At 74.0% G+C, this 47,097-nt stretch carries 46 protein-coding genes and 1 pseudogene (1 of these 47 running past the window's edge); 29 read left to right on the top strand and 18 right to left on the bottom strand.

The annotated features are described in order from the left end of the window. The 3 genes from ACWCOM_RS04100 to ACWCOM_RS04110 all read right to left on the bottom strand — a co-directional run. Positions 1-947, bottom strand: the 5' portion of a protein-coding gene (locus ACWCOM_RS04100) for an acetyl-CoA carboxylase biotin carboxylase subunit (protein ID WP_454547465.1). 442 nt of this gene lie to the left of the window's left edge; the window shows 947 of its 1,389 coding nt (coding positions 1-947); it begins with the start codon at positions 945-947; its stop codon lies off the left edge, out of view. 3 nt (positions 948-950) lie between these two features. Next, on the bottom strand, positions 951-1,190 hold the full coding sequence (locus ACWCOM_RS04105; protein ID WP_454547466.1) for an acetyl-CoA carboxylase: 240 nt from the start codon (positions 1,188-1,190) through the stop codon (positions 951-953). A 64-nt stretch (positions 1,191-1,254) separates the two neighbouring features. Beyond that, positions 1,255-2,007, bottom strand: coding sequence for a 5-oxoprolinase subunit PxpA (locus tag ACWCOM_RS04110; RefSeq protein WP_454547467.1), 753 nt, complete (start codon positions 2,005-2,007; stop codon positions 1,255-1,257). A gap of 182 nt (positions 2,008-2,189) precedes the next feature. Between ACWCOM_RS04110 and ACWCOM_RS04115 the strand changes: the two genes are divergently transcribed. The 3 genes from ACWCOM_RS04115 (at position 2,190) to ACWCOM_RS04125 (ending at position 5,927) form a co-directional block, all read left to right on the top strand. Next, positions 2,190-3,905, top strand: a complete 1,716-nt coding sequence (locus ACWCOM_RS04115; protein ID WP_454547468.1) for a purine-cytosine permease family protein — start codon at positions 2,190-2,192, stop codon at positions 3,903-3,905. Positions 3,906-3,973: 68 nt separating this feature from the next. Next, positions 3,974-4,903: an aminoglycoside phosphotransferase family protein gene (locus tag ACWCOM_RS04120; RefSeq protein WP_454547469.1), complete on the top strand. Its 930-nt coding sequence runs from the start codon at positions 3,974-3,976 to the stop codon at positions 4,901-4,903. Between the two features lie 79 nt (positions 4,904-4,982). Next, positions 4,983-5,927, top strand: coding sequence for a helix-turn-helix domain-containing protein (locus tag ACWCOM_RS04125; protein ID WP_454547470.1), 945 nt, complete (start codon positions 4,983-4,985; stop codon positions 5,925-5,927). 68 nt (positions 5,928-5,995) lie between these two features. Here the strand turns inward: ACWCOM_RS04125 and ACWCOM_RS04130 are convergent, their stop codons facing one another. The 3 genes from ACWCOM_RS04130 to ACWCOM_RS04140 are packed head-to-tail and all read right to left on the bottom strand — an operon-like array spanning position 5,996 to position 7,558. Beyond that, positions 5,996-6,364 (bottom strand): hypothetical protein, encoded by a 369-nt coding sequence (locus tag ACWCOM_RS04130; protein WP_454547471.1) that lies wholly within the window; start codon positions 6,362-6,364, stop codon positions 5,996-5,998. Next, on the bottom strand, positions 6,357-6,959 hold the full coding sequence (locus tag ACWCOM_RS04135) for a hypothetical protein (protein ID WP_454547472.1): 603 nt from the start codon (positions 6,957-6,959) through the stop codon (positions 6,357-6,359). Before ACWCOM_RS04135 ends, ACWCOM_RS04130 begins: the two co-directional genes overlap by 8 nt. Then, a complete protein-coding gene (locus ACWCOM_RS04140; RefSeq protein WP_454547473.1) occupies positions 6,950-7,558 on the bottom strand; it encodes an RNA polymerase sigma factor in 609 nt (202 codons plus the stop codon). Before ACWCOM_RS04140 ends, ACWCOM_RS04135 begins: the two co-directional genes overlap by 10 nt. A gap of 320 nt (positions 7,559-7,878) precedes the next feature. Between ACWCOM_RS04140 and ACWCOM_RS04145 the strand changes: the two genes are divergently transcribed. From ACWCOM_RS04145 to ACWCOM_RS04180, 8 genes are all read left to right on the top strand, one after another. Continuing rightward, positions 7,879-8,427 carry an Asp23/Gls24 family envelope stress response protein gene (locus ACWCOM_RS04145; protein ID WP_454547474.1) on the top strand — a complete coding sequence of 183 codons (549 nt, stop codon included), beginning with the start codon at positions 7,879-7,881 and terminating at the stop codon, positions 8,425-8,427. A 156-nt stretch (positions 8,428-8,583) separates the two neighbouring features. Beyond that, positions 8,584-8,760: a hypothetical protein gene (locus ACWCOM_RS04150; protein ID WP_454547475.1), complete on the top strand. Its 177-nt coding sequence runs from the start codon at positions 8,584-8,586 to the stop codon at positions 8,758-8,760. Next, positions 8,757-9,209 carry an Asp23/Gls24 family envelope stress response protein gene (locus ACWCOM_RS04155; protein ID WP_454547476.1) on the top strand — a complete coding sequence of 151 codons (453 nt, stop codon included), beginning with the start codon at positions 8,757-8,759 and terminating at the stop codon, positions 9,207-9,209. The genes ACWCOM_RS04150 and ACWCOM_RS04155 overlap by 4 nt, the downstream gene beginning before the upstream one ends. Then, complete coding sequence (locus ACWCOM_RS04160; protein ID WP_454547477.1) at positions 9,206-9,772, top strand: DUF6286 domain-containing protein; 567 nt, start codon at positions 9,206-9,208, stop codon at positions 9,770-9,772. The genes ACWCOM_RS04155 and ACWCOM_RS04160 overlap by 4 nt, the downstream gene beginning before the upstream one ends. 3 nt (positions 9,773-9,775) lie before the next feature. After that, entirely contained in the window at positions 9,776-10,426 is a 651-nt protein-coding gene (locus tag ACWCOM_RS04165) for a hypothetical protein (protein ID WP_454547478.1), read from the top strand. 335 nt (positions 10,427-10,761) lie between these two features. After that, positions 10,762-11,268, top strand: coding sequence for a hypothetical protein (locus ACWCOM_RS04170; protein ID WP_454547479.1), 507 nt, complete (start codon positions 10,762-10,764; stop codon positions 11,266-11,268). 290 nt (positions 11,269-11,558) lie between these two features. Continuing rightward, complete coding sequence (locus tag ACWCOM_RS04175) at positions 11,559-12,020, top strand: class F sortase (protein ID WP_454547480.1); 462 nt, start codon at positions 11,559-11,561, stop codon at positions 12,018-12,020. Between the two features lie 134 nt (positions 12,021-12,154). Beyond that, positions 12,155-12,709, top strand: coding sequence for a hypothetical protein (locus tag ACWCOM_RS04180; protein WP_454547481.1), 555 nt, complete (start codon positions 12,155-12,157; stop codon positions 12,707-12,709). Between the two features lie 74 nt (positions 12,710-12,783). Here ACWCOM_RS04180 and ACWCOM_RS04185 read toward each other — a convergent pair whose 3' ends face one another. Beyond that, entirely contained in the window at positions 12,784-13,989 is a 1,206-nt protein-coding gene (locus ACWCOM_RS04185; protein ID WP_454547482.1) for an MFS transporter, read from the bottom strand. A 285-nt stretch (positions 13,990-14,274) separates the two neighbouring features. On the opposite strand from ACWCOM_RS04185, the pseudogene ACWCOM_RS04190 reads away from it, so the two are divergent. Together ACWCOM_RS04190 and ACWCOM_RS04195 are read left to right on the top strand one after the other, a co-directional pair. Next, positions 14,275-14,933: pseudogene (locus tag ACWCOM_RS04190) on the top strand (FadR/GntR family transcriptional regulator). 1 nt (position 14,934) lies between these two features. Further along, entirely contained in the window at positions 14,935-15,711 is a 777-nt protein-coding gene (locus ACWCOM_RS04195; protein ID WP_454547483.1) for an SDR family NAD(P)-dependent oxidoreductase, read from the top strand. A 40-nt stretch (positions 15,712-15,751) separates the two neighbouring features. Here ACWCOM_RS04195 and ACWCOM_RS04200 read toward each other — a convergent pair whose 3' ends face one another. Then, positions 15,752-16,207 (bottom strand): Lrp/AsnC family transcriptional regulator, encoded by a 456-nt coding sequence (locus tag ACWCOM_RS04200; RefSeq protein ID WP_454547484.1) that lies wholly within the window; start codon positions 16,205-16,207, stop codon positions 15,752-15,754. A 125-nt stretch (positions 16,208-16,332) separates the two neighbouring features. On the opposite strand from ACWCOM_RS04200, the gene ACWCOM_RS04205 reads away from it, so the two are divergent. The 3 genes from ACWCOM_RS04205 to ACWCOM_RS04215 are packed head-to-tail and all read left to right on the top strand — an operon-like array spanning position 16,333 to position 19,531. Beyond that, positions 16,333-17,763 carry a DUF6421 family protein gene (locus tag ACWCOM_RS04205; RefSeq protein WP_454547485.1) on the top strand — a complete coding sequence of 477 codons (1,431 nt, stop codon included), beginning with the start codon at positions 16,333-16,335 and terminating at the stop codon, positions 17,761-17,763. 3 nt (positions 17,764-17,766) lie between these two features. After that, complete coding sequence (locus ACWCOM_RS04210; protein ID WP_454547486.1) at positions 17,767-18,444, top strand: SDR family NAD(P)-dependent oxidoreductase; 678 nt, start codon at positions 17,767-17,769, stop codon at positions 18,442-18,444. A gap of 1 nt (position 18,445) precedes the next feature. Beyond that, the gene (locus ACWCOM_RS04215; protein ID WP_454547487.1) at positions 18,446-19,531 is read left to right on the top strand and encodes a threonine aldolase family protein; all 1,086 of its coding nucleotides are present in this window, start codon (positions 18,446-18,448) and stop codon (positions 19,529-19,531) included. 16 nt (positions 19,532-19,547) lie between these two features. On the opposite strand, the gene ACWCOM_RS04220 is transcribed toward ACWCOM_RS04215, so the two are convergent. Together ACWCOM_RS04220 and ACWCOM_RS04225 are read right to left on the bottom strand one after the other, a co-directional pair. Beyond that, a complete protein-coding gene (locus tag ACWCOM_RS04220) occupies positions 19,548-20,279 on the bottom strand; it encodes a DUF72 domain-containing protein (protein ID WP_454547488.1) in 732 nt (243 codons plus the stop codon). Positions 20,280-20,368: 89 nt separating this feature from the next. After that, entirely contained in the window at positions 20,369-21,352 is a 984-nt protein-coding gene (locus ACWCOM_RS04225; RefSeq protein WP_454547489.1) for an aldo/keto reductase, read from the bottom strand. Between the two features lie 192 nt (positions 21,353-21,544). On the opposite strand from ACWCOM_RS04225, the gene ACWCOM_RS04230 reads away from it, so the two are divergent. The 7 genes from ACWCOM_RS04230 (at position 21,545) to mmsB (ending at position 30,789) form a co-directional block, all read left to right on the top strand. Then, a complete protein-coding gene (locus ACWCOM_RS04230) occupies positions 21,545-22,576 on the top strand; it encodes a LacI family DNA-binding transcriptional regulator (RefSeq protein ID WP_454547490.1) in 1,032 nt (343 codons plus the stop codon). Between the two features lie 168 nt (positions 22,577-22,744). Then, entirely contained in the window at positions 22,745-24,433 is a 1,689-nt protein-coding gene (gene araB / locus ACWCOM_RS04235; RefSeq protein ID WP_454547491.1) for a ribulokinase, read from the top strand. Further along, positions 24,430-25,179, top strand: coding sequence for an L-ribulose-5-phosphate 4-epimerase (locus ACWCOM_RS04240; protein WP_454547492.1), 750 nt, complete (start codon positions 24,430-24,432; stop codon positions 25,177-25,179). Before araB ends, ACWCOM_RS04240 begins: the two co-directional genes overlap by 4 nt. Further along, positions 25,154-26,668 (top strand): L-arabinose isomerase, encoded by a 1,515-nt coding sequence (gene araA, locus ACWCOM_RS04245; protein ID WP_454547493.1) that lies wholly within the window; start codon positions 25,154-25,156, stop codon positions 26,666-26,668. Before ACWCOM_RS04240 ends, araA begins: the two co-directional genes overlap by 26 nt. A 122-nt stretch (positions 26,669-26,790) precedes the next feature. Continuing rightward, complete coding sequence (gene chvE, locus ACWCOM_RS04250; RefSeq protein ID WP_454547494.1) at positions 26,791-27,909, top strand: multiple monosaccharide ABC transporter substrate-binding protein; 1,119 nt, start codon at positions 26,791-26,793, stop codon at positions 27,907-27,909. A gap of 94 nt (positions 27,910-28,003) precedes the next feature. Continuing rightward, a complete protein-coding gene (mmsA, locus tag ACWCOM_RS04255; protein WP_454547495.1) occupies positions 28,004-29,533 on the top strand; it encodes a multiple monosaccharide ABC transporter ATP-binding protein in 1,530 nt (509 codons plus the stop codon). Positions 29,534-29,535: 2 nt separating this feature from the next. Then, positions 29,536-30,789, top strand: coding sequence for a multiple monosaccharide ABC transporter permease (gene mmsB / locus ACWCOM_RS04260; RefSeq protein ID WP_454547496.1), 1,254 nt, complete (start codon positions 29,536-29,538; stop codon positions 30,787-30,789). A 236-nt stretch (positions 30,790-31,025) separates the two neighbouring features. Here mmsB and ACWCOM_RS04265 read toward each other — a convergent pair whose 3' ends face one another. The 3 genes from ACWCOM_RS04265 to ACWCOM_RS04275 all read right to left on the bottom strand — a co-directional run bounded on the left by ACWCOM_RS04265 (position 31,026) and on the right by ACWCOM_RS04275 (position 33,867). Next, positions 31,026-32,237, bottom strand: a complete 1,212-nt coding sequence (locus ACWCOM_RS04265) for an alcohol dehydrogenase catalytic domain-containing protein (RefSeq protein ID WP_454547497.1) — start codon at positions 32,235-32,237, stop codon at positions 31,026-31,028. 93 nt (positions 32,238-32,330) lie between these two features. Then, positions 32,331-33,218 (bottom strand): alpha/beta fold hydrolase, encoded by an 888-nt coding sequence (locus ACWCOM_RS04270; protein ID WP_454547498.1) that lies wholly within the window; start codon positions 33,216-33,218, stop codon positions 32,331-32,333. Positions 33,219-33,360: 142 nt separating this feature from the next. Next, complete coding sequence (locus ACWCOM_RS04275; protein ID WP_454547499.1) at positions 33,361-33,867, bottom strand: glutathione peroxidase; 507 nt, start codon at positions 33,865-33,867, stop codon at positions 33,361-33,363. Between the two features lie 235 nt (positions 33,868-34,102). Here ACWCOM_RS04275 and ACWCOM_RS04280 point away from each other — a divergent pair, with 235 nt between their 5' ends. The 3 genes from ACWCOM_RS04280 (at position 34,103) to ACWCOM_RS04290 (ending at position 37,693) form a co-directional block, all read left to right on the top strand. Continuing rightward, positions 34,103-34,888: a VOC family protein gene (locus tag ACWCOM_RS04280; RefSeq protein ID WP_454547500.1), complete on the top strand. Its 786-nt coding sequence runs from the start codon at positions 34,103-34,105 to the stop codon at positions 34,886-34,888. Positions 34,889-34,985: 97 nt separating this feature from the next. Then, positions 34,986-36,542, top strand: a complete 1,557-nt coding sequence (locus ACWCOM_RS04285; protein ID WP_454547501.1) for a molybdopterin-dependent oxidoreductase — start codon at positions 34,986-34,988, stop codon at positions 36,540-36,542. Positions 36,543-36,676: 134 nt separating this feature from the next. Then, a complete protein-coding gene (locus ACWCOM_RS04290) occupies positions 36,677-37,693 on the top strand; it encodes a magnesium and cobalt transport protein CorA (RefSeq protein WP_454547502.1) in 1,017 nt (338 codons plus the stop codon). 40 nt (positions 37,694-37,733) lie between these two features. On the opposite strand, the gene ACWCOM_RS04295 is transcribed toward ACWCOM_RS04290, so the two are convergent. Both ACWCOM_RS04295 and ACWCOM_RS04300 read right to left on the bottom strand, forming a co-directional pair. After that, positions 37,734-38,552, bottom strand: coding sequence for an ABC transporter permease (locus ACWCOM_RS04295; RefSeq protein ID WP_454547503.1), 819 nt, complete (start codon positions 38,550-38,552; stop codon positions 37,734-37,736). Further along, entirely contained in the window at positions 38,549-39,598 is a 1,050-nt protein-coding gene (locus ACWCOM_RS04300) for an ABC transporter ATP-binding protein (RefSeq protein ID WP_454547504.1), read from the bottom strand. Before ACWCOM_RS04300 ends, ACWCOM_RS04295 begins: the two co-directional genes overlap by 4 nt. A 71-nt stretch (positions 39,599-39,669) precedes the next feature. Here ACWCOM_RS04300 and ACWCOM_RS04305 point away from each other — a divergent pair, with 71 nt between their 5' ends. Then, the gene (locus ACWCOM_RS04305; RefSeq protein WP_454547505.1) at positions 39,670-40,986 is read left to right on the top strand and encodes an MFS transporter; all 1,317 of its coding nucleotides are present in this window, start codon (positions 39,670-39,672) and stop codon (positions 40,984-40,986) included. A 154-nt stretch (positions 40,987-41,140) separates the two neighbouring features. After that, positions 41,141-42,775 (top strand): ATP-binding cassette domain-containing protein, encoded by a 1,635-nt coding sequence (locus ACWCOM_RS04310; RefSeq protein ID WP_454547506.1) that lies wholly within the window; start codon positions 41,141-41,143, stop codon positions 42,773-42,775. 48 nt (positions 42,776-42,823) lie between these two features. Here the strand turns inward: ACWCOM_RS04310 and ACWCOM_RS04315 are convergent, their stop codons facing one another. Further along, the gene (locus tag ACWCOM_RS04315) at positions 42,824-43,498 is read right to left on the bottom strand and encodes an SDR family NAD(P)-dependent oxidoreductase (RefSeq protein ID WP_454547507.1); all 675 of its coding nucleotides are present in this window, start codon (positions 43,496-43,498) and stop codon (positions 42,824-42,826) included. 279 nt (positions 43,499-43,777) lie between these two features. Here ACWCOM_RS04315 and ACWCOM_RS04320 point away from each other — a divergent pair, with 279 nt between their 5' ends. After that, on the top strand, positions 43,778-43,915 hold the full coding sequence (locus tag ACWCOM_RS04320; protein ID WP_454547513.1) for an EthD family reductase: 138 nt from the start codon (positions 43,778-43,780) through the stop codon (positions 43,913-43,915). 78 nt (positions 43,916-43,993) lie between these two features. On the opposite strand, the gene ACWCOM_RS04325 is transcribed toward ACWCOM_RS04320, so the two are convergent. Together ACWCOM_RS04325 and ACWCOM_RS04330 are read right to left on the bottom strand one after the other, a co-directional pair. Then, a complete protein-coding gene (locus ACWCOM_RS04325) occupies positions 43,994-44,839 on the bottom strand; it encodes an IclR family transcriptional regulator (RefSeq protein ID WP_454547508.1) in 846 nt (281 codons plus the stop codon). Positions 44,840-44,960: 121 nt separating this feature from the next. Continuing rightward, a complete protein-coding gene (locus tag ACWCOM_RS04330; RefSeq protein WP_454547514.1) occupies positions 44,961-46,835 on the bottom strand; it encodes a BCCT family transporter in 1,875 nt (624 codons plus the stop codon). Positions 46,836-47,097 lie beyond the last annotated feature (262 nt).

Consider the following 47,097-nt stretch of genomic DNA (forward strand, 5'->3'; position numbering starts at 1 on the left):
CGCAGCTGCTCGGCCACGAGGTCCACACCGGTGACGAACTCCGTGACCGGGTGCTCCACCTGCAGGCGGGTGTTCATCTCGATGAACGCCGCCTCCTGCCGGACGGGGTCGTAGAGGTACTCCACGGTCCCCACCCCGGTGTAGCGGCAGAGCCGGGCCAGGTCCACGGCGGAGCCCCGGATGCGCTCGCGGACCGCGTCCGGCAGGTCGGGGGCCGGGGCCTCCTCGACGATCTTCTGCGAGCGGCGCTGCAAGGAGCAGTCGCGGTCGCCCAGGTGCAGGAACGTCTCGCCGTCCCCCAGCACCTGGACCTCCACGTGCCGGGCCCGCTCGACGAAGCGCTCCAGGTACACCGTGGTGTCCCCGAAGCTCGCCCCGGCCTCGGCGCGGGCGGTGTCGACGGTGCGCAGCAGGTCCTCCTCGGCGCGCACCCGGCGGATGCCGCGCCCGCCGCCGCCGGCGGAGGCCTTGATCACCAGGGGGTACCCGACCTCCCGGGCCAGCGCCAGGACGGCGTCGTCGTCGCCCTCCAGGGGCCCGCCGGAGCCGGCGAGCACGGGCACCCCGGCGGCGACCGCGGCCTCCAGGGCGCGGGTCTTGTGGCCCATGAGGTCGATGACCTCGGGGGAGGGGCCCACCCACGTCAGCCCCGCCTCCTGGACGCGGCGGGCGAACGCGGCGTTCTCGGAGAGGAAGCCGTAGCCGGGGTGCACCGCGTCGCAGCCGTGCTCCCGGGCCGCGGCCACGAGTGCCTCCGCGTTCAGGTAGGACTTCTGGGCGGGGGCGGGCCCGACGACGGCGACGGCGTCGGCGAGGCCCGCCGCCATCGAGTCCTGGTCGGCCTCGCTGACGGCCAGGACCGTGCGCAGATCCGCGCTGCGGGCGGAGCGGAGGATCCGGACCGCGATCTCGCCCCGGTTGGCCACCAGCAGCGAGGAGATCGCCACGGCTCAGCTCTCCGCGACGACGGCGATGACGTCCCCGGGGTGGACCATGTCCCCGTCCTCGAGCCGGAAGCCCTCCAGGGTGCCGGCCGAATCGGTCTGGACCTCCGAGAACTGCTTCATCACCTCGATGAGGCCGATGACCTGACCGGCCTCGACCCGGTCGCCGTCCTGCACGAACGGGTCCTTGCCGGGGGCGGGGCGGCGGTAGAAGACGCCGGGGAGCGGGGACTGGATCTCGGCCATGTCGGTCCTTTCGGTCGGTGCTGCGGCTGGTTCCTGCTGGTGGTTCCTCGGGCCGTCCGCCGGGTCAGCCGGCGGGGACGTGGGCGTCGATCGCCTCCTGCACGGCGCGGGCGACCACCGGGGCGCCGGGGGCGTCCGAGTGCACGCAGACGGACTCGAAGCGCACGGGCAGCTCCGTGCCGTCCTCGGCGCGCACGGTGCCCTGCTCCAGGGCCTGCGCCACCCGCTCGGCGGCGGCCCGCGGGTCGGTGGCGTGCGGGGTGCGCCGGATGATCAGCCCGCCCCCGGCGTCGTAGTCCAGGTCCACGTAGAGCTCGGCCACGAACGGCACGCCGCGCTCGGCGCACACCGCCTCGTGGGCGGTGCCGGCCATCCCGAGCACCGCCACGCCGTAGTCGGCGGCGACCGCGGCCACGGACTCCATGAGCGCGGGGTCCCTGGCGACCATGCCGTAGAGCGAGCCGTGCGGCTTGAGGTGGTGCAGCTCCGCGCCGTGCTGGAGCAGGAAGCCGGTGAGGGCGCCCACCTGGTAGCGGACCAGGGACTCGACCTCCTCCGGGGTGAGCACCATGGCGCGGCGGCCGAAGCCCCACTGGTCCGGGAGGGAGGGGTGCGCCCCGATCCGCACGCCGTGGGCCACGGCGCCGGCGACCGTGGCGGACATGATGTCCGGGTCCCCGGCGTGGAAGCCGCAGGCGACGTTGGCGAGGTTCACCACCTGCAGCAGCTCCGGGTCGTTGCCGAAGCGGTGCAGGCCGATGCCCTCGCCCATGTCGGAGTTGACGGTCGGCCGGGTGCGGGTCCGTGGTGTGGCCATGGTCACAGCCTAGGGATGTCGCGCCTCCGGGGGAACGGGAAGACCGACAGCGACGCGCGGCGGACGGACGAGCGGAGCAGGGGACGCCCCCGCATTTACGGCCGTGAAACAGCGACGACACGGCCCGGCCTCACGGCCTCCCTAGGTTCGCAGGCGAGACCCCTCGACCGAAGGAAGCCGCCATGTCCGAGAAGCTTCTCCCACCACCCGCCGATCCCGCCGCGGGCGCACCCGCCCCGGCCGGGGCGCCCGCCACCGGCGCCCCCGACCGCGTCGTCAGCCAGGCCACCCGGGAGTCCCTCGAGGACTACACGCTGCGCTTCGCCCCGCGCTCCTACCGCAAGTGGGGCCCCGGCGTGGTGGCCACCAGCGCCCTGGGCGGGATCGCCTACCTCGCCGACTTCTCCATCGGCGCCAGCATCGGCATGGCGCACGGCACGGCCAACGCCCTGCTGGGCATCCTCGTGGCCGCGGTCATCATCTTCACCACCGGCCTGCCCCTGGCCTACTACGCGGCCCGGTACAACATCGACCTGGACCTCATCACCCGCGGCTCGGGCTTCGGCTACTACGGGTCCGTGGTCACCAACATCATCTTCGCGACGTTCACCTTCATCTTCTTCGCCCTGGAGGGCTCGATCATGGCCCAGGGCCTCGAGCTGGTGCTGGGCGTCCCGCAGGCGATCGGGTACGCGGTCTCCACGCTCGTGGTGATCCCCCTGGTGATCTACGGGATGAACACCCTGGCCAAGCTGCAGGTGTGGACCACCCCGCTGTGGCTGCTGCTCATGGTCTTCCCGCTCGCCTTCCTCGTGCTCACCAACCCGGGCTCGGTCGAGACCTTCTTCGCCTACCAGGGCGAGAGCGGCGACGGCGGGGTCAGCGTCGCCGCGGTCATGCTCGCGGCCGGGGTGTGCCTGTCCCTGATGGCGCAGATCGCCGAGCAGATCGACTACCTGCGCTTCATGCCGCCCAAGACCGCCGCCAACCGCCGCGCGTGGTGGACCGCCGTGGTCCTGGGCGGGCCCGGCTGGGTGGTCTTCGGCGCCCTCAAGCAGGCCACCGGCCTGTTCATCACCGTCTGGCTGCTGGCCAAGCTCGACCCGGCCGCCTCCGCCACCGCCGACGAGCCGGTGCACCAGTTCCTCGGCGTCTACGAGGAGATGATGCCGACCTGGCTGGCGCTCACCCTGGCCCTGGTCCTCGTGGTGGTCTCGCAGCTGAAGATCAACGTCACCAACGCCTACTCCGGCTCCCTGGCGTGGACCAACAGCTTCACCCGCCTCACCCGGCACTACCCGGGCCGGATGGTCTTCGTCCTCGTCAACCTCGCCATCGCCCTGGTGCTGATGGAGGCGAACATGTTCGACTTCCTCAACACGATCCTCGGCTTCTACGCCAACTGCGCCATGGCGTGGGTGGTCACGGTCGCCACGGACATCGCCGTCAACAAGTACCTGCTCAAGCTCTCCCCGAAGGTCCCCGAGTTCCGCCGCGGCATGCTCTACGCCGTCAACCCGGTCGGCTTCGTCTCGATGCTGCTCTCCGCCGGCGTCTCGATCGCCGTGTTCTTCGGGGCCTTCGGCGCCGGCGTGCAGCCGTACTCGCCGATGTTCGCGATCGGCCTGGCCCTGGTCTGCCCGCCCCTGCTCGCCGTGGCCACCCGCGGGAAGTACTACCTGCGGCGCACCGACGACGGGATCGACCTGCCGATGTTCGACGCCGACGGCAACCCCTCCGACGCCAAGCTCACCTGCCACGTCAGCGGCCTGGAGTTCGAGCGCCCGGACATGCTGCTCTCCGCCGAGCCCGGCCCGCACGGGGAGAAGCAGTACATCTCCTCCCTCGCCCTGGCCACCGACCGGACCGGCCGCTACGTGCTGCCCGCCCAGCCCTGACCGCCGGCGGAGGCCCCGCCCCCGGGAGGCCCCGCCCGGAGGCGGGGCCTCCGCCGTACCCTGGTCGCGTGCCCGCCCCCGAGCTCCGCCCGACGACGACGCTGGTGCGCCGCCTCCTGCAGGAGCAGCTGCCCGCCCCGCTGCGGGCGCTGGCCGAGTCGGCGCCGGTCCCGGCCGCGCAGGGCTGGGACAACGCGATGTTCCGGCTCGGTCCCGCCCACGCGGTGCGCCTGCCCGTCCGGCAGGCCGCCGTACCCGGCCTGGTGCACGAGCAGCGCTGGACGGCCGCCGCGAGCGCACCGCTGGGCGCCCTCGGCATCGAGGCGCCGGTGCCGGTCTTCCCCGGCCGGCCCGGCGCCGGGTACCCCTGGCCGTGGCTGCTCACGCGGTGGATCGAGGGGGAGGCGGTCGCGCTGCTGCCCGTGGCCGACCGCGGCCGGCTCGCCACCGACCTGGCCCGGGCGCTGAGCGCCCTGCACGTGCCCGCCCCGCCGGAGGCCCCGCACAACCCCTACCGCGGCGTGCCCCTCACCGACCGGCTCCGCACCGTGCCCGCCGCCTGGCCGGCCACGGCGGCCGCGCTCGGGCGGGGGACCGCCGAACGGCTCCGGGACGTCGTCCAGGACGGGGCGCGGGCCGCGGCCTGGACTCGGCCGCCGGTCTGGCTGCACGGCGACCCCCACCCCTGGAACCTCGTGCACCGCGCCGGACGGCTGGCCGGGCTCGTCGACTTCGGCGACGTCTGCGCCGGCGACCCCGCCTCCGACCTCGCCGCCGCGTGGCTGGTCCTCGACGCCCCGCAGCGCGCCGCCTTCCGGGCGCTCGCCGACGGCACCGGGCGCTACGACGCCGACGTGTGGCGCCGCGCCGCCGCATGGGCCGCCCTGTACGCGATCGCGCTGACGGCCGGACCGGTGGGCACCGCGCCGGCGTTCGGCCCCGTCGTCGAGCACGTGGTCCGCGAACTCGGCCCCGCCGGCCGTGCGCCCGGCCCGTAGACTGGTGGAGAGGGGGGCCGGTGGGGGGCACCGACCGGGCGTCCCACCCGCACGCAGCGAGCCGATGGGGAGCACGCCGATGAGCGCACCGGTCCACCGCGTGGCCACGGTCCGGGATCCGGACGCCGTCGCGTCCCTGTTCGCCGAGGTGCGCGTGCCCTTCACGTTCACGCCGGCCCGCCCGGAGTTCTGCTACCGGCACCGCCACGACGGCGACGAGCACCTGTCGGTGGTGCGGCTGGGCGTGGACGGGGCGTTCTCCTCGTGGGGCGACACCGAGGTCTTCGGCGTCACCGACGGCCGCGCGACCCGCTACGAGTGGTCCACCGGCACGGAGGCCGGCACCGGCCTCCGCTCCCCGGTGCTGTTCCGTCCCGGTCACCCGATCCTGGTCGTCGGGGACGCCCTGGCGGCGACCACCATCAACCTCACCCGCCCCCTGCTGCAGGGGGTCGCCGACACGGTCTACGGCACCGGGACGCCCGTGGCCTTCGCCTCCGCGCGGCCGGTCACCGACCGGCTGGGACGGTACTGGACCGACCTGGCCGGCCTGGCCCGTGACACGGTGGACTCCGCGGCCTTCGCCGAGCCCCTGGTGCGCGCGCAGCTGACCCGCCACCTGGCCGTGGCCATGCTGGAGTGCTTCCCCCTGGTGGGGGACCGGCAGGAGCGGACCTTGTCCATGGAGGCCCAGATCCGCGTGTACCGCATCGCGGTGGCCTTCTTCGACGGCCACGCCTCCCTGCCCGTCACCGTGGAGGACGCCGCGCGCGCCGCCGGCACCACCACCGAGGCCCTGGTGCGCGCCTTCCGCGCCAACCACCCGCGGGGCCTCACCCCGGCCGCCTACCTGCGCTCCACCCGGCTGGCCGCCGCCCACGCCGACCTGCTCGCCGGCGATCCCGCCCGCGGGGACACCGTGCGGGAGACCGCGGCGCGGTGGGGCTTCGCCCATCCGGGCCGGTTCGCCGGCGCCTACCGGGCGGTCTACGGCGTGTCGCCGAGGCGGACCCTGGAGCGGTGACGCCCGGGACGGTGCCCCCCGGGGCGCGGGGCACCGGATCGAGGGCCCCCGGATCGAGGGCCCCCGGGCTAGTCGGCGATGGACAGCACCGAGACGGTCACCGAGGTGCAGGTCAGGCCCATGTCCTCCAGGGCGCCGGACACCGCCGCCTGGACCTCCTCGGCCACGGTGCCCAGCCGGTGCCGGGGGGAGGCGGCGATGTCCACGGACACGGCGGCCGTGGTCCCCATGAGGTCCAGCTCCAGGCCCTGGCCGCCCAGCAGGGCGTCGCGCCGGAGCAGGGCGCCGCCCCACTGACCCACCCGGCCGAGCAGGGACGGCTCCAGGCGGGTGACGCCGGGCACGGCGAGCACCACCGTGGTGAGGGCGTCGACGACCGCGGCGGGATCGGGCCCCGCGCCGGCGGGGTGGAGGTGCGAGCTGTCGATCTCAGGCATCGTAGACGTCCTCCACAACGATGTTCACGGCGCCGGGGTCCACGGCGATGTGACGGCTCAGGACCGCGGTGACGCGGTGCCGGATCTCCGTGCTCACCCGCGGCACGGACACCGTGTGGGAGATGGCGATCCGGCACGTGACGGCGTCGAGCACGGGAGCCCCCGGGTCGTAGCCGAGCCCGCCGTCGGTGCGCCGCCGCGGGGTGAGCTCGATCCGTCGGGTGCGCACCCCCGGGACGGAGTCGGCGGCGAGCCGCACGAGCGTCACGAGGGCCTGCTCGCTCACCAGCACGGGGCCCAGCTCGGTGGTGCCGGCCGGGATGCGCCGCCCCCGGCGCACCTCGGCGCGGGCCACGGCCAGGACGTTCTCGCGCACCCGGGAGCTCGGGCGGAGACTCTCGTCGGGGTCGGTGGCGGCGGTCTCCTCGAGCGCCCGCTGGCGGGCGGTGATCGAGCGCAGGGTCTGCAGGCTCGCCCGGGCCGCGCGGCACTGCTCGCAGTCCGCCTCGTGGGAGTCCGGTGGGCGGTCGATGCCCGCCCACACGTCGTCGATGCTGCGTCCGCACCCCAGCCGGGGGTGTTCGTCTATCGCCACGACATCATCCCCTTCGCCAGTTCGGCCCGCGCCCGGGCAATGCGCCCGCGCACGGTCGCCTCGGATATGGACAGCGCCTGGGCGATCTCCCGGTAGGGGCGCTCCTGGACCTCCCGCATCAGCCAGCACGCCCGCAACGGGGGAGGCAGCTGGTGGACCAGGCGGGTGAGGTCGTCCATCTGGTGGGCGGTCTCGGTCGCCGCCGCAGGATCCGAGGGCGGCCGTGGACCCACTGTGTCACGTGGGGCCGTGGAGTCCGGCATCTCCTCGGGTGCCCACGGCTCCGTCTCCCGGCTGCCCGCACGCTGCAGCAGGTCCAGGCAGCGGCGGGAGGTGATGCGGTAGAGCCAGCCGCCGAACGCGCCCGGGGTGGTGAGGGTGGGCAGGGCCCGCCACGCCCGGATGAGGGCGTCCTGGACGACGTCCTCGGCGTCCTGGCGGTTGCCGACCATCCCGTACGCGTAGCGGTAGAGCCTGCCCTCGTACCGGACGACGAGCACCTCGAACGCGTCGACGTCCCCGTCCTGGGCCCGGGCGACGAGGGTGTCCTCGTCGAGCGCCGCCGCATCGTGCGGGGCCTCCGGGGCGGTGCTGTCCACGTGGGGGTCTGCCTTCCGTCGTCGCTGGGCACCTGCGTGGGAGCCCGGTGTCCCGGTGCTCCGGGACGCGCCTGGGCCAGCATGCCCCATTCCGCCGGATATAGCTAGACGATCTAGCGATCACCGGCTTGGATGGGAGGAGTCGCGCGGCCGCGGTGTGATCTGCACTGTGATGCAGATCACCTCGAATGGTGCGTGACGAACCGTGGGGACGGCCGGTCCTTCCTGTACCGGCGCTGATCGCCCGCGCCCATCCCGGCGCGGGCGCAGTCCGCCGACCCGTGCACGACCCGTCCGTTCCCGATCGAAGGAGCAGCACCATGGCCCAGAACACCTCCGCCCCCCGCCCCGGCGAGAACCTGTCCCAGCCGGGCGCCGTCATTCCCCGCACCGGCGAGGAGCGTGCCCGCGAGGAGGCCCGGGACGGCTCCACCGTGCCCGAGCGCCGCCGGCCGGTGGGCCCGCTGCAGACCGAGCGCGGCAACACCACCCTGGAGGACACCGTGGTCGCGAAGATCGCCGGGATGGCCGCCCGCGAGGTGCCCGGCGTCTACGCGATGGGCAACGCGGCCCGGCGCGCCTTCAACGCCATCAGCGAGCGGATCCCCAACTCCCAGACCAACGTCTCCGGGGGGATCAGCGTGGAGAAGGGCGAGCGCCAGACGGCCATCGACGTCACCGTGGTCGTCGACTACGGCGCCTCCGTGGTGGAGGTCGGCAACGGCATCCGCCGCAACGTCATCCAGGCGGTGGAGCAGACCACGGGCCTGGAGGTGGTCGAGGTGAACGTCAACGTCTCCGACGTCCACCTGCCCGAGGAGGAGTCCGCCCCCCGCGGCTCCTCCGCCACGGCGGGCGAGCTGGAGTAGCTCCCGGCCGGCCCCGTCCCCGCCCGGCGCCGCCCGCGCCGGGCGGGACCCGGGGCGGACGCGGTCGAGGGCCACCCGCCCTGGCCGCCCGCCCCGCCCTGCCCTGTTCTTCCCGTCCTGTTCGCCCCGTCCTGTCGTCCCGGAAAGGACCTCCCCGTGTCTGTCTCCCGCACCGCCCTGCTCGTCGGCCTCTTCCTGGGGTTCGTCGTGGCCTTCGGCACCTTCACACAGTTCCTGCTCGTCGTGCTGTTCGGCGCCGCCGGACTGCTCGTCGGCCGGATCCTCGAGGGCAAGCTCGACCTGTCCGAGATCACGGGGCGCGCCCGCCGATGACCACCGTCACCACCCGTTCCGCCTCCGCGCCCGCTCCGGCGGGGACGCACCGTCCGGACCCGGACGGGCGCGCTCCGGCCGCTGCCGATCCGGTCGCGCGCGGCACCCTGACCATGCCGGCGTCCGTGGTCGCCAAGATCGCGGCCCAGGCCGCCTGGGAGCTCGACGCCGTCGGCGCCGCGTCCGGCGGCGTGCTCGGCCTCGGCGCGCGCCGCGACTTCGAGCGGCGCCCCACGGCCGACGCCGAGATCTTCGGCACGGCCGCCGTGATCACCCTCGACCTGGGCGTGGCCTACCCCGCCCCCCTGCGGCGGACCGCCGACCGGATCCGCACCCACGTCGCCGAACGGGTCCAGCGCCTGACCGGTCTGACGGTGGAGCAGGTGGACGTCGAGATCTCCTGGCTGCACCCCGCCCGCACCCGTGGCACGAGAGGAGCCCTGCTGTGAGCACTCCGTCCTTCCCGCCCCTGCGCCGCCGGCCGGCCCGGGTGGTGCCCTCCGTCCTGGTCGGCCTGCTCGCCCTGGGCGCCGCCGGCTACCTGGCCTGGGCGGCGGTCCTGCGCTTCGGCCGGGGCTCCTGGCCCGAGCCGGTCGCCTCCGCCGTGCCCGCCGTGCTGGAGACGCCGGTCACCGACCCGGGCGTGCTCGCCGCCGGCATCGTGCTGGGCGTCCTCGGGCTCGTCCTGCTGCTGTGCGCGCTCGTCCCGGGCCGCTACCGCAGCGCCCGGCTGCGCGTGCCCGGCCACCTCTACGGCGGCTCCGAAGAGACCGTCCTGACCCACCGCGGCCTGGGCCGGCTGCTGGAGGCGCGCACCGGCCGCGTCGACGGCGTGGGGCGGGTCCGCGCCACGGTGCGCGACCGGCGGGTCCGGCTGCACGTGGACACCCCGCTGCGCAGCACCGGCGGTCTGCGCGACCGGGTGCGGACCGTGGCCGAGGACGCCTTCGTCCGCCTGCCCCTGACCACCACTCCGACGGTCTCCGTGACCGTGACCGAGAAGAGGAGCTGACCGATGCGCACCGTCTCCGGCGCCCGCAACCGAATCCTGCTCACCCTCCTGGGCCTGGTCCTCGCCCTCGCCGGGACCTGGCTGGTGCTCCTCGCCACCGGTGCGGTGTCCCGCGTCCCGGGGCTGGGGGAGCTCGCCCCCGCCGACGGGGCCGCGCTGGGCGACCTGCTGGGACCCCTCGGCCAGGTGCTGCTGCCGGTCGGAACGGCTCTGGTCGGGCTCACCCTGCTCGGGGCCCTGTGGTGGCTGGCCCACCAGATCCCCACCAGGGACCGGCCCGTGGACTACCGGCTCCACCAGGACGACGACCACGGGACGGTCACCATCGCGCCGTCCGTCATCGCCGCCGCCGTCCGGGCCCAGTGCGAGGAGCTGCCCGAGGTGAGGCGCGCCGGCGTGGAGCTCTCCGGGTCGGCCCGGGAGCCCGAGCTGCTCCTCGACCTGACGCTGACGGCGGGCGCGTCCGTCGAACGCGTGCTGGACCAGGTCTACGGCACGGTGGTGGCCGACCTGACGCAGGCCCTCGAGGTCGAGCCCGCCCACGTGGCGGTCCGCCTGGACGTCTCCCGCGCCGCCGCACGGGACACGCGGACCGCGGTCCAGGGGGCCGGCCCCCGGGACCCGGCCTCCGCGGACGTCGCACAGGCCGCCTGAGCACCGCACCGGAACCGCCGCCCCGGGGCGGGTCGCCCGGGACGCCCGCCTGCCGCGGTCGACGTCCCGGGCGGCGGTGGTCGGGGCGCCGCCGCGGCGCGCCCGTCCTGCGGATGGGGGACGCCGAGGAGAGGGCCGGCGGACCGGCTCGTCATGCAGGGGTCCGCGTACGTCACACAACACCCCGCCGTCCTCGGGAGCACGGTCCCGGCGCGGCCGGGCGCCGGTGCGGAGACGTGGCCGGGAACGAGGTGCGAGGAGCGAAGTGACACAGATCACATTCCGAGCCTACGATGCCTTCGCAAACCCTTCCTCTGCGAGATTGTGGGGACTCCATGAACAAGCACACGGCTGGTCCGGCCCTGATAATGGCCGTCGGGCTCTCGGCCCTGACGGCGGCGCCGGCGGCGGCCGGACCCGGCGACCCGATGGTCTTCACCGACTGCGCCACGGCCGCCCAGTACGGCGTCCACAACATCCCCGTCGGCTCGGTCAGCCACGGCCCGGACCTCGTCGACGAGGACGGGAACGGGGTCGTGTGCGAGAGCGCCGACTGGGCCTACGACCCCACGCGCATCCCCGTGGAGAACGACCAGGGCGGGTACAGCCACACCATCATCGACTGGATCCCCGGCGCGGGCCCGGGCCCCGACGCCCAGCCCGGCGAGGTGCCCGGGGGGGACCCGTACACCCAGGTGGACGAGGTGCCCGTGGGCGGCGCCGACACCGGCGCCGCGGTGCAGGACGGCTCCGGGGCGGGTGGGCTCGTCCTCGGCGCCGGCCTGGCCCTGGCCACCGGTGCCGCGGTGGTGGTGCGCCGGCGCACCACCGGCCGGGCGTAGCGCGGGCACGTCCGGCTCGCCGGGAGTCGATCCCCGTGACGGACCCGACCGCGGACCGCCGCAGGGGCCGCCTGGCCCCTGCGGCGGTCGCCCTCCTCCTGCTGAGCGGCTGTGCGGCCGAGGCGCCCGCGCAGCCCACGACGCCGTCGCCGCCGGCCGCCTCGGCGTCCGCCCCGAGCTCCTCGCCCGGCGCCCCGTCGGGCCCGCCGGCCGCGGCGTCGGCGAGGTCGGCGCCGGGCCCGTCCGCGGGGCCCTCGGCACCGCCGGCGCCCGTCCCGGAGACCGGGCCGGTGGCCCTGGCGCCCTCCGCGCCCGTGGCCGTCCGCATCCCGGCCGCCGGCACGGACTCGGAGCTGCTGCACCTGGGCCTGCGCCCCGACGGCTCGCTCGAGGTGCCGCCGACCCACCCCGGCGCCCCCGCGTCCTGGTACACCGGCTCGCCCACCCCGGGCGAGCGCGGGCCGGCGGTGCTGCTGGGGCACGTCAACGCCACCGACGGCGGTCCCGGGGTGTTCGCCGGTCTGCGGGGCCTGGCGCCGGGGGACCGGATCGAGGTGGTGCGCCAGGACGGCGGCACGGCCGTCTTTGCCGTCGAGCGCGGGGAGCAGTACGCGAAGGACGCCTTTCCCACGCTGTCGGTCTACGGCAACACCGAGGGCCCCGAGCTGCGCCTGATCACCTGCGACGGCTACGACCCGGCCACCGGGCTGTTCGACGACAACTACGTGGTCTACGCGCGGCTCCTGGCGTGAGCGGCACTGCCTCCCGCGGGGGAGGCCCGGCGCAGAAGTGGGGGCACGCCTCGGCCGCGCGGCGGAGGTGCATTCGCTAATTCCCGGGGAGGATAGGAGGGCGACCTCTGTCCGTTCCACCGAAGGAGATCCCCGTGAGCAATCCGTACCCCGACCGGCCCGGCACCCCCTCCGGCCCGCCCAGCTACAACGCGGCGGGCGGCGACCGGTACGGCGCCGGCCGGCCCGCCGCCGCCCCGCCCGAGCTGGGCCGGCTCCTGACCCTGACCCTCGCCTCGGCGGGGATCTACCTGCTCAGCCAACTCGTTTCCCTGTTCACGAGCTCCTCCGGGGAGCAAACAGCAGCGCTCGAGGAGGCGGGCCTCTCCGCGGAGCAGATCGCCTCGACCCAGGGCATCGCGATGGTCACCACGATCGTGCTGATCGTCGTCGCGATGGTCCTCTACGCCCTGATCTACGTGTTCCTGAAGAAGGGCAAGAACTGGGCCCGCGTCCTGGGGATCGTGCTCGGGATCCTGAGCGTCGTCACCACGGTCCTCGGTCTGTTCGTCGGCGGCATGGCGATCGCGGGCCTCGGCATCGTCTCGCTGATCCTCGCGGTGCTCTTCGTCGTGGTCAACGTCCTGTGGCTCGTGACCGCGTTCAAGGCCCCGGTCAAGCAGTGGTTCGCCCGGCCCCACATGGCCTGATCCGCGCCGCCGGGTCCTGACCGCGCCGCCGCCCCGCCGCCCGGCCGGGCGGCGTCGCGCCGCCCGGCCGCGCCTCAGACGGACGGCGCGATGACGCGGTCCCGGCCCGCCAGCAGCGCGACGCCGCACAGCACCGCCATCAGGCCGGCCATGATCAGCAGCGGCGGCTCCCACCGCCCGCCGGCGTCGTACAGGGCGCCGAAGGCGGCGGGCCCGACCGCGGCCAGCCCGTAGCCCACGGACTGCGCCATCCCGGACAGCGCCGCGGCCTGCTGGTGGCCGCCCGAGCGCAGACTGAACAGGGACAGGGCCACGACGATGAGACTGCCGCAGCCGGCGGCCCCGAGCACCACCCACAGCAGGACCAGTCCCGGGGCGGCGGCCAGGCCGGCGTAGGAGGCCAGCGCCAGCAGGGCCCCGCTGAATGCCACGACCCGCTGGTCGCCGAACCGGTGCATCAGCGCCCCGGAGCTCAGGCTGGCCGCCATGCCGACCAGCAGGAACAGGGCCATGTGCGTGCCGGCGGTGGTCGCCGAGACCCCGTGGCTGCGCTCGATGCTCGGCAGCCAGGCCATGTAGACGTAGAAGGCGACCGACTGCAGGCCCATGAACAGGGTGACCTGCCAGCCCAGCGCGGAGCGCCAGGGCGAGCGGAAGCGCTCCGCCGCCGTCCCGCGGGGGCCGGCGGCGGAGGGCCGCTGCCGCAGCCACGGCAGCAGGAGCACCAGCGCGAGCACGGTGAGCACCGCCCACACTCCCAGGGCCAGGCGCCACCCGCCCGCCCCGGCGTGGGCCACGGGCACCACCAGGGCGGAGCCGACCGCCGCGACCGCGCCCTGGACCGACGTGTAGAGCCCGGTCACCTGGCTCACCCGCTGCGGGAACTCCCGCTTCACGAGCGAGGGCAGCAGCACGTTGAGGAACGCGATGCCGACGCCCACGAGGGCGGTGCCGAGCCACACCGCGCCGGGCACCGGCGCGGACCGGCCGACGATCCCGGCCGCGAGCAGCAGCAGAGACAGCCACAGCGCCCGGTCCAGGCCCGTCCGGCGGGCCAGCACCGGCGCCACCGGGGAGAACAACGCGAACATGGCCAGGGGCAGGCCGGTCAGGAGCCCGGCCTGGGCGGCGGAGATGCCCAGCTCGCGGCTGATCTCCTCCAGCAGCGGGCCCACGGTCACGAAGCCGACCCGCAGGTTCACCCCGATCAGCAGCACGCCGAGGAGGCCGAGGCCCAGGCGGGCCCGTCGGGTGGTGGCCGATACGGTGTCGGTGAGCACGGTGCAGCCTTTCGGGGCGGGAGGCGGAGATCTCCGGACAGCGTACGGGGCGGCGCGCCCCCGTGCCGGTGGGGAGGGCCGCCGGCGCCCGGGCGGAATGCCGGCGGCGGGACGTTGACGGCCGGCACGGATCATGTGAGGCTGACCACAGGTAAGACATCTGACAAGGGAACGGAACTGCTGTGACTCCTGGGGCGTTCGTGCTCGGGAACGGCACCGCCGGATGGCGGGCCGCGACCTGCCGACCGCCGTGCACCCGTGGCGATGCACCGGGGGGAGGCGCCGATGGCTAGGAAGTCGCTGGTCGAGGCGGTCGCGGAGGAGCTGCTCGAACGCATCCTGCACGGCGAGATCGCCCCGCACGAGGCGCTGCCGCCGGAGGCGCAGATCGCGCGGGAGCACGAGGTCAGCCGGCTCACCGTCCGGGAGGCGCTCAAGGCCCTGCAGGCGCAGGACATCGTCCGGGTCCGGCGCGGGCTCGGGACCTTCGTCGATCCGCCGGACGCGTGGACCGGTCTGGAGGCCGTCCTCAAGGCGGCCGCCCGGGGCGTGGCCTCGACGCCGTGACCGCCGCGGACATGGCCTTCCACGACGCCGTGCTGCGCGCCTCCGGCAACCCGTTCGTGCCGGTCCTGCTGGGCCGGCTCGCCCAGCTGCTCTACGCCGAACGCCGGAACACCTCGGCCTTCCCCGAGGTCCAGCGCCACGCCATCCGGCACCACCGGCTGGTCCTGGCGGCCATCGCCTCCCGCGACCCCGCGGCCGCCCGCACGGCGATGGAGGACCACCTCGACCAGACCGCCGAGGACTACGAGCACTACATCGGCCTCCTGGCCGGCACCAACCCGGGGGCCGACCACCCGACCCCGCCCGACGACCACCGCACGGAAAACCACCACACGGAAAACCACCGCACGGACAACCACCGCACAGGAGACGACTGACATGACCGAGACCCCTGCCTTCCCCGCCGAGCGCACCGCCGTACTCACCGGCGCCGCCTCCGAGCGGGGCATCGGCCGCGCCACCGCGGACCTGCTCGCGAGCCAGGGCTGGAGCGTGGCCGTCCTGGACATCGACGGCGACGCGGCCGCCGAGGCCGCCCGCGAGATCGCCGACCGGCACGGCGTGCCGGCGCTCGGGCTGCGCACCGACGTGTCCGACGAGACCTCCGTGCACGAGGCCGTGGCCCGCGTGGAGGCCGAGCTGCCCGCGGTCGTGGCCCTGGTGAACTGCGCCGGGATCAGCTCGCCCACCGACTTCATGGACGAGACCCGCGAGACCTGGGACCGGGTCTTTGCGATCAACATGACCGGCACGTTCCTGGTGACCCAGCGGATCCTGGCCGGGATGATCGAGCGGAGGCTGGGCCGGGTGGTCAGCATCTCCTCGATCTCCGCCCAGCGCGGGGGCGGCACCTACTCCAAGGCCGCCTACAGCGCCTCCAAGGCCGCGATCATCGGCTTCACCCGGGCCGTGGCCCGCGAGATGGGCGAGCACGGGATCACGGTGAACTGCATCGCCCCCGGCCCCGTGGACACCGACATCATGGGCGGCACGCTGACCGAGGAGCGGAAGGCGGGAATGGCCCAGGACATCCTCGTGGGCCGCGTGGGCACGGTGCGGGACATGGCCGCGCTGCTGGCCTTCCTCGTCGGCGAGGACGCCGGGTACATCACCGCGGCCACCTACGACATCAACGGCGGGCTGCAGATCTCCTGATCCGCCCGGGTCCCCTGCCCCGGCGGCACCGGTGCGGGCGTCAGGCCTCGACGGCGGGGAGCATCGGCCGGTGCTCGTAGAAGGTCTGCAGCACCACGGTGGTGCGGGTGTTGACGGAGGCCGTGTGGCGGACCTCGTTGACGAGCGCCTCGAGCTCCCGGGGCGAGCCCACCCGGACGAACAGCATGTAGGCGGCGTCCCCGGCCACCGAGTGGCAGGCCTCGATCGCCGTGAGGGGCTCGAGGAGCTCGGGGGCGTTGTCGGGCTGACGGGGATCGAGCGGGGTGATCTCGATGAACGCCGCCAGCGGCCTGCCGACGGCCTCGGGGTCGAGGATCGCCTGATAGCCGACGATCACCCCGCTGCTCTCGAGCTTGCGCAGGCGTGCCTGCACGGCCGAGGTCGAGAGGCCGACCCGTTCGGAGAGCTGAGCGAGGGTGGCGCGCGGGTCGTGGGAGACCTCGGTGGCCAGCCGTACGTCGACAGGGTCGTCCATGGCCCGAACGCTATCAGCCCGCCGTGGCGCGAGGGTTGACAGTCCCTCCAGGGCATGTGAATGTTCCTGTGTGTGAGCTATATCACCGGAATTTTTCCGTTGATTCCGCGAATAGGAGGGCTTTTATGTCCACGTCACTGCAGGCGGCGCCGGCCGTCGTCGGAGAGCTCGAGGCCGTGGAGGGCGCCCGCGCCGTGGAGTCGAGCCCGGCGTGGCTGCGGCTGAAGGCCGCGGCCACGGAGCTGCAGGCCCTGCAGGCCGCCGACGGGTCGGTCCCGGAGGCCTCCGACCACGCGGCGGCGCGCGAGCTCGTCGGGCGGATCGTGGCGTCGACCGCGGAGCTGGCGCCGCTGTTCCCGCACGACGCGGGGTACCTGGCCGCCCTGCCCGCCGACTTCGCTCGCTGGGCCGACGGGGATTTCGGGGTGCCGGACTTCCTGGACTCCCTCGTCGAGTTCCAGCCGCAGCGGCACCGGGTCGACGGCATCCGCCACCTCGTCGTGTTCCCGATGTACACCCAGAACGGATCGGCGAACAGATACGTCGAGGCCCTGATCGTCGAGGCGATCTGGCCGGAGTTCGTCGCCGAGCTCGAGGCCGGGCGCTACGGCAACACAGCATTCGTGTCCCTGCGGCTGATCGACTTCACCCCGGGATACGACACGAACTCGGCGGTGCTCTTCCCCGAGACCGTGGCGATGCGGGAGATCCCGCCGTTCACGTGGGGGGCCATCTTCCAGGACCGCGAGGCGGCGCGCTACCGCCGTGTGGTCACCGCGGCCGCCGGCATCACGAAGCTGGACCTGCCCGAGGAGGCCGCGGCACTGCTGGCGGACCAGGATCTCGCCGAGAAGACCTTCGTGATGTGGGACATGATCCACGACCGCACGCACATGCGCGGCGACCTGCCGTTCGATCCGTTCATGGTCAAGCAGCGGATGCCGTTCTTCCTGTACTCCCTGGAGGAGCTGCGCTGCGACCTGACGGCGTTCCGCGAATCGGTCAGGATCGAGCGGGCGCTCACCGCGCGCGCGGCGGCCGGCGAGGAGCTCACCGCGCTCGAGGAGCAGACCCGACGCCACGCCGTGCTGGTGCAGTACGCGGTGGTCTTCGACCGGATCTTCCGTTTCGCGATCACCGGGTCGCGGGTCCGCAACTACGACGGGCTGGGCGGGCAGCTGCTGTTCGCCTGGCTCCACCGCCGGCACGTGCTGCGGTGGCGCGACGTCGAGCTCAGCGTCGACTGGGACCGGGTCGCCGATGCGGTGGTCGAGCTCGGTGACGCGATCGACCGGCTGTACTGGGAGTCGATCGACCGGCCGAAGACAGCGCACTGGCTGAAGGCCTACGAGCTCGTCGCCTCCGTGGTCACCCCGCATCCTGCGTCGGTGTGGGCGCAGGGACTCCCGCGCGAGGTCCTCGCCGGGCCGCCGAAGGGGTACACGGACCTGGTGCTGGACGACGAGTTCCCGCTGTCGATGTTCTTCGAGGCGCTCGAGAAGAAGATGCGAGGCGTCATCGCGTCGACCACCGGCATCCGCGCCTCGGACGACTGAGCGATGACCGATCCGACCGGCCGCACCGTGCTGATCGCCGGCGCGACCAGCGCCGCCGGGCTGGCGGCGACGCGGGCCCTGACCGTCGCCGGGGCCCGCGTCGTCGCCACGGGCCGCAGCGCGGAGAAGCTGGCTCCCCTCGCCGCCCTCGGGGCGAACACCGAGGGGCTGGACCTGACCGACGAGCACGCCGTGCGCACGCTCGCCCGCCGGCTGCACGAGCGCGGCTTGTCGGTCGACGGGCTGCTGCACCTCGTGGGCGGCTGGCGCGGCGGCGGCGGCCTCGCCGGGCAGACCGAGGAGGACTACCGCGCACTGGAGGCCTCCTTCACCGCGCTGCGGCACCTGAGCCGCGCCTTCGACGACGACCTGCGGGCCTCGCCGGCGGGCCGGCTGGCGATCGTGTCCTCGACCGCGGTGGCCCGGCCGCTCGCGGGCGGGGCGAACTACGCCGCGGTCAAGGCCGCGAGCGAGGCCTGGACCCGGGCCGTGGCCCAGGGCTGGGTGAAGGCCGCCCGGGAGGCTGGCGAGCCGCAGCGCGCCGCCGCGGTGATCTTCCGGGTGAAGGCCCTGGCCGGCCTGGAGGACCGGCTGGCCGAGGCCTATGCCGAGCTGTGGACCGCCGACCCGGCCGAGCTCAACGACTCGATCCTGACAATCCCGGAGAAGGAAACGGACTGACATGCAGAAGATCCACGACCCGCAGGTGCGGGGTTTCGCCTCCGACAACTACTCCGGGGTCCACCCGGAGGTGCTCGACGCCCTGGCCGAGGCCAACGGCGGCCACCAGGTCGCCTACGGCGAGGACGCGTACACGGCGCGCCTGCACGACGTGGTCGTGCGTCACTTCGGCGAGGGGGCCTCGGTGTGGCCGATGTTCAACGGCACGGGCGCCAACGTCGTCGGCCTCCAGTCGATGCTCCCTCGCTGGGGCGCGGTGATCTGCGCGGACTCGGCGCACATCCATGTCGACGAGGGCGGCGCGCCCGAGAAGTCCGCGGGCATCAAGCTCCTCCCCGTGCCGGCGCCGGACGGCAAGCTCACGCCCGAGCGGATCGCCGCCGAGGCCTGGGGCTGGGGGGACGAGCACCGCGCCCAGCCGCTCGTCGTCCACCTCACCCAGTCCACCGAGCTCGGCACCCTGTACACGCCGGACGAGATCCGGGCCGTCACGGAGCACGCGCACGCGCACGGCATGTCCGTCTTCCTGGACGGCGCCCGGCTCGCCAACGCGGCGGCCGCCCTGGGGCTGCCCCTGCGCGCCTTCACCACCGACGTCGGCGTCGACGTGCTCGCCCTCGGCGGCACCAAGAACGGGGCGCTGGGCGCCGAGGCCCTGGTGGTGCTGAACGCGGCGGCGTCCCAGGGCCTGGTCCACCTGCGCAAGTACCAGATGCAGCTCGCGTCGAAGATGCGGTTCGTCTCGGCCCAGCTGCTGGCGCTGCTGGACGGGGACCTGTACCTGCGCACCGCCGGCCACGCGAACGCGATGGCCCGGCGCCTGCGCGCCGGGATCGAGGCGGGCGTCGCCGACGGGTCGATGCCCGGGGTGGCCTTCACCCAGCCGACCCAGGTGAACGCCGTCTTCGCCGTCCTGCCCGCCGATGTCGCCGACCGCCTCCGCCGGCGGTTCCGGTTCTACGACTGGGACGCCGCGACGGGCGAGGTGCGCTGGGTGTGCAGCTTCGACACCACGGCCGAGGACGTCGACGCCTTCGTGATGGCGCTGCGCTGCGAGCTCGCAGCCCGGGCGCAGGCCGTGGGGTAAGATCCGCCGGCCGCCCTCAGTCGCCGTCGAGGAGGCGCCGCAGGGTCAAAGCGTTGCGCACGGCGTGGCCGTGGCCGTCGTTGTTGAAGTAGGCGTGGACCTCGTGCCCGGAGCGGTCCCACTCGCGGATCCGCTCCGCCCACCACGCCAGGTCCGCGTCCGAGTAGGACCCGGCGTACAGGTGGTGCTGGTCCGGGCCGTGGAGGCGGACGTAGACCACAGGGGCCGTGGCCTCCAGGACGCAGGGCAACCCGGCCCCGCTCATGACGCAGTACGCCGCGCCGTGCCTGCGCAGGAGCGCGAACACCTCCGGGTGCACCCAGCTGTCGTGGCGGAACTCCACGGCCACCTGGACCCAGTCCGGCAGCGCGGCCAGGAACCAGTCCAGCCGCGCGTCGTCGCGGGCGTGGGTGGGGGCGAGCTGGACCAGGAGCACGCCCCGCCGGTCGCGCAGCTCGTGCCAGGACGCGGCGATGCGCCGTACCCATGTCTCCGGGGCGTAGAGCCGCTTGGCGTGCGTCAGGCCGCGGGGCGCCTTCACCGACATCCGGAAGCCCGGCGGCAGGCGCCGGTTCCAGCCGGCGAAGGTGCTCTCGCGCGGCCACCGGTAGAAGCTCGCGTTGAGCTCCACGGTGGAGAAGACCTCGGCGCAGCGCGCCAGGCGCCCGGCCCGGGGCGTGCCCGGCGGATAGAGGACGTGCTCCCAGTGGTCGTAGCTCCACCCGGAGGTGCCGATGTGCCAGCCCATCCGCCCACGCTATCCCGGCGGCACGGCGGGTCCCGCCGCGTCGTCGTCGCGCCCGTCCCCGGGGCCGGGTGCGACGACGCCGGGCCCGGTCACCAGCGGGGGTGGACGCTCTCGCGGAAGTAGGCGTCGTAGATCCGGCGGACCCCCTCGTCGATGTCGCGGCCCAGGGACCCGGTGTCGGCGGCCGCCGCGTTGGCGCGGGCCTGCTCCACGCTGCGCGCCCCCGGGATCACCGTGCTGACGCCGTCCTGGGCGATCACCCAGGCGAGAGCGGCCCGGGCGGTGGGGGTGCCCTCCGGGAGCAGCTCGGAGAACTCCCGGACCGCCTCGAGGCCGCGCTCGAAGTCGACCCCGGAGAACGTCTCGCCGACGTCGAAGGCGCTGCCGGTGCGGTTGTAGTTGCGGTGGTCGTCCTCCGCGAACCGGGTGTCCTTCGTGTACTTCCCGGAGAGCAGGCCCGAGGCCAGCGGCACCCGGGCGATGATCCCGACGCCGGCCTCCCGCGCCGCCGGCAGCACGGCGTCCAGCGGCTTGAGCCGGAAGGCGTTGAGGATGATCTGCACCGTGGCGGTGTTCCCGCGCGCGATCGCCGCCAGGGCCTCGTCGGTGCGCTCCACGCTCACGCCGTAGTGGCGGATCGCACCCTCCTCCACGAGGGTGTCCAGGGCGTCGTAGACCTCCTGGTCGCTGTAGACCGGCGTGGGCGGGCAGTGCAGCTGGACCAGGTCGAGGGTGTCGGTGCCCAGGTTCCGGCGCGAGCGGTCCACCCACTGCCGGAAGTGGGCCAGCACGTAGTTCTCGGGGACCTGGTCCACGCGCCGGCCCATCTTCGTGGCCACGGTGACGTCCAGCTCGGGGTGCGCCTGCAGGAACGCCCCGATCGTCTGCTCGCTGCGCCCGTCGCCGTAGACGTCGGCGGTGTCGAAGAAGTCGACCCCGGACTCCACGGCCGCCTCCAGGACGGCGGTGGCCTCGGCCGGGTCCACCTCGCCCCAGTCGGCGCCCAGCTGCCAGGTGCCCAGGCCCACGGTGGAGACGGCCCGTCCGGTTCTGCCCAGTGTGCGGTGTTCCATGCGTCGTGTCGTCCGTTCCGCGTTCGGTGGGAGTCTCCCGGCTGCGCGGGGGACGGCGCCCCGCCGATCGGGGGGCGCCGGGGTCCACCATGCGGTGCGGCGGGCCCCGCGCGCAAGCATCCGCTCCGGGCCGGCCCGGGCGCCGGAGGCCCCGGATGTGCCCTCCCGGGCCCGTGGAGTACCGTTTCGGCCATGATCGACGAGGACGGCGCGCGTGCCGCGCGCCCTCAACGCGCCCCCAACATGCGGGACGTGGCACGGGCGGCCGGGGTCTCCCACCAGACGGTCTCCCGGGTGCTCAACGGTCATCCGAACCTGCGGGACAGCACGCGCCGGCGCGTGCTCGAGGCCATGGAGGAGCTGCGCTTCCGGCCCAACCGGGCCGCGCGGGCCCTGGCCACCAGCGAGTCCCGGATCATCGGGGCCCTGGTCTCCTCGGGCGCCGAGTACGGGCCCACGGCCAGCCTGCAGGCGGTCCAGAGCGCGGCGACCGAGGCCGGCTACGTGGTGGACACCGCCCACATCGACCACGCGGACCGGGCCTCCATCGAGGCGGCGCTCGACCGGCTGCTGGACCACGCGGTCGAGGGGCTGGTCCTGCTGGCCCCGCAGTCGGCGACCCTGGAGGTGATCGAGCAGCTCTCCATCCGGACCCCCTTCGTCACGATGCACTCCCTGCACGGCACGGACCACCGCATGTCGGTGGACCAGCTGGCCGGCGCCCGGCGGGCCACCCGGCACCTGCTCGAGCTGGGCCACCGGCGGGTGCTGCACGTGCCCGGCCCGGAGGGCTGGGTCGAGACCGACGCCCGGCGCCAGGGCTACCGCGAGGAGATGGCCGCCTGGGGGCTCGAGCCCGCACTCGCCGCCGCGGGGGAGTGGACGGCGGAGTCCGGCTACCGCGTGGGCGTGGCCGTGCGCGGGCGCCGGGGCTTCACCGGCGTGGTCTCGGGCAACGACCACATCGCGCTCGGCCTGGTGCACGCCTTCGCCGAAGCCGGGCTGCGGGTGCCCGAGGACATCAGCGTGGTCGGCTTCGACGACGTGCCGGAGTCGGCCCACTTCCTGCCGCCGCTGACGACCGTCCGGCAGGACTTCCCCGAGCTCGGCCGCCGCTGCGTGGCGGTGCTCTTGGCGGAGCTGCGCGGCGACGGGCCCGTCCGGGCCGGGGACGTGGTGCCCGAGCTCGTGCTGCGCCGCTCCACGGCACCCCCTCCCGCCTGACGCCCCGGACGCGGCCGTTACCAAAACGTTATGCGTCACTGTGGTGCACCTCACTCCGGGACGTTGTACGTTGTCCCGGACATGCAGATGTGACCGTTCACATTCGGGTCCGGAGGCCGGTGGCCGCCGGGTCCGGGCCGGACGGCTCGAGCGACAACGAGGTCTCCCGTGAGCCAGAGCAGCACCACCCCCACATACGTCGTCGGCGTCGACTACGGCACCCTCTCCGGGCGCGCCGTGGTCGTGCGGGTGCACGACGGCGCCGAGCTGGGCTCCGCGGTGCACGAGTACCGGCACGGCGTGATGGACACCGTGCTGGCCGCCACGGGCGCCCCCCTCCCGCCCGAGTGGGCCCTGCAGGTGCCCGCCGACTACGTCGAGGTGCTGCGGCAGGCGGTGCCCGCGGCGGTGCGCGCCGCCGGCGTGGACCCGGCCGCCGTGGTGGGCGTCGGCACCGACTTCACCGCGTGCACCATGGTCCCCGTGGTGGCCGACGGCACGCCCCTCAACGAGCTGCCCGGGCTGGCGGAGCGCCCGCACGCCTACGTGAAGCTGTGGAAGCACCACGCCGCCCAGGCCCAGGCGGACCGCATCAACGAGCTCGCCGCCCGGCGGGGGGAGCGGTGGCTGCCCCGCTACGGCGGGCTGATTTCCAGCGAGTGGGAGTTCGCCAAGGGCCTGCAGCTGCTCGAGGAGGACCCCGAGCTCTACCACCGGATGGACCACTGGGTGGAGGCCGCGGACTGGATCGTGTGGCAGCTCACCGGCAGCTACGTGCGCAACGCCTGCTCGGCCGGCTACAAGGGCATCCTGCAGGACGGGCAGTACCCGGACCGGGACTTCCTGGCCGCGCTGAACCCGGACTTCGCCGGCTTCGCCGAGGAGAAGGTCGACCACCCCGTGGGCGCCCTCGGCGCCGCGGCCGGTACGCTCAGCGCCGAGGCGGCCGCGTGGACGGGTCTCCCGGCCGGCGTCGCGGTGGCGGTCGGCAACGTCGACGCCCACGTGTGCGCCCCGGCCGCCCGGGCCACCGCCCCGGGGCAGATGGTCGCGATCATGGGCACCTCCACCTGCCACGTCATGAGCTCGGACACCCTGCGGGAGGTCCCCGGCATGTGCGGCGTGGTGGACGGCGGGATCATCGACGGGCTCTACGGCTACGAGGCCGGCCAGTCCGGGGTGGGGGACATCTTCGGCTGGTTCACCACCCACTTCGTGCCCGGCCCCCTCCGCGAGGAGGCCGCCGCCCGCGGACTGAGCGTGCACGAGTTGCTCACCGAGCAGGCGAGCCGCGAGCCGGTGGGCGCCCACGGTCTCGTGGCCCTGGACTGGCAGTCCGGCAACCGCTCGGTGCTCGTGGACCACGAGCTCTCCGGGCTGCTCGTGGGCCTCACCCTCGCCACCCGCCCCCACGAGGTCTACCGGGCGCTGCTGGAGGCCACGGCCTTCGGCACCCGCACCATCGTCGAGACCTTCGCGGCCTCGGGGATCCCCGTCACCGAGTTCGTGGCGGCCGGCGGGCTGATCAAGAACGCGTTCCTGATGCAGATCTACGCGGACGTGCTGGGCATGCCCATCTCCGTCATCGGCAGCGACCAGGGCCCCGCCCTCGGCTCCGCGATCCACGCCGCCGTGGCCGCCGGCGCCTATCCCGACGTCCGGGCCGCCGCCGGGGCGATGGGCCGGCTCGAGCACGCCGCGTACACCCCCGATCCCGCCCGCACCGAGGCCTACTCGGCGCTGTACGCGGAGTACACCGCGCTGCACGACCACTTCGGCCGCGGCGGCAACGACGTCATGCGCCGGCTCAAGGCGCTGCGCCGCCACGTCCGATCCACCCAGGAGGTCTCCGCATGAACACCCTGACGCCCGAGCTCGAGGAGCGCGTGGCCCGGATCCGGCAGGAGGTCGCCGACCTGCACGCCGAGCTGGTGCGCTACGGCCTCGTGGTGTGGACCGCCGGCAACGTCTCCGGCCGGGTCCCCGGCGCCGACCTCTTCGTCATCAAGCCCAGCGGCGTGAGCTACGACGAGCTCGGTCCCGAGAAGCTGATCCTCTGCGACCTCGACGGCCGCCCCGTGCCCGGCACCCCGGGCGCGGAGCGCTCGCCCTCCAGCGACACCGCCGCCCACGCCTACGTGTACCGGCACATGCCCGAGGTCGGGGGAGTGGTGCACACCCACTCGCCCTACGCCACGGCGTGGGCCGCCCGCGGGGAGCCCGTCCCCTGCGTCCTCACGGCCATGGCGGACGAGTTCGGCGGGGAGATCCCCGTGGGGCCCTTCGCGATCATCGGCGACGACTCGATCGGCCGCGGCATCGTGGAGACCCTCTCCGGGCACCGCTCCCGCGCGGTGCTGATGCGCAACCACGGCCCCTTCACGATCGGCAAGGACGCCCGCGACGCCGTCAAGGCCGCCGCCATGCTCGAGGACGTCGCGCGCACCGTGCACCTGTCCCGCCAGCTGGGCGAGCCGCTGCCCATCGAGCCCCGCCACGTCGACTCGCTGTTCGACCGGTACCAGAACGTCTACGGGCAGCAGCCCGCCGCCACTTCGACCCCAGGAGCGCACTCCCTTGAGCCCTCTCAGCACCACTCTTGAGCCCTACGAGGTCTGGTTCCTCACCGGCAGCCAGGACCTCTACGGCGAGGAGACGCTCCGCCAGGTGGCCGAGCAGTCCCGCGCGATCGTCGGGATGCTCGACGACGCCGGACTGCCGGTCCGCGTGGTGTGGAAGCCCGTCCTCAAGGACGCCGCCTCGATCCGCCGCACCGCGCTGGAGGCCAACGCCGAGGACCACGTGATCGGCGTGATCGCGTGGATGCACACCTTCAGCCCCGCCAAGATGTGGATCACGGGCCTGGACGCGCTGCGCACGCCGCTGCTGCACCTGCACACCCAGATCAACGTCGAGCTGCCCTGGGGCGAGATCGACTTCGACTTCATGAACCTCAACCAGGCCGCGCACGGGGACCGGGAGTTCGGCTACATCCAGACCCGGCTCGACGTCCCGCGCAAGACCGTGGTGGGCCACGCCTCGCACCCCGAGGTCACCGGGCAGATCGCCGCCTGGCAGCGCGCCTGCGCCGGCCGGGCCGCGATCCAGGGGCTGCGGGTCGCCCGCTTCGGGGACAACATGCGCAACGTCGCCGTGACCGAGGGTGACAAGACGGAGGCCGAGCTGCGCTTCGGGGTCTCCGTGAACACGTGGGGGGTCAACGACCTCGTGGCCGTGGTGGACGCCCAGGCCGAGGACCGCGTGGACGAGCTCGTCGCCGAGTACGAGGAGCTCTACGACGTGGCCTCCGAGCTGCGGCGCGGCGGCGAGCGCCACGAGTCCCTGCGCTACGGGGCCCGGCAGGAGCTGGGGCTGCTCCAGTTCCTCGAGGAGGGCGGCTTCGGCGCCTTCACCACGAACTTCGAGGACCTCGGCGGGCTGCGCCAGCTGCCGGGCCTGGCCGTGCAGCGGCTCATGGCCCGCGGCTACGGGTTCGGCGCGGAGGGCGACTGGAAGACGGCGCTGCTGGTGCGGGCCGCGAAGGTGATGGGCGCCGGGCTGCCCGGGGGCGCCTCCCTCATGGAGGACTACACCTACCACCTGGTCCCCGGCGAGGAGAAGATCCTCGGCGCCCACATGCTGGAGATCTGCCCGACCCTCACCACGGCCCGGCCCTCCCTCGAGGTGCACCCGCTGGGCATCGGCGGGAAGGAGGACCCGGTGCGCCTGGTGTTCGACACCGACGCCGGGCCGGGAGTGGTCGTGGCGATGTCCGACATGCGCGACCGGTTCCGGCTCACGGCCAACACCGTCGAGGTCGTCCCCCCGGACGCCCCGCTGCCGCACCTGCCGGTGGCCCGCGCGGTGTGGCGCCCGCAGCCGGACCTCGCGACCTCGGCCGCGGCCTGGCTCACCGCCGGGGCCGCCCACCACACGGTGCTCAGCACGGCCGTGGGCGCGGACGTGATCCGCGACTTCGCCGAGATCACCGGCACCGAGCTGCTGCTCATCGACGACTCCACGACCCTGCGGGAGTTCCAGCGCGAGGTGCGCTGGAACGCCGCGTACTACCGCCTCGCCCAGACGCTCTGACCGGCTCCGCCACACCCGCACCACCGTTCCACGGACCATCACGGACCATCACGGACCATCACGGACCATCACGGACCATCACGGACCTCCGACCGGGGGCCGGACCGACGAAAGGCACGACCATGACCGCGAAGACCCACCTGCAGCGGGCCCTCACCGGGGCGACCGCACTGACCCTCGTCCTGGGCCTCAGCGCCTGCGGCGGCAGCCGCGGCGGCGGCGGGGAGGAGGGCTCCAACGAGGGCGCCCGGATCGGGGTGGCCATGCCCACCCAGCAGTCCGAGCGCTGGATCGCCGACGGCGAGAACGTCAAGGCGCAGCTCGAGGAGCTCGGCTACGAGGTGGACCTGCAGTACGCCAACGACGACATCCCCACCCAGATCTCCCAGATCGAGAACATGATCAACGGCGGGGCGAAGGCCCTGGTGATCGCCTCGATCGACGGCACCACGCTCACCAGCGTGCTCGACACCGCGGAGTCCCAGGACATCCCCGTGATCGCCTACGACCGGCTCATCAACGAGTCCGACACGGTGGACTACTACACGACCTTCGACAACTACGAGGTGGGCGTGCAGCAGGGCACCTCGCTGCTCACCGGCCTGGGGATCCTCGACGAGAACGGCGAGCCGACCGGGGAGAAGGGCCCGTTCAACGTGGAGCTCTTCGCCGGCAGCCCCGACGACAACAACGCCACCTTCTTCTGGAACGGCGCCATGGACACCCTCAAGCCCTACCTGGACGACGGCACCCTCAACGTGCCCAGCGGGCAGACCGACTTCGACCAGGCCGCCATCCTGCGCTGGCTGCCGGACACCGCCCAGGACCGCATGGAGGACCTCATCACCGTGGGCGGCGGCGAGCAGCTCGACGGCGTGCTCTCCCCCTACGACGGGCTGTCGATCGGGATCATCTCCGCCCTGCGCTCCGGCGGCTACGCCAAGGACGAGCTGCCGGTGGTGACCGGGCAGGACGCCGAGGTGGGCTCCGTGAAGTCGATCGTCAACGACGAGCAGTACTCCACGATCTTCAAGGACGTGCGCGAGCTCGGCGAGCGCGCGGTCGTGATGGTCGACTCCCTGATGAAGGGCGAGGAACCGGAGGTCAACGACGAGGAGACCTACGACAACGGCGTGAAAGTCGTCCCCGCCTACCTGCTGGAGTCCCAGATCGTCACGAAGGACAACTACCAGGAGGTCCTCGTGGACAGCGGCTACTACGAGGCCTCGGAGCTCGAGTAGGAGCCCGGACCGGCCGGGCGGCCCCTCCGCCCGGCCGGTCCCGCCCCGACCACCCCAGCCCTCCACCACTCCAGACCCAGACAAGGAGACCCGCATGAGCGAGCACGTGCTCGAGATGCGCCGGATCAGCAAGTCCTTCCCCGGCGTCAAGGCGCTGCAGGACGTCAACCTCGCCGTCGCCCGCGGTGAGGTGCATGCGATCTGCGGGGAGAACGGCGCCGGCAAGTCCACCCTCATGAAGGTGCTCTCCGGCGTCTACCCGCACGGCACCTACGAGGGCGACATCGTCCTGGACGGGCAGACCGTCTCCTTCCGCGACATCAAGGACAGCGAGCGCAGCGGCGTGGTGATCATCCACCAGGAGCTGGCGCTGTCCCCGTTCCTGTCCGTGGCCGAGAACATCTTCCTGGGCAACGAGCGCGCCGCCCGCGGGTTCATCGACTGGAACGAGACCAACGTCCGGGCCGCCGAGCTGCTCCGGCGCGTGGGCCTGGACCTGAACCCGGTCACCCGGGCCGGGGACATCGGGGTGGGCAAGCAGCAGCTCGTGGAGATCGCCAAGGCGCTGTCCAAGGACGTGAAGCTGCTGATCCTCGACGAGCCCACCGCCGCGCTCAACGACGAGGACTCCGCGCACCTGCTCGGCCTCGTCCGCGGGCTGCGGGAGGACGGCATCACCTGCATCATCATCAGCCACAAGCTCAACGAGATCCGGGCGATCGCGGACTCGGTGACCATCCTGCGCGACGGCCGGACCATCGAGACCCTCAGCCTGCACGACGGGTCGGTCACCGAGGACCGGATCATCAAGGGCATGGTCGGGCGTGAGCTCACCAACCGGTACCCGGAGCGGACCCCCGCGATCGGGGAGGAGGTGCTGCGCGTGGAGCACTGGACGGTGCACCACCCCCAGGAGCACACCCGGGTCGTCGTGGACGACGCGCACCTGTCCGTGCGGGCCGGCGAGATCGTCGGGATCGCCGGGCTCATGGGCGCCGGGCGGACCGAGCTGGCGATGAGCATCTTCGGGCGCAGCTACGGGTCCGGTATCACCGGGACCCTGTACAAGAACGGCCGGGAGATCAGCTGCCGGACCGTGCAGGAGGCCATCCGGCACGGCATCGCCTACGCCACGGAGGACCGCAAGCGCTACGGGCTCAACCTCATCGACGACATCAAGCGGAACATCTCCGCCGCCGCCCTGCCCAAGCTGGCCTCCAGAGGCTGGGTGGACGGCGGCCGCGAGACGCTGGTCGCCCAGGACTACCGGAAGAGCATGAACATCAAGGCGCCGTCCGTGGCGGCCGTCACCGGCAAGCTCTCCGGCGGCAACCAGCAGAAGGTCGTGCTGTCCAAGTGGATGTTCGCCGACCCGGACGTGCTCATCCTCGACGAGCCGACGCGCGGCATCGACGTGGGCGCGAAGTACGAGATCTACACGATCATCAACCAGCTGGCCGCGCAGGGCAAAGCCGTCCTCGTGATCTCCTCCGAGCTGCCGGAGCTCCTGGGGATCTGCGACCGCATCTACACGCTCGCCGAGGGCCGGATCACCGCCGAGGTGCCCATCGCCGAGGCCACCCCCGAACGACTCATGCAGCACATGACCAAGGAGAAGGACTGACCATGGTTTCCACCCTCGCCGACGAGGACCGGGTCCTCAGCCCCAGGGGCCCGAAGAAGGCCTCGACCGTGGCCGACGCCGGGCGGTTCCTCACCAGCCGGCTGCGCCAGATCGGCATCTTCCTGGCCCTGCTGGTCATCGTGACGCTGTTCCAGGTGCTCACGGGCGGCGCCCTGCTCCAGCCGGACAACGTCTCCAACATCATCGTCCAGAACAGCTACATCCTGCTGCTGGCCATCGGGATGGTCATGATCATCGTGGCCGGCCACATCGACCTCTCGGTGGGCTCCGTGGCCGCGTTCGTGGGGGCCATGTCCGGGATCATGATCCGGGACTGGAGCCTGCCGTGGTGGGTGGCCCTGGTGGCCTCCCTCGCGGTCGGCGCCCTCGTGGGGGCCTGGCAGGGCTTCTGGGTGGCCTACATCGGCATCCCGGCCTTCATCGTCACCCTCGCGGGCATGCTCGTCTTCCGCGGCCTGACCCAGATCGTGCTCGAGAACCAGCGCATCACCGGGTTCCCCCAGGAGTACCGCCAGCTGGGCGGCGGGTCCCTGTTCCCGGGTCTGTTCCCGCCCGAGACCAACCTCCTGGACTGGACCACGGTGGGCCTTGGCCTGTTCGCCACGGCCCTGCTGGTCGTCAGCCAGCTGCGCGGCCGCTCCACCCGGGCCAAGCTCGGCCTGGACGACGAGCCCCGCGCCTGGTTCCTCACCCGGCTGGTCTTCGGCGTCGTCGTCATCCTGGGGCTGACCTTCCTGCTCGCCAGCTCCCGCGGCGGCACCCCGATCGTGCTCGTGGTGCTCGGGGTGCTGGTGGTCGCCTACAGCGCGGTCATGAACCGGACCGTCTTCGGCCGGCACGTCTACGCCCGCGGCGGCAACCTCCAGGCGGCCCAGCTGTCCGGCGTGAACACCAAGCGCGTGGACTTCCTGCTCTTCGTCAACATGGGGGTGCTGGCCGCCCTGGCCGGGCTGGTGTTCACCGGCCGGCTCAACTCTGCCGGTCCGGGCGCCGGAAACCTCTTCGAGCTGGACGCGATCGCCGCGGCCTTCATCGGCGGCGCCGCCGTGACCGGCGGCGTGGGCACGATCATCGGCGCCATCACCGGCGGCCTGATCATGGGTGTGCTCAACAACGGCATGTCCCTCATGGGCGTGGGCATCGACTACCAGCAGTTCATCAAGGGTCTGGTGCTGCTGCTCGCCGTCGGCTTCGACGTCTTCAACAAGCGGCGGGCCGCCAACGCCCTGAAGTAGGGGCGCGCGACGACGGACGGGCCCGCCCGGTGGCATGCCGGGCGGGCCCGTCCGTCGATCCGCGCCGCGGCGCCCTGCCGGGACCGCGACGGGCACGGCCGTCTAGCGGCGGCCGGTCCTGTTCTCGCGCCGCTTCGCCATGACGCGGCTGAGGACGGCGGTGCCGACCATGAAGAGGATCTTGCGCATGCTGCTGCTCCTTCGGTGGGTGATGTGTGGGACGGACAGGTGGGGGGTCACGGGGTGCTGAGCACGGTCTTGAGCCAGCCCTCGTCGCGGCGGTCGAAGCTCAGGTACGCGTCGACCACGTCCTTGAGCGGCTCGCGCTGGGTGACGAAGGGCGCCGGGTCGAACAGGCCGGCCGCGACGAGGTCCAGCAGGGGCGGGGTCACCGAGCGGTGGTCGCAGTTGCCGGCCCGAATGGTGAGGTTCTTGTTGGTGGCGGCCCCGATGGGGAAGGACGTCAGGTCCGGGGAGAACACGCCGATCATGCCGATCCGCCCGTACTTCGCCACGGACTGCACCGCCCACTCGGCCGACAGGGACGGGGCGTTGCCCGGCACCCAGTTCTCGCCCCGGACGTTGGTCCGCGGGGCGGTCTGGGCCACCTCGGCGTCGAACTGCTCGGCGCGCGCGGCGTACTTCTGCGCGGCCGGTCCGCCGGTGGGCCGCTGGGCGTCGACCCCCACGGCCTCGATCACGGCGTCCACGCCCACGCCCATGGTGGCGTCCAGGATCGCCTCCACCGGGTCCTCGGCGTTGAAGTCGATGACCTCGGCGTTCTGCTCCAGGGCCTTGACCAGCCGGGTCTGCACGCCGTCGACCGCCCACACCCGGCCCGCGCCCTGACGGTAGGCGGCCGCGATCGCCAGCTGTCCCACGATCCCGGCGCCGTAGACGGCCACCGTGTCCCCGCGCCGGATCCCGGCGAGCTCGGCGCCGAACCAGGCGGTGGGGAAGATGTCGGAGAGCAGGATCGCGTCGTCGTCGGAGACGTTGTCCGGGATCGGGATCAGGGTGTTGGACGCCCACGGGACGCGGGCGTACTCGGCCTGCAGCCCGTCCACGGGACCGGTGGGGGCGGGGCCGCCGAAGAAGCAGGTGCCGGCGGCCGGGCCGTTGGGGTTGGCCACGTCGCACTGGGCGGTCTGGCCGGCCCGGCAGTAGCGGCACACCCCGCAGGACATGGTGGAGCACACGATCACCCGGTCCCCGGGGGACAGGCCGCGCACCGCGGCCCCGACCTCCTCGACCACGCCGACGGCCTCGTGGCCCAGGATCGTGCCCTCGCGCATGCCGGCCATGGTGCCGCGGACGAAGTGCAGGTCGGTGCCGCAGATCGCGCTGCGCGTGATCCGCACGATCGCGTCGTTCGGGTCCCGGATCGAGGGGTCGTCCACGGTGTCGAGGCGGATGTCGCCCTCGCCGTGCCACACGAGTGCCTTCATGGGTCGCGCTCCTTCGGGTGTTCGGGGTCGGTCGGGATCGCGCCCGTCCCACGCTACGCGCTCCGGCGGGAAAAGGTAAGTGAGCTGAAGAACTCAGGGGGCGGGCGGCCTCCCCGGACCCGCGGCGGCGCGCAGGTGCGCCAGGACCTCCGCCGCGACCTCCTCCGGCCGCTCCTCGGCGAGGAAGTGGCCGGCGTCCACGGCGCGGCCCGTGGCCCGGGGGAAGTGCCGCCGCCACAGCTCGAGCGGGTCCTCCCGGGCGCCCACCCTGCCGCGGGCGCCCCACAGGACCAGCGCGGGGAGCCCGAGCCGGGTGTCCTCGTCGGCCCGGTCGATCTCCACGTCCGGTCCGGCCGCGGCGCGGTAGTCGCGGCACCAGGCGTCGACCACGGACGGGTCGCGCGCGGCCTCCTCGTAGGCGGCGAGCGCGGCGGGGTGGAACCCGACCTCGGTGCCGCTGAGGCCCTGCAGCGTCGCGCGCACGAAGTGGACGGGGTCGTGGCCGATCAGGGTCTGCGGCAGACCGCCGTCCTGGGCGAGGAAGGCCCAGTGGTAGTACTTCTGCACCAGCCAGGCATCCATCGACCGCCACACCTCCAGCGTGGGCAGGATGTCGAGCAGGGCGACCGAGAGCACCGCCCCGGGGGCGTCGAAGGCCATGCGGTGGGCGGTCCGGGCGCCCCGGTCGTGCCCGACGACGTGGAACCGGTCGTGCCCCAGGGCGCGCATCAGCCGGACCTGGTCGGCGGCCATCGCCCGGAAGGTGAAGTCCTCGCCGTCCGTGCGGGAGCGGCCGTAGCCGCGCAGGTCGGCCGCGACCACGGTGAACTCCGCGGCGAGCACGGGCGCCACGGCGTGCCACATCGCGTGCGTCTGCGGGAAGCCGTGCAGCAGCAGCACGGGCGGGCCGTCCCCGCCCGTGCAGGCGTGGACCACGCCGTCGGGGACGGGGACGTCCTGGGGTGCGAAGTCGGCGAGCACGGTTCCTCCTGGCGGTCGGATCGGCACAGCGGGCGCGGCCCGGGGGTGGTCCCGGCGGGGCGCGGCGCACCTGCTCCAGGAAACACCAGGACGCGCCCGGGAGACACCCCCCTCGTGAACTACGCCCCGCCGAGCCGTCCGCTCACCCGGCGTCGCCGGGCGCCCCGTCGTGGGCCAGGGCGGACTCGATGCTGCCGGCCAGCTGGGCCGGCGCGGTCCGCGGGGCGAAGCGGCGGATCACCCGGCCGTCCCGGCCCACCAGGAACTTGGTGAAGTTCCACTTGACGGCGTCGCCCATGACCCCGCCGCGCTCCCCGCGCAGCCAGGACCACAGCGGGTGGGCGCCGGGCCCGTTGACGTCGACCTTCGCGAACATCGGGAACGTGACGCCGTAGTTGCGGCTGCAGAAGTCGGCGATCTCCTCCTCGGTGCCCGGCTCCTGGTGGCCGAACTGGTCGCAGGGGAAGCCGAGCACCACGAAGCCCTCCTGCGCGAAGCCGCGCCACAGCTGCTCGAGGCCCTCGTACTGCGGCGTGAACCCGCACCGGCTCGCGGTGTTGACCACGAGCACCACCTTCCCGGCGTAGGCGGACAGCGGCTGCTCGCGCCCGTCCAGGGTGGTCGCGGTGAAGTCGTGCAGCGTGGTCATGGCGGCCTCCCGGGCGTTCGGCGACGACGGTCCGCTCCCATCATGCCCCCGCGGTGGCGGACGTCGTCCACCGCGCCCGCCCGCGCGGCCCACGTCCGCGACCCGCGACCCCGTGACCGGAGGGTGCGACCGGAGGGGAGGAGCGGGACGGGGACGGGTGGGTAACGATCCCCGGGCGGGGGCGGTGGGGCGTGCGGGGTCCGGCGTACCCTGGCCGTGTCGGAAGGAGCCGGTGATGACGCAGCACACCGAGCCGTGGCCTCCGGGGACACCCTGCTGGACGGAGCTGGCGGCCTCCGACCCGGCCCGGACGCAGGAGTTCTACCGGCAGGTCCTCGGCTGGCGGTACGACGACCCGCAGCCCGAGCACGGCGGCTGCCGCAACGCCCTCGTGGACGGGGCCCGGGTGGCCGGACTGTGCCCCGCGGACCCGGGCCGCGCCGGTGCGGCCCCCGGGTGGCTGGTGCACCTGGCCGTGGACCGGATCGAGCTGGGCGCGCGGCGGGTCCGGGACGCCGGGGGCACGCAGCTGGCCGGACCCACGGAGATCGGTGCGCTCGGCCGCACGGGCGTCTGGCGGGACCCGACCGGAGCCGTCTTCGGGCTGTGGCAGTCCGGGACGCACACCGGCTTCGAGGCCGTCGACGTCCCCGGCGCCGTGGTGTGGTGCGACCTCACCACGCCCGACCACCGCACCGCCCGCGACTTCTACGCGACCGTGTTCGGCTACCACTACGAGGAGACCGGCGGGGACGGCGTCCCCCACGCCACGTTCACGGTGCCGCGGGGGGACCGCCCGGCGGGCGGCATCGGCGCGACGGACCCCGCCGCGCAGGGCGCGCCCTCGGCCTGGTCCGTGTGCTTCCAGGTGGAGAGCGCCGACGCGGCCGTCGACCGCGTGCGCGCCGCCGGCGGATCGGTCGTGGAGGAGCCCTTCGCGTTCGCCTACGGGCGGCTCGCGGTGGTGGCGGGCCCGGACCGGGAGTCCTTCGCGCTCATGGCACCCGGGGAGCCGGGATAGCGCCCGGTCCCACCGCCTCCGGGGCCGGCGGGTGCGCCGGAGTGCTCCGGGACCGCCCGTCCAGGCGGGGCACAGGCCCGGCTGGGATGCTGGGCCCATGACCACCACCTCCCCCCGCGCGGACGCCGGACCGGGACGCCGGGGCTCCGCCGGCGCCTGGGTCCTGGCCGGCGTGGCCGCGACGGCCCTCGCCGTGGGGCTGGCGGAGCTGCTGGCCTGGGTCACCGGGCCGGTCGGCGCGCCGCTCACCGCCGTGGGCGGGGTGGTCGTGGACGCCGTCCCCGCCCCCGTGAAGGACGCGGCGATCGCCCTGTTCGGCACCGCGGACAAGCTCGTGCTCCTGCTCGTCATGACCGCCGGGCTCGTGGGGCTCGGCGCCGGCATCGGGGCCGCCCAGCGCGTCAACCGCCCGATGGGCGCCGTGCTGCTGGGCGTCCTGGGGCTCCTCGGCCTGCTGGCGGTGCTCACCCGGGCGGGGGCGGCCCCCGCGGACGCGGTCCCCGTCGTCGCCGGCACGGCCGCCGGGGCGCTGTTCCTCACGGTGCTCGGCCGCCGGGCCGGGGCGCCGGAGGGCGCGCGCGGCGGCCTCGACCGGCGCGGCTTCGTCCGGGTCTCCGCGGTCGTGGCCGTGCTCGGCGCGGCGGCCGGGGTCGCCGGGCGCTGGGCCTCCGCCGCGGCCGCCCGGGCGCCCGCGGCGCGGGAGATGCTGCGGATCCCCGCCCCTGCGGCGCGGGAGGCGATCCCCGTCGGCACGGACCTGGGGGTGCCGGGGGCGCAGCCGTGGCTGACCCCCGCCGACGACTTCTACCGCATCGACACCGCCCTGGCCGTGCCCCGGATCGACGTGGCCGAGTGGGAGCTGCGGATCCACGGCATGGTCGACCGGGAGCTGACGCTGCGCTTCCAGGACCTCACCGGCCGGGCGCTGCTCGAGCGCGCCGTGACGCTGGCGTGCGTGTCCAACCCCGTGGGCGGGGACCTGGTGGGCAACGCGGTGTGGACGGGCGTGCCCCTCCGGGAGCTGCTCGCCGAGGCCGGCGTGCAGCCGGGCGCCGACATGGTGCTCTCCACCTCGCAGGACGGGTTCACCGCCGGGACCCCGCTCGAGGCGCTGCTGGACCCGGGCCGCGACGCCCTGCTGGCGGTGACCATGAACGGGGAGCCCCTGCCGTTCGAGCACGGCTACCCGGTGCGGATGGTGGTCTCCGGCCTCTACGGCTACGTCTCCGCCACCAAGTGGCTGGTGGAACTGAAGGTCACCCGCTTCGACCGCGACGAGGGCTACTGGACCCCGCGCGGCTGGTCGGCGCGCGGGCCGATCAAGACCGCCTCCCGGATCGAGGTGCCCCGGGACGGGGACCGCGTGGACGCCGGACCGGTCGTCCTCGCCGGCACGGCCTGGGCCCAGGACACCGGGATCGCCGCCGTGCAGGTCAGCGTGGACGGCGGGCCCTGGCAGGAGGCGGACCTGGGCGCGGTGCCCTCCGACGACACCTGGCGGCAGTGGGTGCTGCGCACCGAGCTGCCCGGCGGCCGGCACACCGCCCGGGTGCGGGCGGTGGACCGGGACGGGGCCGTGCAGACCGCCGAGCAGGCCCCGTCGGCCCCGGACGGGGCCTCCGGGTGGCACGAGCGGACGTTCACCGTGGCCTGACCGGGCCGGTCCCGCCGGGCCCAAAGTGCTCGCACCGGGCGCCCCGGTGCCGGTCCGCCGGCCCCGGGGCGGGCGGACCGTGCAGGTCCTGCCATGATGGGGCGGGACCCGGAACGGACGGAAGGCGGTGCGCGGTGACGCTGGTGGACAACGCGGTGTACGTGGGCGGGGTGCGGGACTCCAGCCCGCGCGACCTCGACGCGACCTACGAGGCCCTGCGCGCCCGCGGCGGCATGGCGTGGATCGGCCTCTACCGCCCCGGGAGCGCCGAGGTGCACTCCGTGGCCCGGGAGTTCGGCCTGCACCCCCTCGCCGTCGAGGACGCCCTCAAGGGCCACCAGCGCGCCAAGCTGGAGCGCTACGGGGACACCCTCTTCGTGGTGCTGCGCCCGGCCCGCTACCTGGACGACGTGGAGAAGGTCGAGTTCGGGGAGCTGCACGTCTTCGTGGGCGCCGACTTCGTGGTCACCGTCCGGCACGCCGAGTCCCCCGACCTGGCCGCGGTGCGCCACCGGCTGGAGACCTCGCCGGAGCTGCTGCGGATGGGCCCGCAGGCGGTGCTCTACGGGATCCTCGACGAGGTGGTCGACCGCTACCTGCCCGTCCTGGCGGGGCTGGAGAACGACATCGACGAGATCGAGGACGAGATCTTCGCCGCGGACCAGGACGTGTCCCGCCGCATCTACGAGCTCTCCCGTGAGGTCATCGAGTTCCAGCGCGCCGTGCACCCGCTGGTGCACATGCTCGACGCCCTGCAGCGCGGCTCCGAGAAGTACGCCCTGGACGCGGAGCTGCAGACCCGGCTGCGGGACGTCCAGGACCACGCCATCCGCGCCGCGGACCGCGCCGACGCGTTCCGGGCGCTGCTGCAGAACGCCCTCACGGTGCACGCCACCCTCGTGGGGCAGCGGCAGAACGACGAGATGCAGCGGCTCACCGAGTCCGCCCTGGCGCAGAGCGAGGAGGTCAAGCGGATCTCCTCCTGGGCGGCCATCCTCTTCGCCCCCACCCTGGTGGGCACGGTGTACGGCATGAACTTCGAGCACATGCCGGAGCTCGAGTGGCCGCTGGGCTATCCGTTCGCGCTGCTGGCCATGCTCGGCATGGGCCTGGTGCTCTACGGGGTGTTCAAGTGGAAGAAGTGGCTGTGAGCGGCGCCGGGCCGGCGCCGCGGCACCCGGCCGGGGGGTCTCAGACGCTGTGGCGCATCGCGCGGATCCCCACGGCCAGCCCCAGGGCGGCCAGCACGGCCGCCGCGAGCGCGCCGGCCGCCACGGAGGGGTCGCCGAACCGGCCGTTGAACAGGGCCCGTTCGGCGTCGACCATGTAGGTGAGCGGATCGAACCGGGAGAGCACCTGCATCCAGCGGGGGCCGGCCTCGAGCGGCAGGAGCATCCCGGAGAGCAGCATGAGCGGGAACAGCAGCCCCTGCTGCACGGTCCAGAACATCCAGTCCCGGTTCCTCGAGACGATGGCCAGGGCGTAGCTCAGCGCGCCCAGCCCCACCCCAAAGACCGCGAGGATCCCCAGGCCCAGCACCATCCCGGGCAGGGACGGGCGGAAGCCGAAGAGCGCGGCCACCCCGCAGAGCACCAGCGCCTGCAGGACCAGCGGCACCATCTCCTTGCACGCCCGCCCCACCATGAGGGACGAGCGGGTCACCGGGGCCACGAGCATCCGCTCGTGCGCCCCGGACTGGATCTCGAACAGCAGGTTCGACCCGGTCATCGCGGTGCCGAACAGCGCGATCATCACCACGATGCCCGGCACGAACCACTGGAAGGCCTGGTCGAGGGGCAGCCCGGTGGTCCCGCCCAGGAGCGGGCCGAAGAACGCCAGGAACATCAGCGGCTGCAGGAGCGAGAACACCACGCTGAACGGGTCGCGGACCACCGGGCGCAGCTCGCGGACGAAGACGCTGACGGAGTCGTGCAGCACGCCGGCGGGGCGGGCCTGGGCACCACCGCCGGTGCCGCCGGACGGGCCGCGGGGCGGCGGGACGGCGGTCACGGGGCCGTTCCCACGCCCGGGGCCTCGGCGGCCGGGTCGGTCCCGGGCGGGCCCGGGTCCTCCTCGCGCAGGCTCCGTCCGGTGAGCCGCAGGAAGACGTCGTCGAGGGTGGGGCGGGCGAGCTCGGCGGTCCGCGCCGGGTGGCCGTGCCGGTCGAGCTCCAGGAGCAGGCCCGGCAGCACGCGCTCGCCGTGCTCGACGGCCACGACGACGCGCGTGCCCCTCCCGGCCGCGGTCGCCTCCGGCTCGGCGCCGGCGGCCCCGGCGGCGCGGGCCGCGGCCCGGACCGCCGCCGTCGCCGCGTCCGGGGCGGCGTCCACGGTCAGGGTGATCCGGTCGCCGGCGAGGTCGCTCTTGAGCCGGGACGCGGTGTCGTCGGCGATGATCCGGCCCCGGTCCACGACCATGACCCGCTCGGCGAACTGGTCCGCCTCGTCCAGGTAGTGGGTCGTGAGGAACAGGGTGGACCCGTAGCGCCGGCGCAGCTCGAGGATGTGCTCCCACAGGTTCGCCCGGGACTGCGGGTCCAGCCCGGTCGTGGGCTCGTCGAGGAAGAGCAGCTGGGGGCCGGGGATCAGGCCCAGGGCGATGTCCACGCGCCGGCGCTGGCCGCCGGAGAGCTTCATCGTGGGCCGGCGGACGAGCTCCCCGAGGCCGAGCGCCTCCACCAGCTCGTCCACCCGGCGCCGGGTCTCCGCCCGGCCCAGCCCGTAGAGGGCGCCCTGGCTGAGCAGCTCGTCGCCGACCCGCTGGTACTGCCCGGCCCCGTTCTTCTGCCCGATGTAGCCGATGCGGGCGCGCACCTCGGCCGGTTGCCGGGCGACGTCGAACCCGCACACGGCGGCGGTGCCGCCGGTGGGCCGCAGCAGCGTGGTGAGCATGCGCAGGGACGTGGACTTGCCGGCGCCGTTGGGCCCCAGGAACGCGGTCAGCGTCCCCGGCGCCACGTCCATGGTCAGGTCGCGCACCGCCTCGACGGTGCGGCCGCCGGGGCCGCGGAAGCTCTTGCTCAGCCCCCGGGCGCTGATGACGGGTGGGGTGCTCATGGGTCCACGGTAGAGGGCTTTCCGGCCGGGCGGTGCCCGCATGGGGACGGCAGACCCCTAGAGTTCAGGGCGTGACCTCCCAGAGCACCCCCTCCGATCCCGCACGGGTCCGGCGCGCCCGGATCGCGGTGTCCGCCTTCTTCCTCACCAACGGCGCCCTCTACGCGAACCTCCTGCCCCGCCTGCCGGAGGTCAAGGAGGCGTTCGGGCTCTCCAACACCCTGTACGGGTTCCTCGTGGTGGCGTTCCCGCTCGGGGCGATCCTGGTGGGCGCCCTCCCGGCCCGGGCCATCCGCCGCCTCGGCTCCGGGCGGGTCGCGGCCCTGGGCACCGTGCTGCTCTCCGGGTGCCTGGCCGCCGCCGGGGCCGGCGCCGGCCTGGGCGCCGGCACGCAGGCCGGGGCGGTCGTGTTCCTCGCGGCCATGTTCCTGGGCGGGGCGCTCGACGCCCACGTGGACACCGCGCAGAACGCCCAGGGGATGGAGGTGCAGCGGGCCCGGGGCCGCTCGATCATCAACTCCCTGCACGCCCTGTGGAGCCTGGGCGCGGTGCTCGGCGGGCTGATGGGCGCCGCAGCGCTCGCCCTCGGCGTCCCGCTCGCGTGGCACCTGCCGGTGAGCGGGCTCGTGTGGAGCGCGGTCGCCCTGCTGGCGCTGCGCTCCGCCCTGACCCCGGCCGAGGGCACGGCCCTGCGCACGGTGGACCTCCCGGCGGAGCCCGGCACCCGGGACGCCGGGGACGCCGGGACGCCGGGGGACCCGGTGGGCGCCGCGCCGGACCGGCCGCGGGACACCGGGCACCGGTCGGCGGGGCGCATCGTCGTCGTCAGTCTCCTGCCCGTGGCCGTGATCGCGATGTCGGGGGTCATGGTGGAGGACGCCGGGATGAACTGGTCGGCGGTCTACCTCAACGCCGAGCTGGGCGCCCCGCTGGCCACCGCCGGGCTGGGGCTGGTGGCGCTGATGGCCGCCCAGTTCGTGGGCCGGGTGCTCGGGGACCCCCTGACCGACCGCTGGGGGCGGGTCGCCGTGGCCCGGGCCGGCGCCGCCCTGAGCGCGCTCGGCCTGCTCGTGGTGGTGCTCGCCCCGGTCCCGGTCCCGGCCGTGGGAGTGGCCGGCTTCGCGGTGGCCGGCCTCGGCTGCGCGACCCTCGTGCCCGCCGCCTTCCACGCCGCGGACGACATCCCGGGCCTGCGCACCGGGACCGGCCTGGCCCTGGTCAGCTGGCTGATGCGGATCAGCTTCCTGAGCCTGTCCCCGGCCATCGGGGTGCTCTCCGACGCCGTGGGGCTGCGGGCCGCCCTCGTGGTGGTGCCGGTCTTCGCCCTGGTCGCGGCGCTGACGGCCGGGGTGCTGCGCGACGGGCCGACGGCCTCGCCCCGGAACTGATCCCGGCCTATCCTGGGTCCACCATGCATCACCACTTCTTCCGCTGACGGGACCCGCCCGCCCGCCGCCGCACTCGCCGCGGCGGGTGTCCGCCCTGCCCACCCGTCCCCAGACCAGGAGCCCGGCCCGCGCGGCTCCGCAGCCCGGAGGAAGCATGTCCACCGTCCCCGCCCACCGTCCCTCCCTGCCCGCGGGCGAGCAGACCCAGCTGGTCGCCACGGGGCTCCGCCTGCGCCGCGGTCCCCGGGTCGTGCTCGACGGACTCGACCTCACCGTCACCTCCACCACCCGCCTGGGGGTGGTGGGGGAGAACGGCCGCGGCAAGACCTCGCTGCTGGGCGTGCTCTCCGGCGCCCTCGCCCCGGACGCGGGCACGGTGCGCCGCACCGGGACGCTGGCGGTGGTGGACCAGGAGCTGCCCGTGCCCGTCGAGGCCACCGTGGGCGACCTCCTCGACCTCGAGCTCGCCGCCGAGCACGCCACGGTGACCGGGGTGCAGGACGCCGCCCGCGCCCTGGCCGCCGGTGCCCCCGGCGCCGACGAGGCCTACGCCCGGGCCCTGGCGGACGCCCAGGCCCTCGACGCCTGGGACGCCGACCGGCGGGTGGACCTCGCCCTCCAGGCCCTGGGCGCGGTGACCGACCGCTCCCGCGTGCTCGCCACCCTCTCCGTGGGCCAGCGCTACCGCGTGCGCCTGGCCTGCCTGCTGGGCACGGTCCACGACCTCCTGCTGCTCGACGAGCCGACCAACCACCTCGACGCCGGGGGACTGGCGCACCTGGGCGCGGCGCTGCGGGAGTTCCGCGGCGGCGTGGTCCTGGTCAGCCACGACCGGCGGCTGCTGGCCCAGGTGGTGGACACCGTCCTGGACCTCGACCCCAGCCGGGACGGCCGTCCGCGCTGGTACGGCGGCGGGCTGGCCGGCTGGCGGGCCGGACGGACCGCCGAGCGCTCGCGGTGGCTGCGCGACCACCAGGAGCAGCTGGCCGAGCACGCCCGGCTCGGCGACGACCTGGCCCGCGCCCGGGCCCGGCTGGTCGACGGGTGGCGACCGGAGAAGGGCACGGGCAAGCACACCCGCGCCACCCGCGCCCCCGGGCTGGTGCGCTCGGTGCACCGCCGGCAGGAGGAGCTCGACCGGCACCGGGTGGACGTCCCCGAGCCGCCCCTGGTCCTGTCCGTGCCCGAGCTGCCGGCGCTGCCCGGCGCCGGGCTGGTGCGGGCGCAGGCCGTCACAGTGGCGGGGCGGCTGCCCCGGCCCGTGGACGCGGCACTGGGCTCCGGGGACCGGCTGGTGGTCCGGGGCCCCAACGGGGCCGGCAAGTCCACCCTGCTGCGGGTCCTCGCCGGTGAGCTGGTGCCCGACGCCGGCTCCCGCACGGCCGCCCCCGGGCTGCGGATCGGCCTGCTCGCCCAGGAGGGGCCGCGGCCGGACCCCCGGCCCGCGCAGGAGGTGTACGAGCAGGAGCTCGTGCGCCTCGTGCTCGCCGGGCGGCTGGCCGAGTCCGAGGTGCTGCCGCTGTCCGAGCTCGGGCTGCTCGACGCCCGGGACCGGCAGCGCCCGGCGGCCGAGCTCTCCGCCGGGCAGCGGCGGCGGCTGGACCTCGCCCGGGTGCTCGCCGCCCGGCCCCACCTGCTGCTGCTGGACGAGCCCACGAACCACCTCTCGATGGCCCTGGTGGACGAGCTCACCGAAGCGCTCGCGGCGACGGCCGCCGCGGTGGTGCTGACCACCCACGACCGGCAGCTCCTGCGGGACACCAGGGACTGGCCGCGGCTGCTCCTGTGACCGGAGGAGGCGCCGGGTCCCCGTCCCGTGTTGGGTGCCCCGGGCGGGTCAGTCGATCCGGACCTCGCGGACCCCGCGCTCGAGGCCGCGCTCGAGGGCCTCGATGACCTCGTCCACGTTGTGCCCGGGGGGCAGCGCGGGCGGGAGCCCGGCCAGCGCCCGGTCCACGAGCCCGGTGTCCATGTGGGGCAGGCGGGCGTCCACCACGGCGATCCGGCGGGAGCGCAGCTCCCGCCGCAGGGAGCCCAGCCACGAGGCCATGGCGGCCTTGCTCGCGGCGTAGGCGCCCATCCCGGCCAGCGGCAGCTCCGCGACCACGCCGGTGAGCACCGCCACCGCGCCGCCGTCCACGAGGTGCGGCAGCGCGGCGCGGACCACCGCCATCGGGCCGAGGGCGTTGACCTCGAACAGTTCCTCCACGACCGCCTCGTCCTCCTCGGCGGCCGGGCCGAACGCGGCGACGCCCGTGGCGATCACCACGGCGTCGAACCCGCCGAGCTCCTCGGCCGCCGTACGCACCACCGCGGCGGCCTGGTCGTGGTCCACGAGGTCCAGGGCATGGGCGGCGCGCACCCCGAGCCGCTCGCGCAGCTGCTCCGCGTCGGCGGCCGAGCGGCCCGTGACCACGATGTCGCCGGTGTGCTCGCCCAGCCGCTCGCACAGCCGCTGTCCCAGGACGCCGGTCGCGCCCACCACGAGGATCCGTGCGCCGTTGAGGTCCATGGTCGTTCTCCTGCCCTCTCGAGGGGCCCGGGCCGGGGCCGTGACCCCGAGCGTACCGATCCGCCCCGACACCGCCCAGCGGCGGACCCCTCGTCACGGCTCCCCGTCATGGATGTGCGTTCGACAACGATGTGGCACCGGTGCCGCCCGGGCCGTTGCCGTCGGCGTGCCCCCGTGCCTGGATTGCGGTCCTCGGAGCCGTGCCGGACGAGACCGCCCGCTGCTCAGGTAGTGGCACCGCAGCCACCCCGTGACCCGAGAGGCCTCCCCGTGCACAAGATGATCGTTCTCTACCCCGAGCCCGTGGACCGGGCGGCGTTCGTGAGCCACTACGAGTTCACCCACCTGCCCCTGGTCCAGCAGCTGCCCGGGCTGCTGGACCGGCGCGACAGCGTGGACGTCCGTTCCGCCGGCTGACGAACGGCCCGCGGGCCCGGCACGCCGACCGCCCGGGCGCCGACGGCGCGGGGCGCACGCCCCGCGCCGCGGCCCCTGCTACTCGGGGTTGTCGAAGGGCACGTAGCCCATGCGCCTGCTGACCCGCTCGCCGGCCTCCTTGAGGTCCTCGACGAGCCCGGCCACGGTCTGCTCGGTGAACCGGAAGGCCGGGCCCGAGACGCTGATCGAGGCCACGACCGTGCCGAGGTGGTCGCGCACGGGCACGGCGACGGAGTTCAGCCCGAGCTCGAACTCCTCGTACACGGTGGCGTAGCCCTGCGCGGCCACGGTCAGCAGCTGACGCTCCAGCTGCTTCCGCGACGTGATCGTGCGGGCCGTGAGGGCCGGCAGCCCCTGGGTCCGCAGGACCCGGGCTCGTTCGTCGGAGGGCAGCCCGGCCAGCAGGACCTTGCCGCTGGCGGTGGCGTGCAGCGGGGTCAGGCTCCCGATCCAGTCGTGGGTGGCGAGAGAGGAGGGGCCCATCTCCTGGTCCACGTTCACGGCGTGGCCCTCCCGCAGGACCGCCAGGTTGACCGTCTCGGAGTGGGTCCGGGCCAGGCTCCGGATCTCGTCGCGGGCCTCGGCCACCACGCTGAGCCGGCCGGGGATCGCGTGGGCCAGGCGCAGGATGCCGAAGCCCAGCTGGTACCGGCTGCCGTCGCTGGGGTGGTGGACCAGGCCGCGGGCCTCTAGGGCGGCGAGCAGCCGGGAGGCGGTGGACTTGTGCACGCCCAGTTCCGCGGCCACCTCGGTCACGGTGGAGCCGCCGGTGCGGGCGAGGACCTCGAGCACCGTGATGGCCCGGTCCACGGACTGGACACCACCCGGGGTCACCCCGTCGGCGGGCGCCTGCTCCTTCGACGCATCGGACGCGGTCAGGGGTCTGGGATCGAAGGAGGGCATGACTTCATGGTAACCAATGGCAGATCGTGTGCTCCGGGCACGACTCCGGCCGCCGAGCGGTGTCGGCGGCCGGAGTCGTGCCCCTGAGGTGCCGGGGCGTCGCGCGCCCCGGCACGGCGGATCAGGACGGGTTGCTCTCCTTCTTCCGGCTCCGGCCGTTCTGCGCGTGCTGCGGCGGGTAGATGGGCCGGCCGGCGGCCGTGGCGTCCACGGCCTGGAACTGGGACGTGGGCGGGTCCGTGCTCTCCTGCGTCGCCAGGGTGAACTTCTGGTGCCCGTACTGCTCCACGGCGGTGCGCACGGTGCGTCGCATGACGGAGTCCGACAGGCGCTGGCGCAGCCACATCGGGTCGGCGGCCAGGTCGCGGGTCAGAGCGATGCAGAGCAGGAACATCACCACGACGAACGGCAGGGCGGCCACGATGGTCATCCGCTGCAGGCCGCCGAGCGCCTCCGCCGGGGTGTCCCCGCCGGCGAGCAGCATCACGGCCGCGACCCCACCCATCAGCACGCCCCAGAAGATCACGACGGGCTTGGTGGGCTCCAGGCTGCCGCGGGAGCTGAGTGAGCCCATCACGATGGACGCGGAGTCCGCGCCGGTGACGAAGAAGATGGCTGTGAGGACCATGGCCAGCACCGCCAGCCCGACGGTCAGGATCTGCGGGGCGTCGAGGCCGTTGAACATGTCGTAGATGGCCCCGTCGAAGGAGATGGTGGGGACGCCGTCCACGAGGGTCGCGATGCCGTCCCCGGTGTCGGGGGTCGCCTCCCCGGTCTGCTGGATGTTGATGGCGGTGCCGCCGAACACGGCGAACCACAGCAGGGAGACCAGGGAGGGCACCAGCAGCACCCCGGTGACGAACTGGCGGATGGTGCGGCCGCGGCTGATGCGGGCGATGAACATGCCCACGAACGGCGTCCAGGAGATCCACCAGGCCCAGTAGAAGACCGTCCAGCTGGACAGCCACGCCCGCATCGACTCGTCCCCGACCGCCTCGGTGCGGGCGGCCATCTCCGGCAGCTGCTGGAAGTAGGAGCCGATCGCGGAGGGGATGAGGTTGAGGATGAACAGGGTGGGGCCCACCACGAAGATCACCACGGCCATCAGGACGGCCAGCACCATGTTCGTGTTGGCCAGGAACTGGATGCCGCGCTCGATCCCGGACACCGCGGAGGCGACGAAGCAGAAGGTGAGCACCGCGATGATCAGCACGAGCAGCGGAGTCGCGACCTCACCGACGACGCCGTTGAACTGCAGGCCGCTGCCGATCTGCAGGGCACCGAGCCCCAGCGAGGCGGCGGAGCCGAAGAGCGTGGCGAAGATCGCGAGGATGTTGATGACCTTCCCGCCGATCCCGTCGACCGCCTTGCGGCCGAAGAGCGAGACGAACGCCTCCGAGAGCAGGTTCTTGCGGCCCAGCCGGAAGGTGCTGTAGGCGATGGCGATGCCCAGCACGGCGTACATGGCCCACGGGTGCAGGGTCCAGTGGAACAGGGACGTGGCCATGGCCGTCTCGATGGCGTCGGTGGTGCTCGCGTCCACCGTGGCCGGGGGCGGGGAGATGTAGTGGAAGAGGGGCTCGGCCACGCCGTAGAACATCAGGCCGATGCCCATGCCGCAGGCGAACATCATCGAGATCCACGAGGCGGTCCTGAACTCGGGCCGCTCCCCGTCCTTGCCCAGCGGGATGGTGCCGAACCGGCCCAGGGCCAGCCACAGGACGTAGACCACGAACAGGGAGGACAGCAGCACGAAGATCCACCCGGTGTTCTCCAGCACCCAGCCCAGTGCCGTCGTCGAGACGGCGGACAGGTTCTCGGTGCCGGCGAAGCCCCAGACCACGAAGCCGACGACCAGGGCTCCGGTCACGGCCATGATGACCTTGTCCAGGCCCTCCAGCCCATGCAGGCCGGGGAAGGAGCCCCGGCGCTCGATGACGCCCTCCTTGAGCTCGCCGAGGATCTTCGCCTCCTCGGCCTCCGCCTCGTGGAGCATCGTCGTGTCGTCCACCGGTGGTGTCGCGGGCGGCTCTCCCGGCGGTATCGCGGCCGCGGTGGCCGGTGAGGGTTCGGTGCGGTGGTCGTCGTGGCTCAACGGACTTCTCCTTGGCTCTGCAGCGCGGGTCGGACCGGGACGGTGTCGCCGATTTTTTCGGTGATCCAGTCGTGGAAGGCGCCGATGTGGTGTTCGGAGGGGACGAGGACGCCGCCGGTGGCGTAGATCTTGGAGCTCATGGCGGGCTGGCAGCGTTCGCAGG

The organism is Kocuria sp. KH4, assembly GCF_053711175.1.

What these genes read in the sequence shown, in the direction of transcription:
- ACWCOM_RS04105 (WP_454547466.1), bottom strand. Translation starts at nt 1,190, where the DNA reads ATGGCCGAGATCCAGTCCCCGCTCCCCGGCGTCTTCTACCGCCGCCCC.
- ACWCOM_RS04110 (WP_454547467.1), bottom strand. Translation starts at nt 2,007, where the DNA reads ATGGCCACACCACGGACCCGCACCCGGCCGACCGTCAACTCCGACATG.
- ACWCOM_RS04115 (WP_454547468.1), top strand. Translation starts at nt 2,190, where the DNA reads ATGTCCGAGAAGCTTCTCCCACCACCCGCCGATCCCGCCGCGGGCGCA.
- ACWCOM_RS04125 (WP_454547470.1), top strand. Translation starts at nt 4,983, where the DNA reads ATGAGCGCACCGGTCCACCGCGTGGCCACGGTCCGGGATCCGGACGCC.
- ACWCOM_RS04130 (WP_454547471.1), bottom strand. Translation starts at nt 6,364, where the DNA reads ATGCCTGAGATCGACAGCTCGCACCTCCACCCCGCCGGCGCGGGGCCC.
- ACWCOM_RS04145 (WP_454547474.1), top strand. Translation starts at nt 7,879, where the DNA reads ATGGCCCAGAACACCTCCGCCCCCCGCCCCGGCGAGAACCTGTCCCAG.
- ACWCOM_RS04155 (WP_454547476.1), top strand. Translation starts at nt 8,757, where the DNA reads ATGACCACCGTCACCACCCGTTCCGCCTCCGCGCCCGCTCCGGCGGGG.
- ACWCOM_RS04165 (WP_454547478.1), top strand. Translation starts at nt 9,776, where the DNA reads ATGCGCACCGTCTCCGGCGCCCGCAACCGAATCCTGCTCACCCTCCTG.
- ACWCOM_RS04170 (WP_454547479.1), top strand. Translation starts at nt 10,762, where the DNA reads ATGAACAAGCACACGGCTGGTCCGGCCCTGATAATGGCCGTCGGGCTC.
- ACWCOM_RS04195 (WP_454547483.1), top strand. Translation starts at nt 14,935, where the DNA reads ATGACCGAGACCCCTGCCTTCCCCGCCGAGCGCACCGCCGTACTCACC.
- ACWCOM_RS04200 (WP_454547484.1), bottom strand. Translation starts at nt 16,207, where the DNA reads ATGGACGACCCTGTCGACGTACGGCTGGCCACCGAGGTCTCCCACGAC.
- ACWCOM_RS04205 (WP_454547485.1), top strand. Translation starts at nt 16,333, where the DNA reads ATGTCCACGTCACTGCAGGCGGCGCCGGCCGTCGTCGGAGAGCTCGAG.
- ACWCOM_RS04210 (WP_454547486.1), top strand. Translation starts at nt 17,767, where the DNA reads ATGACCGATCCGACCGGCCGCACCGTGCTGATCGCCGGCGCGACCAGC.
- ACWCOM_RS04215 (WP_454547487.1), top strand. Translation starts at nt 18,446, where the DNA reads ATGCAGAAGATCCACGACCCGCAGGTGCGGGGTTTCGCCTCCGACAAC.
- ACWCOM_RS04220 (WP_454547488.1), bottom strand. Translation starts at nt 20,279, where the DNA reads ATGGGCTGGCACATCGGCACCTCCGGGTGGAGCTACGACCACTGGGAG.
- ACWCOM_RS04225 (WP_454547489.1), bottom strand. Translation starts at nt 21,352, where the DNA reads ATGGAACACCGCACACTGGGCAGAACCGGACGGGCCGTCTCCACCGTG.
- ACWCOM_RS04230 (WP_454547490.1), top strand. Translation starts at nt 21,545, where the DNA reads ATGATCGACGAGGACGGCGCGCGTGCCGCGCGCCCTCAACGCGCCCCC.
- ACWCOM_RS04240 (WP_454547492.1), top strand. Translation starts at nt 24,430, where the DNA reads ATGAACACCCTGACGCCCGAGCTCGAGGAGCGCGTGGCCCGGATCCGG.
- chvE (WP_454547494.1), top strand. Translation starts at nt 26,791, where the DNA reads ATGACCGCGAAGACCCACCTGCAGCGGGCCCTCACCGGGGCGACCGCA.
- mmsA (WP_454547495.1), top strand. Translation starts at nt 28,004, where the DNA reads ATGAGCGAGCACGTGCTCGAGATGCGCCGGATCAGCAAGTCCTTCCCC.
- mmsB (WP_454547496.1), top strand. Translation starts at nt 29,536, where the DNA reads ATGGTTTCCACCCTCGCCGACGAGGACCGGGTCCTCAGCCCCAGGGGC.
- ACWCOM_RS04265 (WP_454547497.1), bottom strand. Translation starts at nt 32,237, where the DNA reads ATGAAGGCACTCGTGTGGCACGGCGAGGGCGACATCCGCCTCGACACC.
- ACWCOM_RS04275 (WP_454547499.1), bottom strand. Translation starts at nt 33,867, where the DNA reads ATGACCACGCTGCACGACTTCACCGCGACCACCCTGGACGGGCGCGAG.
- ACWCOM_RS04280 (WP_454547500.1), top strand. Translation starts at nt 34,103, where the DNA reads ATGACGCAGCACACCGAGCCGTGGCCTCCGGGGACACCCTGCTGGACG.
- ACWCOM_RS04285 (WP_454547501.1), top strand. Translation starts at nt 34,986, where the DNA reads ATGACCACCACCTCCCCCCGCGCGGACGCCGGACCGGGACGCCGGGGC.
- ACWCOM_RS04300 (WP_454547504.1), bottom strand. Translation starts at nt 39,598, where the DNA reads ATGAGCACCCCACCCGTCATCAGCGCCCGGGGGCTGAGCAAGAGCTTC.
- ACWCOM_RS04310 (WP_454547506.1), top strand. Translation starts at nt 41,141, where the DNA reads ATGTCCACCGTCCCCGCCCACCGTCCCTCCCTGCCCGCGGGCGAGCAG.
- ACWCOM_RS04315 (WP_454547507.1), bottom strand. Translation starts at nt 43,498, where the DNA reads ATGGACCTCAACGGCGCACGGATCCTCGTGGTGGGCGCGACCGGCGTC.
- ACWCOM_RS04320 (WP_454547513.1), top strand. Translation starts at nt 43,778, where the DNA reads ATGATCGTTCTCTACCCCGAGCCCGTGGACCGGGCGGCGTTCGTGAGC.
- ACWCOM_RS04325 (WP_454547508.1), bottom strand. Translation starts at nt 44,839, where the DNA reads ATGCCCTCCTTCGATCCCAGACCCCTGACCGCGTCCGATGCGTCGAAG.
- ACWCOM_RS04330 (WP_454547514.1), bottom strand. Translation starts at nt 46,835, where the DNA reads ATGCTCCACGAGGCGGAGGCCGAGGAGGCGAAGATCCTCGGCGAGCTC.